We start from the raw sequence: 57,671 nt of genomic DNA on the forward strand, positions 1-57,671 counted from the left end.
AAGGGTTTTAGCAGAAACGCTCGAATTTCCTTGCGCTCGACAGAGCAAATATGTTGTTCAATTATTAGGGAATCAGATGTTTATGCCTTATTCAGCATGCCCTACATAAGAGGAAAGGTTGATCTTCTCATTAATCTTATCCCACAACAAACGCTTCCCCTCCGATTAGTTTAAAAAAATCTTCATAATTTTGATAGAAATAAACCAACTCACCAGCCGATGGAAAACTTATTTGAGATAGAGTATGTTGAGCGAATTGCCATATCGCTGGTTATAATACTGGCAGGCATTACTGCGCTTTACTTTGCCGTTAGGCTAATTAAGGCAAACATCAAGCTGCTTAAGGACAAAAGCAAACGAAAAAAGATCTTAACCAAAGCGGTACTCCCCCTGTCGCTATTCACCTTGCTAATGGCGCTAAGGCTTACCCTACCCGTAATTGTAAAAGACCCTGAACTTTTTGGTTCGGCAAGCCACTTTTTAATGGTACTACTTGTTAGCGCCGGTGCCTGGATAGCAATTAGCGCAGTAAATATCACTCGCACAATAATACTTAGCCATTACGATGTAAGCCAAAAGGATAACCTGCTGGCTCGTAAAATACACACACAACTAAAGATAATCGAACGAATTATTGTTTTTGTAATCATCTTCATTGCCCTGGCAAGCATTCTACTCACCTTCGACTCCATAAGGCGAATTGGAGTAAGCCTATTTGCCTCGGCGGGGGTGGCCGGACTTGTTATCGGTTTGGCGGCGCAAAAGGTAATAGGAAGTATGCTGGCCGGTTTTCAGCTGGCCATAACCCAACCCATCCGCATTGACGATGTGGTGATTGTGGAGAACGAGTGGGGCTGGATTGAAGAGATTACCCTTACCTATGTAGTTATCAGACTATGGGATCGTAGGCGCTTAGTGGTACCATCCACCTACTTTATCGAAAAACCATTCCAAAACTGGACCCGTAAGTCGGCCGATATTATTGGTAGTGTATTTGTTCATACCGATTACACTATGCCTGTGGATGAGCTAAGAGCTGAGTTTCATAGGATAGTTGAAAAAACGGAACTCTGGGATGGTAATGTGGCCAACGTGCAGGTGACAAATGCTACAAGCCAATCGCTCGAGATAAGGTTCCTGGTAAGCGCCAACGATTCACCAACGCTTTGGGATTTACGGGTGCTTGTTAGGGAGCGTATGGTAGAATATCTTCAAAAAAATCATCCCGACAAGCTGCCAAAAACTAGGGTAAACATCCAATCGCCAGTGTCACAATGTTGATAATATCACAACTAAGTGTAACTTTGCAGCCAGCCATAAACCATTACACAACAAAGCAATGTGTCGTAAATCGCTCCTGCTCATACTACTAACAACTATCGCCCTGGCAGTGTGTGGCCAGCCCATGCTGAGCCATTGGTTTTCGCCACAACCCGATATAAGCAACGGAAACCCTTACCGGAGCATCGAGGAAACCTCTGAGGTAATTATCCCTGGCTTAAACTCGTCGCCCACAAAGGTGGTTAAAAAGTTCAACGAGATGGGTAATATCATATCGAGCAACACCTACAACTCAGCCGGTGGGCTAACCAGCGAAATAACCTGGGATTATATGTACGGAAACCTCCTTGTTCACAAGTATCAGCGATCGTTCGTAAATCTTAGGGGATGGAGCGAAGAGGAGGTAACTATTGAGTGGGATGAGGAAACCGAACTTCCTACCCGAATTGAGGTAAATAAAAACAAAGAGCCTTGGCAATGGGCAACGCTTATAGCCGGAGCAGATAAGCGAATAGAATCGGCTCAGGTTTTCAACAGTAAGGGGCTTGTATATACCGAGCGGGTGATGTATATGGAGCCCTCCAACCTCATTAGAGTTAGGATTCACCGAGCCAACAACTCCTTAGCAGGAACCGCCTCGTACCCCATAAATCCGCTAAAACCCTACTCGTTCGAATCGGTTGCCCGAACCTACTACCCCAATGGCGATATCATGACCGAAACCCTTACCCATGCGGTAAAAGGCGATCAAGCCTACTTTTACGAGTACGAGTACGATCATGAAGGCAATTGGATTGAGAAGCGTACATACCAAGTATCACTTGGTAGAGGCGATAGGATTAGAAATAAAAAGCTTGAGAATAAGGTTACACGGAAAATTACATACCACTAGAATTTGTTTGGCATAAACCAGGGGCACCTCATCTGTACTCAATCAAAAAAAACCACAAAGTCGAGAGTTAAAATGTGTTGATTCTCTGTCTCAGCAAAAAATCATTACAAACCATCCCAAAAGTTGCTGAGAATATAAAATCAACCACCCATCATCAACCCCCACTACCGATAAAAACAACCCTTCTGGCACTAATCCCTAAGGATCAGTTTGTTTTGCTATATGGCTGTATTACTGTATGTTGCAGTGTTAATAACTTTGCGGAAATGTTTATTTCTTAAACTAGCAAAGCTTGGATTATGTGGTTTGGGTTTTATACCTTGCAGTCACTTTTTCTGTGCTGCGGAAAAATCCTACCATTCTTTTTCTCAGCATCATAAAATTTTTCATCGTTTCAACAATTTTAAAACCGACATACCAATATGAACAAGGGAGATGTTCCAGTAATGAATGAGATTAAAGAGAAGCTGAAGACCTACACCTTCGACGAGGCCATGGCCGCCTCAACTGTTTACTTCAAGGGCGATGAAATGGCAGCCAAGGTTTGGGTTAGCAAGTACGCGCTAAAAGACTCGTACGGCAATATTTTCGAAAAATCGCCCGACGATATGCACAGGCGCTTAGCCAAAGAAATTGCCCGCATCGAACAGAAGTACACCAACCCTATGAGCGAGGAGGATATATTTGATCTGCTTAAGGAGTTCAAGTATATTGTCCCTCAGGGAGGACCCATGACGGGCATAGGCAACCCTTACCAAATAGCAAGCCTTTCCAACTGCTTTGTCATTGGCCCCAAAGGCGATGCCGACTCCTACGGTGGAATCATGAAGATTGATGAGGAACAGGTGCAGCTTATGAAGCGCCGGGGTGGCGTAGGCCATGACCTATCTCACATCCGCCCAAAGGGAAGCCCTGTGCTAAATAGTGCGCTAACATCAACCGGGGTTGTGCCCTTCATGGAGCGCTACTCCAACTCCACCCGCGAGGTGGCGCAGGATGGTCGTCGTGGTGCACTAATGCTTTCCATATCAAGTAAGCATCCCGATGCCGAGAAGTTTATCGATGCCAAGATGGAAGCCGGTAAAATTACAGGCGCCAACGTATCGGTAAAAATCGACGACGAGTTTATGCAAGCAGCCATCGAGGGCAAACCCTACGTGCAGCAATACCCCATAAACTCCGATAACCCTAAGTATCGCAAGGAGGTTGACGCCCAGGCTATATGGAAAAAGATTATCCACAACGCTTGGAAATCGGCCGAGCCGGGTGTACTATTCTGGGATACCGTTATCCGCGAATCGGTACCCGACAGCTATGCCGACCTTGGATTTCGTACAGTTTCCACCAACCCATGTGGAGAAATACCGCTTTGCCCATACGACAGCTGCCGACTACTGGCGCTGAACCTATATGGTTATGTAGAGAAACCATTCACTGCCGAGGCAAAGTTCAACTTCGATCTGTTTTCAAAGCATGTGCACTCGGCTCAGCGAATAATGGACGACATAATAGACCTTGAATTGGAAAAAATTGATGCCATTCAGGATAAAATCGATCGCGACCCAGAGGACGAGGAGATAAAAGCAGTGGAGCGTAACCTCTGGAGTAAAATACGCCAAAAAGCAATACAGGGTCGCCGAACAGGTATTGGTATAACCGCCGAAGGCGATATGCTAGCCGCACTTGGGCTGCAATACGGCTCCGACAATGGTATCGACTTTGCCGTTGAGGTGCAAAAAACATTGGCCGTTGAGGCGTACCGATCATCCGTGCATCTGGCACGTGAGCGTGGCCCATTCCCCATTTTTGATGCTCAGCGCGAAAAGAACAACCCCTTTATTAATAGGATAAAGGAGCAAGATGAAAACCTTTACAACGATATGGTAAAGTATGGCCGTCGTAACATTGCCCTGCTTACCATAGCCCCCACCGGCACCACAAGCCTTATGACCCAAACATCATCGGGTATTGAGCCGGTATTCATGCCGTTTTACAAGCGTCGTCGCAAGGTAAATCCCAACGACCAAAACGTAACCGTTTCGTTTACCGACGAGGTGGGCGATTCATGGGAGGAGTACAATGTATTTCATCATAAGTTCCTAACCTGGCTCGAAGTAAATGGTTACAACCCCGAGGAGGTGAAAGTTTACTCCGAGGAAGAGGTGCAAAAGCTTATTGAGAAGTCGCCCTACCATAAAGCCTCATCGAATGATGTGGACTGGGTTAGCAAGGTGAAGATGCAAGGGATGATACAGAAGTGGGTTGACCACTCCATTAGCGTAACCGTAAACCTTCCGGCCGATGTGTCGGAGGAGATGGTGGCAAAGGTATACCAAACCGCTTGGGAAAGCGGCTGTAAAGGGTGTACCGTATACCGCGAAGGGTCACGCGACGGAGTTCTCATATCGACAAAAAAGAAAGAGGATAACGCAACCGCCGAGGCCCCATCGAAAAGACCACAGGTGCTCGATTGCGAGGTGATTCGTTTTAAGAACAACCACGAGAACTGGATTGCTTTTGTGGGTCTGTACAACGGAACACCTTACGAAATATTCACCGGTCTATCGGAGGATGATGTGCTCCCCATCCCTAAAGCCGTAACCAATGGCCGCATCATAAAGATTAAGGACGAAAACGGTAGTCGCTACGACTTTCAATATGTCGATAAGTTTGGCTACACCAACACCATTGGCGGCTTGTCGCATATGTTTAATAAGGAATTCTGGAACTATGCCAAGCTTATCTCGGGCGTGCTTCGTAACGGAATGCCCATACCCGATGTGGTGAACCTAATTAGTTCACTACGTCTCGATAACGAAACCATTAACACGTGGAATGCCGGTGTTGAGCGTGCCCTGCGGAGATATATCCCCAATGGCACCAAGGCTAAAACAGGCAAGAAGTGTACTGAGTGTGGAGCTGAATCGTTAATTTACCAGGAGGGCTGCCTAATTTGTACCAGCTGCGGCAACTCCAAGTGCGGATAGATTTCTATCGTAACACCATATAGCTCCAGCCCCCAGCTCTTTGTTGGGGGCTTTCTTTTAAATAACAATGGGCCGCTCAGCTTGCTGGCGACCCATTGGCTTATAATAGTTTATGGCTTAGAAATCAAAGTCGTCGAATAGGTCTGACTCAAGACCCAAAACCTCCTCAAGGGGTTTTTCGGTTCCGTCGTTAAACCTGAAATACGGAACCATATCATAAAGTGTGGCATCCCATTTCCAAACAACAGTACCTATCTTAGCTCCTTCGGGAAATGTGTAGAAGGTTACATTTAGATACTCATTTGCTGCGTCAACAATGGCTTGGTAGCTTGTGGTATTATCGTAAATGGCAACGAAATCGGCAATGGCCAAATCGAGCTGTGCCTTTACCTCTCCCATCTGCACAAAGCCTTTGGCTGAAGTTAGAATCAACTCAATATCATCATCCGTTTCAAAAGGATTGATTGTGGTGGAGCCATCAACCCTAAGCTCAACATTGGCCGACGTAATGGTAACGCCTTGTTTCTTGAGTTCAAAACCTGCGGTAATTGTTGAAAACTCCGATCCTGAGGTGATACTAATATTTGCTCCCATCTCGAAGGGAAGCATCGATATGCTAACACCAACGCTATTAAGCCCCGAGGCGGAAAGATCGGCTTCGTAATTAACATCAAGAACCAAACTGTTACCAATATGCAGAGTAACCTTTAGCGATGTGGTAAAAAATTCCTCACCCTGTTCCACCCCACTAAAGTTCGATATTGTAAGGGTTGCGTTATTGGTTGTTTGCTCCATATCGGAGGGGAATTCGTAAACCAACTTGTCGGCAGGCAAGTCGCTATAAGTCCAGGTATAGTTTGCAAAATCCCAGCTATAGGTTCCATACTCCTCAGCAAAAGGATCAACATCCTCGCTGGCTGATATCATCTTTGTAATTACCCCTATAGCCTTTTGGGAAAGGGTTGCATCCTTAGTATATACCTCCTTGAAATCGGATGCCATTGGGATTGGTTGTCCCTTAATGCCGGGGTCAAAGTCTGACAAGTACATAAAGTTAAATAGGGTGCTGGCAGCAGGTGTCGACATCATCTCTACCATAAGAGTTTCCATATCCTTGCCCATATCGGCCAGTACAGCTTCGGCCTCAACAGTCGAGAGAGGCTCTGGTTCATTATCGTCTTTACACGACGATACGGCTAGCATAAAAACAACTAGCATTAACGAAATTAACTTTAGATTAATTTTCATAGCATTATATTTTTGGTTTGACACTTTATAATCAAAAATCATACCACCTGCCATAGTTATATTCTGCAATTAGTTCGAATTGCTATGGTTGTACACAATGAAAGTGTTTAGCGCTCCAAGTAAAAAAAAGTTGATTAACGGAGTTAATATTTATTGCAGATTTTACTTAACTTGCCGTTACGATGCAAGTGAATGACGAATAACCCAGCAAACAAGGTTGGTTCAAGCGAAAAATATGAAATCATTTATTTAGCTCACTACGACATAAAAAAATCGTTCTGATTATTATTTCTCTTTACGCCTATAGAAAAATTTATCTTTACTATAATTATGATTGAAACAACGACTTGACTAGAGCCCTATGGCAAAGAAAACAATATCAAAGGCTGACATCACAGAGCATAATTTTGGAGATGAACTAATTGCTGAAATTTCAAGTTTAATTGAAAATTCAAAAAACGAGATTGTTAAATATGCCAACAGTTCTATGACTATGCTGTTTTGGCAAATTGGGAAAGTTGTTAATCAGAAAATACTTGAAAATAAAAGAGCTGAATACGGAAAACAGATTATCGTTACGCTGTCACGACATTTGATGAATAAGTATGGTAGAAACTTTGAAGAAAAGAATTTGCGAAGAATGCTACAATTCGCATCTCAGTTCACTGAAAGAGAGATTGTCGTTACACTGTCACGACATTTGACTTGGTCGCATTTCCTTATTCTACTTCCACTGAAAAAGAATGATGCCAAACTATTTTATGCACAGAGAGCCATAAATGAGAATTGGGGCGTAAGAGAACTTAAAAAACAAATATCTGAAAAGGTTTTTGAGCGAACAGCATTAGCTAACACGCAATTAAACATAACACAACCAACTGCAAGTAGCGTATTCAAAGACCCATACTTTCTTGACTTTTTAGGACTTAACGACGATTATCTTGAAAGAGACTTAGAAGCATCAATCCTAAAAGAATTAGAAAAATTCATACTTGAACTAGGTAAAGGTTTTGCGTTCGTTGAGCGTCAAAAAAGAATGATTATTGACGGGGAAGACTTTTACCTTGACCTACTATTCTGTCATCGGAATTTGAAAAGACTTGTAGCGATTGAACTTAAAATTGGGAAATTTCAAGCCAAGTACAAGGGGCAAATGGAACTATATCTAAAATGGCTAAATCGTTATGAGCGTAAAGATGATGAATTGCCACCAGTTGGATTAATCCTTTGCGCTGAAAGCAGCCGAGAACAAGTTGAACTTTTAGAAATGCATAAGGACGGAATAATAGTTGCAGAATATTGGACAGAATTACCACCAAAGAAAGAATTAGAAAGATTATTACATAAGGCATTATCTGAAGCTAAAGAAAGAATTGAAGCAAAGAAATTAAACGAATAGACAGGAGCTAAATCTGAGACAAGAACCAACTTATCTAATTAATCACCAGTGCCTAACAAGGGTGTAACCAGTTTGGGAAGAATGGATTACGGAATCGGGTTGGCACGCAGGGAACTTCTTAACGAGGGATAAATCCCAAGCCTCCACTCCCCCAAACTTGTCACACCCCCAGCCGTTACGATGCAATTGTCAGCTTGGTGTAATTTCGCATCTTACGTACCCAATAAACAATTCTAACGCTATATTGTTAGCCTAATAAAATTATCATTTAAACAAATAGATATGAGCTCAGTAAAATTAAACATCGACTGGCAAGGCGACATGGCCTTTGAAACTGACCTGGATGGTCATAAACTAGTGATAGATGCATCGCCCGAGGTGGGTGGTGGCAACAAAGGCCCCAGGCCCAAACCCCTAATGCTAGTTGCTCTTGCCGGTTGCACAGGAATGGATGTGGTATCGATACTCAAAAAAATGCGGGTAGAACTAGATGGGCTTCGCATTTGGGTTGAGGCAGAGCAAACCGAGGAGCACCCCAAGCACTACTCCGAGATGAAGGTTATTTATGAGTTCAAGGGGAAAGATTTACCTATGGATAAGCTAGAAAAAGCAGTTAACCTATCGGAGGAGAGATACTGTGGTGTTAGCGCAGTATACAGAAAGGCAATGCCTGTATCAACAGAAATTCGGGTTGTAGAGTAAAAAGATAAACCGTTAAGGATTAAGGTGTAACAAAAATTAAAGGCCTCGACTCATCGAGGCCTTTACACGTTTACGCTGACTTATTACCCTTTGGGTTCTTCAGCCTGTACATCGTAATTCTTGTCTACAATCAGATGAGCTAATGGCCTCAGTGATATCACACCCATATGCTCTCGCTCCAAGATTTTTGTACGAAATTCATCCACCTCCTCCTTTCCTCGCATCAGCTGCATCATCTTTGTTTCCAAGTAGGTTAGCTCAATAAAAATTTTAAGGTCAATATTGTCGGCCTTAATGGCATACAAGCCATCGATAATAAGTAGGTTTATCTTTTGGAAATCGGTTATAAGCTCATCAGCCTGCTCGGGAATAATATCAATACAGGGGATACGAGCAATCATATCCTCCTTAAACTCTTTAATATTCTTGTGCAGCAAGTCCCAGTCGTACTCATTGGGGCCAATTACATTGAGGCCTTTGCTTAGCCGCCACTCCTTGCGCAGCAGTGGGGGTACCTTGTAGTAATTATCGGCATGTATTACCTTAACCCGAATATTCATTGCCTTTAGCAACAGCGCTAATGAGTGGGAAAGCTCCGATTTGCCAGCCCCCGACTCGCCCGATATGCCTACAATAAATTTGTAATCGGGATCCTGAGCCAGCTTCTCCTCCCTGAGAGGAATTAGGTGATCTAAGATTTGCTGTGCAGCCGCCTTGTGCAGGTCATTTATAAGTAATACATCTCCAAGCATACGATAAAATATTTGTAATGCAAAGCTAAATCATTTACTAATGCGTTCATAGCTAGTATGCGATTTAAAAGAAAAAAAGATGTTAACGTGTGCGCAAAAAAAGAGCCTTAGGTTCCCACAAGAACCCAAGGCCTATGGCTAAAGTGCGCAGCATACTAACGGTTTAGGTTAACCACCACCTCCTCGTTGGCATTCAGGGTAAAGGCTTCGCCCCTTATAACAAGCTCTGCATAATCTTTACCAGCCGTAACAGTAACTGCACTTCTGGTTATCTCAAAATTAAATTCAACCCCCTGGAACATACACCTAAAACGAATATCGGCCCAATGCTTCGGAAGGTTGGGGTTTATTGAGAGTTTTGTTCCGTGGAAGTTTAAGCCAGCGAATGCTGTAAGGGCCATGATAACGGTTCCGGTCATAACTCCCATGTGAATGCCCTCGGCTGTAGTTCCACCCTGGATATCTACGTAGTCGCTTTGGAGCGCCTCGCTGTAGAGTTCCCAGGTTAATTTCTTGCGCCCAATTAGCGAAGCCAAATAGGCATGCACAACCCTGCTAAGGGTTGATCCATGGGAACATCGTTGGATGTAGTAGTCGAAATTCTTCTCTAGAAAATCTTTTGGTAGCTTATACCCCAAATCGTTCAGGGTCGATTTTACCTCATCGGGATCAATATTGTAGAACGTCATGAGGGTATCGGCTTGCTTTGCCACCTTGTACTCATCCGGCGATTTGCCCTCGGCTTTTAGGATGCGATCCATCCTGTATATGCTCTCATACTTTTCCTTGTATGCATTCCAATCGAGCTCCTTAAGGTTAAAGTAACCATCGAACTGCTCAATAATTCCATCTTCGGAAACTGATATGGCCATTTGCCTGGCCATTTTCCCCCATAGCTCCACTTCCGACTCAACAAGACCAATGGCTTTAAACACCTGATCCTTACGCTCCACACCCATAACCTTCATCAGATCGAAAGCCCTATGGAACAACCATACCACCATAATATTGGTGTAGGCATTGTTCTTAAGCCCACCCTTATTGCTACCGGGCAGGGCTTCATGGAACTCGTCGGGGCCCATCACCGCATCAATATCGTATCGCTTAGTCTGCTCATTAAACCTGGCTTTACTTGCCCAGAAACGGCAAATGTCTAGATAAAGCTCGGCACCATGGCTATTTACAAAGTCAACATCGCCTGTTATATTGTAATAATTCCAAACATTGTAGGCCACTGCAATGGAAATATGGCGCTGTAGCGAGCTGTAGTCGTCGCCCCACTCGCCCGACACGGGGTTTAGGTGAACCACTTGGGTTTCCTCACGCCCATCGCTTCCGCTTTGCCATGGAAACATTGCCCCTTGGTAGCCATGCTGCTTGGCGTACTCCCTAGCCTGGGGAAGCCTTCGATACCTGTACATTAACACCGATTTGGCCACCTCGGGGTAGTGTAGGCTGTAAAATGGCAAGATGTAAAGTTCATCCCAAAAGATGTGCCCACGGTAGGCCTCGCCGTGCACACCACGAGCTGGTATACCAAAATCGATATTCGCATTATGTGGTGATGTGGTAACCATTGAGTGGTAGATATGCATCCGCAGAAGTTTCTGAGCCAGCCTATCGCCCGTAATTTGAACATCTACCTTGTCCCAAATATTTTCCCAAGCCCTAATGCTGGCGGCATGCATCACCCCAAACGACTTGAGGTGTTTTACATCGTCAACAACAAAATCCAGCGGATTAGGTGTGTCGGCTGAAATGGAATTGCAGATTGACACCAACTTCTCAATCCGCAGGCTCTCGCCCTCCTTAACCGATGCCTTAACATATGTATTTACCCACCCCTCGTCGTTCTTAATTCTGAAGTTGGTTGCAAGGGGCCTGTCCTGATAAAAAATTTCGATTTTTGATGCCACAGCCACATCTACTCCCGATTGGGTAGTGGTTGCCAGCGCAAACGAAATGTTGTCCTTGGCGCTTTGCTTAATGGGTTTTAGGTGCACCTGATCAAGCTGCTTGTATCGCTCCACGCCATCGTTTTTAATGGGGATACGAAGGGCAGACTTTACCCTAATGTAACCATCGTAGTTCAGTGGCGTTAGGCTGTAGTCGATGGCCGCATGGTGGCGGTTGGCCATACTGGCAAATCGGCGCGACTCAATAAGCGTCTCCCTTCCGTCCTTGTCGCGAACCAGCATCGTTTTGGTAAGCACGCCGCTTCGGAAGTTAAGGTTACGCTCCAGCTCAAGCACCTCGTCGGTATTGGGATCGAACCACTCGCCCTCGGCTACTTTAAATGTTATATGAAGCCAGTTGGGCCCATTAACAAAATCCTCGTTCTCCACCATCCTGTCGCCCACGGGCGATTGTAGCCTGTTGTAAAGACCAGCCATGTAGGTGCCAGGGTAGTTGTACTTATTAATTTGGCTCTCCTCCAGGGCTCCCCTGGTGCCAAAATATCCATTACCCACTGTGAGCAAGGCTTCGCGCGAGCGTTCCTTTTCAATATCGTATCCCACGTGAGTTATTGACCATAACTCGTTGTTAAGACCCAAGTCGAACCACTTCTCAATACCTTTGAGGCCCTTCAGCTCCGCAAGATCCTCCACCACCACATCGGCTCCATTGGCTCTAAGCTCGTAGGCATTATCCTCGCGAGCTATTCCGATAACAAATCCAAAATTACCCTTTTGGCCTGCCTGAACACCCGACACAGCATCCTCAACCACAACCGCACGATAGTAATCGACCTTTAAATTGTCGCAAGCTACGGTAAAGATATCGGGCTCTGGCTTACCGTGTAAGCCAAGTTCTGCAGAGACTTCCCCATCTACCCTTGTTTCAAATAGATGCAGGAGATTTGCCCTCTCGAGCACCTGCTTGCAGTTCTTGCTCGACGATGCCACCCCAATTTTGATGCCCGCTCTCTTGAGCTCGTGTATAAGCTCCACTGACGAATCGTACACCTCAACCCCATCGCGCTCAAGAATTTTGTTGAAAGCATCGTTTTTCTTGTTGCCCAAACCACAAACAGTCTCCATATCGGGGCTATCATCGGGTGATCCAAAGGGTAGATCAATACCCCTCGATTTAAGAAATGATTCCACTCCTTTGTAACGAGGTTTCCCGTCAACGTAGGGTAGGTAATCGTTGGCGTGCGTAAACTCAACAAAAGGTTTTCCGTGCTTGTTGGACCAATTTCGCAGAAACTCATCGAACATATCCTTCCAAGCGGCTGCGTGTACAAGCGCAGTTTTGGTAATCACACCATCCAGGTCGAAGATTACGGCGTCGAAACTGTAGTTACTCATATTGTATGGGTATTATTATCGATTAAAAAAAACTGAAAAACCGGGCACGTTAGGTTTTGATGCATAGCCTGATACCCTTTTGCACGCTGTAGTTTTTGAAAAAGTGCTTTTATTTTGCTAATATAGTAAAGTTTTTTGATGTGTTAGATGGATTGTTAAATTAAAAAAATTGAGGATGATGAGTAGGTTAATTATTGTTTCGAATAAGCTCCCCCTTGAGGTTGTTAGGGAGAATGGCAAGGTTAAGCTTAACGAAAAAGCCTTTAGAATTCCCAACAAGCTAAACACCTACTACAGCATGAAGGATTGTTTGTGGGTGGGTTGGCCTGGCGAAGAGTCTCTTGAACTCTCCGAGGAGGAAAGGGATGCTGTTTATGGCGATTTTGAAAAGGAGCTTTGCTACCCAGTAGAGCTCACTGAAGACGACATAAAGAATCACAATTACGGCTTTTGTAATGCAACGCTTTGGCCACTTTTCCACTACTTTACCCAACATAGCGAGTTTAATATTGAGTACTGGGAATACTACCAAAAGGTGAACCAAAAGTTTGCCGACAAGATATTGAAGGTAGCCAACCCCAGCGATACCATATGGATTCAGGACTACCAGCTTCTTCTGCTTCCCAAGCTTCTTAGGGATGCACAGCCAGACCTTACCATAGGTTTTTTCCTTCATATCCCATTCCCTTCATACGAGATACTTCGGATTTTACCCTGGCGAAAGGAGATAGTGGAGGGTATGCTGGGATCCGATTTGGTGGGCTTCCACACGTTCGACTACGAGCGCCACTTCATGAGTTCGGTGCGCAGGCTGCTGGGTTACGACAATATCCTGAACACCGTTAAGCTAAATGAGCGAGTGGTTAAGTTCGATAACTTCCCCATGGGGATAGATTATGCCTATTTCCATAGCTACTCAAAATCGCTTGAGGAGGCAAAGGAGCTTCCTAAAGACAGCCTTAAAGCTACGTTTACAAAAGGCGTGCTAAGCAACGGCATCCGCTTAATTTTATCCATCGACAGGCTCGACTATGCCAAGGGTATTCCCCAACGCCTAGAGGCCTTCGAGCAGTTTCTTAACCGCTATCCCCAATACGTTGGCAAGGTGTGCCTTGCCATGTTTGTAATCCCATCGCGCGAAGTACTTGCCGAGTACCAAACGCTTAAAAAAACCGTAGACGAGATGGTGGGTAGAATTAATGGCCAGTTTGGCACTGCGGGCTGGATGCCCATATGGTACTTCTATAGAACCATAAGCACTGAAGAGAAAATTGAAATGTACTCCGTGTCGGATATAGCCCTAATATCGCCACTACGCGATGGCATGAACCTAATTGCTAAAGAGTATATTGCCTCACGGGTTGATAAAACCGGAGTACTTATACTTAGCGAGATGACAGGGGTATCGAAGGAGATGAGCGAAGCGCTGCAGGTAAACCCCAGCAATATACATGAGGTGGCCGAAAGCATAAGGGAGGCTTTGGAGATGAGCGCATCGGAACAAAAGCAGAGAAACAAGGTGATGCAGAAAAGGCTTAAGCTTTACAATGAGGAGAAATGGGCAAACGATATCCTAAACTCCCTAAAGGGGGTTAAGCAGCTGCAGGAGAAAAATTTAACCAGAAAGATATCGCCAAAAATTACCGAAACAATTAAAACCAAGTACAACCAGAGCAAGAAACGCATTATATTCCTCGATTACGACGGTACGCTTACGGGTTTCCATAAAGACCCACAAAAAGCAATACCCAACGAAGAGCTGTACTCCATTCTAAGGGCACTGGTTGCCGACGAAAAAAATAGGATCATCATAATCAGCGGACGCGATAAGGAAACACTGGGCGAATGGTTTAGCAATTTTAACAATATAACGTTTATAGCCGAGCACGGCGTTTGGGTTAAACCGCCACAAGGCGATTGGGGAATGCTTGAGCCTATTGATAAGAACTGGATGGATATCATTAGGCCTCTGATTAGCTTTTATGTTGATAGAACACCCCGATCGCTGCTTGAGGAGAAGAACTACTCGTTGGTTTGGCACTACCGAAACGCTGACCCCGATTTGGGCGTAATTCGTGCTTGGGAGCTAAAGGATGAACTCCGCGACTTGGTATCGAACCTAAACCTTGAGATTATGGATGGCGATAAGGTGATAGAGATTAAAAACTCGGGGATTAACAAGGGCCGTGCAGCGGGGCAGCAACTTACACAGGACGATTTCGACTTTATTATGGCGCTGGGTGACGACTGGACCGATGAGTTTACCTTTGGCGCCATGCCCGATGATGCGTTTACAATAAAAGTGGGAACTAAAAGCACAAAGGCCAACTACTATATCGACTCGGTAGAAAGCGTAAGAAAACTACTGACGCTAATGGGCGAATAACCCTTGGCAACAAAAAAAGGCTGACAATTTTTGTCAGCCTTTAATATATTAAATCACTAGTGTGCGACTAAATATTTTTTAAACCCAGATTAGTCATTAGGAGTTCAGCGAACTAATGGCTTAGCTGGGTTTAGCCCTCCCGATGAATCGGGACAAGCTGATTTAGAAAAACTAAATTTGTAAGAATTTATGAATGCAAATTTTTTGTTTTTCTTCATTGATTTGTCAAATTAACACCCATATAATCAATGCATAAACTGTACCTTTTTCAAATGGCGGTCATTAGAAAAAGAATCGCTAATGACAACCGGAGCGAAGCGTAGCTCAGCGTTAGCTAAATTTGGGTTAAATGATAATAATGTAATAGATTTCTCGCTTCGCTCGAAATGACAGTACTTTCAAGAGGTCTAAGGGGTGAGGGGGTGAAGGCGGCGTAGCCGCCTTCACCCCCTCACCCCTTACAGCGTAATAGCCTGTCATTTCTAGCGAAGCGAGAAATCTATATTTATTAATCGGTCAGTAGTGATATTAAATAATACTATAAGTTAAAGGCGGCCTTTACCTTATCAACAAAATCTAACTTTTCCCAGGCAAAAAACTCAACCTCTTTGGTGTAGGCTGGCGCACCATTGCCACCACCCATTTGAACTTCTTTTAGATAAAAATCGCGACCGAAGTGCCCATAGGCTGCGGTTTCTTTAAAAATAGGATTTTTAAGCCCAAAACGCTCAACAATAGCGGCGGGTCTTAGGTCGAACAGCTCGTTAATCTTTTGGGCAATCTCATGGTCGGGCATACTAACCTTTGATGTGCCGTACGTGTTAACATACACGCTAACGGGCTGAGCAACACCAATGGCGTAGGCCAACTGTACCAGTACCTCATCGGCAACACCTGCAGCCACAAGGTTTTTGGCTATATGCCGACCAGCGTAGGCTGCAGAACGATCCACTTTAGATGAATCCTTACCCGAGAAGGCACCACCACCGTGTGCACCCTTGCCTCCGTAAGTATCAACAATAATTTTACGCCCAGTTAAGCCGGTATCGCCGTGTGGCCCACCAATTACAAATTTGCCGGTAGGGTTTACGTGCAAAATGAAATCGTCCTTAAACAAATCTTTTGTGCGCTGGGGCAATAGTGCAATTACCTGCGGAAGAAGAATTTTTTCTACATCCTGCTTAATCACCTGTTGCATCACCTCATCGGCATCAAACTCATCGTGCTGAGTAGATACCACAATGGTATGCACCCGAGCGGGTTGGCCGTTATCGTTGTACTCTATGGTTACCTGGCTTTTTGAGTCGGGGCGTAGGTACTTCATCACCTTACCCTCCTTGCGGATTTTCGATAGCTCCATAAGGATCATGTGCGACAGCACAATGGCCAAAGGCATTAGCTCGTCGGTTTCGCGGCAAGCGTAGCCAAACATCATACCCTGGTCGCCAGCGCCCTGCTCAGTTTCCTGCTCGCGCTCAACACCCCGGTTAATATCGGCCGATTGCTCATGGATAGAGGAGATAACGCCGCAGCTGTCGCCATCGAACATATACTCCGACTTGGTGTAGCCAATTTCGCGAACAACGCCACGAGCCACCTGCTGAACATCAATATATGCTTTCGATTTTACTTCGCCACTAAGCACAACTAGCCCAGTGGTCACAAGGGTTTCGCAAGCCACCTTCGAGTCGGGGTCTTGTTTTAGGAACTCATCAAGTAGTGCGTCAGAGATTTGGTCGGCCACCTTATCGGGGTGCCCCTCCGATACGCTTTCGGATGTAAATAAATATCCCATGCTTTTTGTAATTTAAAAGATTATTAAAAAAAGTTGGGAAGGTTTGGTAGAATTGCAGGACAAAAACACTGTTTTAGCATTTTTTATTGTGGTTGCAATCAATCAAATCTTTCCACTAATATTTGAACTGTAAAGATAAACATTTTTTAAGAGAAATGGTTTAGCCCCCACCTTACCATTTATACATCGTATAGTTCTATATACTCATAGCTGTTACCAATATGCTGCAGGTACTTTCTAAAATCGGCTTGCGAAATTACCAGCGATGCGGTGTTGAGGTTGGGGTGAAAGCTGATGTGGTGAGCCTCTTCCAAGTTCTTATCAATAAAAAGGTGCACGTGGTTGTCGGTATCGTGAATTAGTCCGAATGGTGAAACCGAGCCCGGCTCTAGACCCAAATACTTCATCATCCGTTTTGGCGAGGCAAACGATAGCTTTCCCTGCTTTAGCCTTTGCTCCAAATCGCGAATATTGAGGGTTTGACGGTAATCGAACACCACCATATAGTGCCTGTTGCCCTTGTGGTTTCGGAAAAATAGGTTTTTGCAATGTGCCGAGTCAATCCCAGCCCAATACCTTGAGGCTTCCTCCACAGTAGGAACTGGTGGATGCTCATGGTAATCGAATTTAATATCTAGTTTCTCAAGGGTTTGGTAAACCTCCTTATGGCCTCGAAGGTTGGTAACGTTACTCATATCCAAAAGTGATTTTGCAAGTAAATCTAAAAAATATATGGTGCAACCACAAAAAAATCGATCACCCCTGCATTGCAAAAGAGTGATCGATTTGGCAATACATCTATAATAAGTTACTTACAGGCCTCAAACTCTTCAGCTATTCGCAACAGTAACTCAAGTTTCATTTCGGGAGGGGTAATCATCGACACTTTATAACCATCCTCCTTGTTGGCTATCTTTTTGCTCAACTCTTTGCAATCGCTCACCAGCTTACTCATCTTTTTGTGGAAAGGGGAGAATGCTAAATCATTTATTGCTCGAGGCGATTTCATATCGGGGAACTGTATATAAACGGTGCTATGGGTTTTGTATACAAAACCACCACTACCATCACCGGTTCCAATAGAACCTTGGGTAATCACCTCGTAAAGAGATATCTTGCGTCCCTCTGGGTTTAACCTGCGGGCAACTTGATCGCTCGATCCTATTGAAATCCCAGGCGTTTGAAGCTTCACAAAATGCATATCATCAATAAAGAACTCCTGAACATTCTTAATTCTTAGGCTCTCCGTTTTAGAATCGGCAGGTGTAAAGCGGATTCTGTTAACATTTATACATGAGTAAGAGGCTTCACCTTCAAGAACCTCTCCATCAGCCATAATGATACGGGCACTGCCCTTAAACACCACCTCTGGCTCCATGTTTTCCTGGGCACTAAGCCCTAAAAAGGCTAGCATTAAGCTAAAAAATAGAATTGATTTTTTCATTGAAAAAAGGTTTTGGTTTGCAAGTAATTGTGTAATATTTTCCGCCTAAATATACTTTAACCGCAGATAAGAATAACTCTAAATTACTTGTTTAGAAAAAAAGGACTTTGCCGTTTCACAAAACGAGACAAAGTCCTTTAGAATAACTATTATTTCGATGCTACCAGCCAGCCGCCTGACCGTCCTTTCGCGATTCCGATGCGCCGTAGTACACACCATTCTTCTCATCCCACATGATAGCCTGGTAACCGCCAAACCCACCTAAATCCCACTGTATTTTATGCCCTTTGCCAATGAGCGCACGAATGACTTCCCAATCGAATCCTGTTTCGAGCAGAACGGTTCCGCCATCTGTCATCTTTTCGCCAGTTGGCTCCGACGAGCCAATATGCTGTACCCTTGGCGCATCGCCAGCCTCCTGCAAGTTCATCCCAAAGTCAATCATATTTACCACTATTTGCACGTGGCCCTGGGGCTGCATGCCGCCACCCATCACACCAAAGCTGATGTATGGCTTGCCATTCTTGGTAATAAACCCAGGGATAATGGTATGGAATGGCCTTTTGCCGGGGGCGTATGTGTTTAAATAACCCTCCTCAAGGTTAAACCCTTCGCCCCTATCTTGTAGCACAAAGCCTAAGCCCCAGGGGGTCATTCCAGAGCCCATTCCTCGGTAGTTGCTTTGGATAAGTGACACCATATTACCATCCTTATCGGCAACGGTGAGGTAAATGGTGCTGGGCGTGTCCATGCTGCCTGGCTCATAGCTGCGGGCAGCGCGGTTGGGGTTTAGCAGTTCCCGCCGTTCCGCAGCGTAGTCCTTTGAAATAAGTCGATCTAGCGGCACGTTCTCCACTTGCATATCGGCGTAGTGGTGTGCCCTGTCCTCGTAGGCCAATTTTTTTGCCTCAATAAAGTGATGCAGATACTCGGCGCTACCAAAGCCCATTGAAGCAATATCAAATCCCTCTAAAATATTTAGGATTTGTAGTGCGGCAATACCCTGCCCGTTTGGGGGCAGTTCCCACACATCGTAACCTCGGTAATTTGCCGAGACTGGGTTTACCCATTCCGATTTATGCGATGCAATATCATCGTAGGTTAAAAATCCACCTTGCTCTTGAATGTACTTGGCAATGGTTTTGGCTATATCGCCTTTGTAGAAAGCATCGCGACCGCCTTTGGCAATTTTCTGATAGGTGTTGGCCAAGTCGGGGTTTTTAAAAATTTTGCCCTTGGCGGGCATTTTGCCGTTGGGCATATATGTTTCCTTAAAGTTTGGATACTGCCCAAGAATACGGCCCGAACGCTCGAGGTAGTAGGCAATAAGTTCTGTTACGGGGAACCCTCCTCGGGCGTAGGCAATGGCGGGCTGTAGTATCTTATCCATGGGGAGCTTGCCAAACTTGCTATGAAGTTCAAACCATCCATCCACCGCACCGGGAACGGTAACTGGCAGAGGGCCATACGAGGGAATCTTCTTATAACCTTTTTCTTTTAGATATTCAAGCGACATATTTTTTGGCGAGCGTCCGCTGGCATTTAGCCCATGTAGTTTTTGCGATTTTGCGTCCCACAAAATGGCAAACAGATCGCCACCAATGCCGCAACCGGTTGGTTCCATCAAACCCAATACAGCATTGGCTGCAATGGCGGCATCAACTGCCGACCCACCTGCTTTAAGAATATCGAGAGCAACCTGTGTGGCCAACGGATGGCTGGTGGCAGCCATTCCGTTTTGGGCAATTACCTCGGAACGAGTGGCGAAGTTGTGTCCGGTAATTCGATCTTGAGCAATTGATACAATCGAAAGAATTACAGCGGTAAAAAGTGTGATTAGTCTTCTCATCGGATTATATGTTTAGATTCACCATTTTTGATCTGTTGCCAGGGTAAAGGTTTAGAAAGGCTTCTGCAGGTTAGCAAATTGACTTCAAAAAATCATTGTAAAAGTTGCTTGCCGCCATTTGGTATGGCATTAATACCTCAAAGTCGTTGCATAGCTCACAGGCATTCAGTTCCGCTTCAAGCTCCTCGTCGCGTGCGGTGAGATAAATCCTTCCGTTAAATCCCCCTTTGCGTAGTTTTCTGATTAAATGCAATGAGTACTCCTTGTTCGGGACGGTGCTTATAATGCATTTAGCATCCTTATACGGAATATGCTCCAAGATATCGGGATCCTCAATATCTCCGTATACCATTTGCTTGCCTTTTTTTTGGTAATTTTTAACCACATCGGGGTCAAGATCAACACCAACGTAGTCGAGCTCTGGATGCAAATCGAGCATCTCAACCACCTTCCCTCCAAATCGTCCGACTCCAAATATAATCACCCCAACCTTCTGCTTTTGTTCCAAATCGATGCCTGACTCTCTGTAGGGGTTCTTTCGTTGAAAAATGCTAAGAGCGGGTGCAAGTAGATTGTATATTTGGTGTGAATACAGAATTAGGTATGTTGATAGCCCTATGGTAATTAACCCAACAAGGGTAATTAAGCCAACCACCTCATCGGTAATATGCCCAATGGCTAAACCCATTCCCGCAAAAATTAGGGAGAACTCGCTAATTTGCGCAACGGTAAAACCGGCCAACAATGCGGTACGCTTTCTGTACCCCATTGCCCCCATAATAATTAGCACAATAATGGGGTTACCCACAAGCACAAACACCGAAAAGATGATGGCTGAAGGAACCTGCTCGCCAATAAGCGAAAGGTTAAGGTTCGATCCCAAGCTAACAAAAAAGAAAAGCAACAGAAAGTCTCTAAGGCTCACAAGCCTGCTGCTAATGGCTTCCTTAAAATCGGACGAGGCCAAACTAATTCCTGCAAGAAATGCGCCCACCTCGCCGCTAAATCCAATGTACTCGCTTAGCGAGGTCATAGCAATACACCAGGCAATGGCAAATAGAGACAGTAACTCCTGCGATTTGGCAATGAAATGGCTTAAGCGGGGTATAATAAGTTTCATCATCAGGAACGTAAGGAGCAGCAAGCCAACGCCCGATGCCACGGTTCTTACTATCTGATTAATGATTGTTCCCTCTTCACTATCGCCCATGGTGGCAAGCACTATCATCACTATGATTACAACAATATCTTGTACAATAAGGAAACCAACGGCAATCTGGCCATGTAGCGAATCAATCTCCTTCTTGTCGGAAAGTAACTTTACAATGATAATGGTGCTTGAGAAGGTAAGGGCAAGCGCAATGTAAAAGTTGTGAAGACTAGAAAACCCAAGCGATATGCCAATAAAGTAACCAATCAATGAGGTAAATAGCACTTGGCCGAGGCCAGTCATAAGGGCAATACGTCCAACAGATTTAATGATTCGCAGGTCGAGCTTAAGCCCAACAATAAAGAGCAGTATGGCAATGCCAATATGGGCAAGCAGCTCGATGTTCTCCTTTGATTTTACAATATCGAGCAGCGAAGGGCCTACGATAATTCCCAGCGCTATAAAAACAACAATCAACGGCTGTTTCAGAAACTGCCCAACAGCACCCAGTATGGCAGCAAAAAGAAGAATAAAGGTGAACTCATAAAAAGGATTCTCCGCTAGGGTCGAAAGCCATTCCATATATAAAAATTTAGATGCATAAGTTATGTGAAATTATGTAACTCCCCAAATTTATAACAAATGGCGTACATTTAGTATCTTTGCAACAAAACTAAAGTACAAAATTATGTCGCAACAAAACGTAAGGGTACGGTTTGCCCCAAGTCCCACTGGACCACTACATATTGGCGGTGTGCGCACCGCGCTTTTCAACTACTTTTATGCTCGCCAGCACGGCGGAACCTTTATTCTGCGTATAGAAGATACCGACTCGCAGCGATTTGTGCAGGGTGCCGAGGAGTATATCAACGAATCGTTGAAGTGGTGCGGAATTCATATAGATGAGGGCGTTGCCGAGGGTGGCGAATTTGGACCCTACCGCCAGAGCGAGCGTAAGGCAATTTACAAGCAGTATGCCGATCAGCTGGTTGAGTCGGGCAATGCATACTACGCCTTCGATACTGCCGAGGAACTGGATGCTATGCGCAAGGAGGCCGAGGCCAAGGGCGAAGCCTTTACCTACGGTTACAAAATCAGAAACAATATGCAAACCTCGCTGGCTCTTTCTGCCGATGAGGTTCAGAAACGCATTGATGCAGGCGAGCAGTGGGTTATCCGATTTAAAATGCCCGAGAACGAGGACGTGGTGATGAACGATATAATCCGTGGCGAGGTAACCGTAAATACATCTACCCTTGACGATAAGGTGCTGTTTAAAAGTGCCGATATGCTACCCACGTACCATCTGGCCAACGTTACCGACGACTACCTGATGCAAATTTCGCACGTTATTCGTGGCGAGGAGTGGCTACCATCGTTGCCGCTTCACGTTTTGCTTTACCGTGCTTTGGGGTGGACCGATAAAATGCCGCAATTTGCTCACCTTCCGTTGCTGCTAAAGCCCAGTGGAAATGGTAAGCTAAGCAAGCGCGATGGCGATAAGATGGGATTCCCCGTTTTTCCGCTTGAGTGGAAATCGGCACAGGGCGAAATTTCCCGTGGTTACCGCGAGGATGGATATCTGCCCGATGCCTTTGTAAACTTGCTGGCACTGCTGGGGTGGAACTCAGGGACCGATCAGGAAATCTTCTCTATGGATGAGCTTGTTGAAAAGTTCTCGCTTGAGCGAGTAAACAAGTCGGGTGCGCGATTCGACCCTGAGAAGGCCAAGTGGTTCAATCATCAATATCTTATAAAAAGAGATGATAAAGATTTGGCCCGGGAATTTGCCAAAATAGTTGAGGCAAATGGAGCAAGTGCCGATATTGATAAGGTGGAAAAGATTGTTGGGCTGGTGAAGGAGCGCGTAAGCTTTACCCACGAGCTTTGGGAGCAGGCATCGTTCTTTTTTGTGGCACCAAGTGAGTACGACGAAGCACCTGTGAAAAAATTCTGGAAAGAGGACACAGCTTCCATTATGCGTGAGCTGATAGAGGTGATACAGAGTGTTGAAACCTTTGAAACTGCCAATATAGAGCCAGCAATAAAAAACTTTATCAACGAGAAAGGATATGGAATGGGCAAGGTGATGAATGCGCTTAGGCTAAGCCTAGTGGGCGAGTCGAAAGGCCCTGGTGTTGCCGATATTTGCGAGCTGCTTGGGCGCGACGAAACGGTTAGCAGAATAAATAGTGCGGTAAAAGTTTTGGGGTAGGCTGCTTAACTACACAGCTTACCTGATGTGCTAAAGTTAAAGCAATTGTTTGTATCTTTGGATTCTAAGTCCAACTTGCTAATGGATGAAAAGGTAAAGTATTGGTTAGACTTGCCGGATTACGATTTGGAAACTGCTGTAGCAATGCTCAAAAGCCGCAGATTCCTTTACGTTGGCTTTATGTGTCATCAAACAATTGAGAAAATTTTCAAGGCTTTTTATACTTCTAGCTTATCGGAAGTTGCTCCTTATTCTCACAGCTTGTCTTATTTGGCAAAAAAGGGAGGTTTTTACAACCTATTCTCCGAAGATCAAAAAGATTTTATTGATCAAATTGAACCTTTAAACATTGAAACTCCTTATCCTTCACATAAAGAAAGGCTTCTGAAAAGCTTGAATGAGCAAAAATGTATTGAACTAATTAACCAAACAAAAGCGTTACAGCAGTGGATAAAAGAAAGGCTATAGAAATTGCAAAAAAATACAGTGATTTGCTAAAAGAGCACTTCCTTGTTGAAACTGTTTATCTTTTTGGTTCATATGCAAAAAACACGAACCACGAGGATAGTGATATAGATGTGGCCATTATTGTTGATAAAATTGAAGGCGATTTTTTTTCCACACAACCTTTGCTTTGGAAATTAAGGAGACAGATAGACGACAGAATTGAACCCATTTTATTTTCAAAAGATAGCGATTCAAGTGGATTCCTATCTGAAATTAAAAGAACAGGAATTCAAATCTGCTAAATAGTTTTAATTGCTAGAATATTGAAAAGACACAAAAAAGGGCTACCGTAATTGGTAGCCCTTTTTTGTGCATTATGCAGATTTGTTTACTCTACCAATTCGTATCCCATTTCCCCTTTTTCGGTTTGGGGAATTCCGTACTTCAGCCATTTGGGTGCAGGTGCATCCTTTAGGTAATGGTCAAAAAACTGCTGCATACGTATGGTCCAGTCAATTCGATTGGCGCGGCGTACCAAGTTGTGCGCCTCGTCGTTGTAGTTTATCATCCAAACGGGCTTTTCGAGCCTGCGCAGGGCAAGGAATAGCTCAATGCCTTGGTACCATGGCACTGCCTCATCGGCATCATCATGGCGAATAAGCAGCGGGGTGTTTACCCTTGGCGCATAGAACAGGGGCGAGTTCTCTATGTAGTGCATTGGCCGATCCCACAGCGTAGCTCCAATTCGGCTCTGGGTGCGCTCGTACTGGAACATACGCGCCAAGCCGCTCCCCCAGCGAATTCCACCGTAGGCGCTGGTCATATTGCTAACCGGCGCACCCGCCGAGGCGGCTTTAAACAGGTCGGTTTGGGTAACTAGGTAGGCAATTTGGTAGCCACCCCAGCTCTGACCCTGAACGCCAATCCTATTAATATCAACAAAACCTCTGTTAACCATTGCCATGGTGCCGCTAATAATGGCATCGTAGGCACTTCTTCCCGGAAGCCCCTCGAGGTATGCAATATCGGGCATAAATACGATGTACCCATTGCTAACGTAGAATGTGGGGCAGATAACCGAGCGCCCGGGCGCTGGCTTGTGGTGTGTGTGCAGGTTATCGGCATGGCGCTCGTAAAAGTAAACCATCATGGGGTACTCTTTGGTGGGGTCGAAATTTTCGGGAAGGTAAAGCAACCCTTCCACCTCATTGCGGTTAAAGTCGTACCACTTGGTAAGCTCCACGGATCCCCATAAGTATTGACTTTGCTGCGGATTGGTGCTAGACAGCTTGGTGCTGTTGGTAAAGTTAGCGGTGCTAACCCAAAGATCGGGGTACTCATAATACGACTGGCGTGTCCACAGCAGTGTGGATAGATCCTCGCTGTTGGCCCTTACCGAATATCGGTATGGCTCCTTCAGCATCACCCTTGGGGTGGTTGACCGTCCAGGAACCACCATCGCAAAACCCGATTGCTTGGTCATCTCATCGAAAAGTGATACCATCATCGATTCGCCCGAAGGGATTCCTTCGTTTTCAGTGCTTAACCTTTGGTATCGATACCTTATTTTATTGGCCTCTCCGTGGCCATTGGTAAGGCAAATGGGGCTTCTTCGACCACCAACATCCACCTGCCAAATATCGTAACGGTCATATATCAATAGTGTTCTTCCATCAGTAAGCCAATCTGCCATTCCGTATGGTCGGGGCTCACTTGGCCTATCATCTGCCTCGTTGTAAAAATTAGTGTTAATGCCGTTTGTAAGGGGAAACGATTTCATATTTCGCGTATTCATCCCATACCAAGTACTGTCCGATGGTTGGTAAAAAGCCAAATACTTATCATTGGGCGATATGGTTGGAAAGCTAGAGTTATTCTTTGCAATTAGCCTTCGCTCACCCGAATCAATATCTACTAAATAGTAATCGCTTCCCGTGGGGTAATCCCAGGTCATACTCCACATATAGGGCGTTCTATCTACGCCAATGGCGTATTTGGCATTGCCCCTGGGGTCGGTTCTAACCATCTCCATACGCCTATCGGCAAGCTGCGTGTAGGTTTCCTTTTTGATATCATACACCCCGAGAAATGACTTTCGCTGCTCCCTTCTTAGGTTTACCTTTTGCTGTGTCTGCAACAGGGTATCAGTCCAGCTCCAAAGGTCAAATATTACCTTTTCGTCGCTAGTAAGCGTATCCTTGGGCTGTTCCATCGGTTTGGGAAAGGTTGATAGAAACAGCCGGTTTCCACTGTCGCTAAAGCGAAGCTTACCATACTGGCTAACCACCCAGCCACTTGGTACTCCTGCCGATGAGGCGTCGAGTATTTTGGTAGCTTGCTCCTGCTCCTCTTTCCATAGGTACAAATCGAAAATCTTTACCTTTCCAGAATCGGCGCTAAAATGGAAGGTCAACATTTTACCATCCTTGCTAAAGGTAAGGTTCATCAATTCACCTTTCTCCTGAAAGATTTGTTTGCCCTGTCCTAAGTTGGCATCAAAAAGCGTTAAAACATTTTGCTCTAGGGAGTCGGCACTGGTATGCGATATGGCGACATAGTTCCCTTGCTCGGCAAAAACGTAATCCTCTACGTACAAAAACTCTTGGGTAGATTTATCATTTGTATTTAGAAGGGTTAGTAGGGTTTCCTTCTTTTTCGATTTCTTCTTCGGCTTGCGCGCAGGCTTGTCTTCAATCTTTGTGGAATCAGCTGCTTCTTCGGCTTTGGGCTCTTGTGCTTTATACTCGGTTAAAATACCAACCCATTGTCCATCCTTCTCTCCAAATCCAAAGTTCTTAACCTTGCTATAGCCAAACCACTCGTCGGAATGTGGGAAGTACACTCCACCCGAGTCCTTTGGCATTTGGTCGGGCTTCTTTTTGGCCAGCTTGGCCTTGCGAACCTCAGCCTTGGTGGGTTTAATGGTAAAAGCGACAAAATTGCCATTGGGGGCGAGTTGGGCACGGGTTCCGCGCTCAAACATCTTCTCAAAATCTCTATTCCGATTAGTAATATGCAGCACTCCATCGCCATCCTGCGGATTTATCTCAAAAGAAATTAAACCGTTACGTAGCGAGATGTTTGGTCTTTCCATATCTTTCCACGAGTCGTACACATCGTGGGTTAGGGGAATTTTTTGCCCATGGGCAAATGTTGAAGCAAGCAGCAATGCTGCAGAAAACAAAGTGAAAATGGTTCTATTCATGCGAAACAAATTTTGGATTTCGATTGTTACTTATTATGACAGCATACCATTTGATAAGTTTAATACCCTTAGAGAGGCATTATTCCCAAATAATCTATTTGTATTACAAATTATTTATATTTGTACCCTAATAAACAGGCAGATGATTCATTTACAAAATTATATTAATACCGTTTGTTGTTGTTGGTTTGCAAACCAAACGCGAAGGGTATGCCCATACACAATGCATCTGTAATAGATTAATTTGACAGGTAAAATAGTGAGCCCTTCCATTCTGGAGGGGCTTTTTTTATAATATCATCACGCCATGAAGCACGAGAAATTTAAAACATTGCCATCGAAGTTAAGCACCATTAGTTTTACAAATAATTTGGTTCACAATCTTTTCCAATTTATTGATGGCGGAAGGCCCAAAAGTATTAGCAGAAGGAAACTCGAAAAGCAGCTAAAGGCTTTGCTAAAAAAAACGCCCACGGTTGAGCGCTACGCCCAACAAGAATTAGCCAAAAAATTTATGCTTTCGTTGGATAGCATAAAAGAACAGCTTCTTACCGATGCTACCTTTATTGAGGGAAACGATCCTGCAACCACATGCGTTGAGGAGGTGGTAATGACCTACCCCGGATTTTTAGCCATTGCGGTTTACCGGTTAGCCAATAGGCTGAAAACATTGGGTGTACCTCTTATTCCAAGGATAATGACCGAGTACGCTCACTCCCAAACGGGAATTGATATTCATCCCGGGGCAAGTATCGACAGCCCATTTTTTATCGACCATGGAACCGGTATAGTGATTGGCGAGTCGGCAGTAATTGGAAAAAGAGTAAAACTTTACCAAGGAGTAACCATTGGTGCACTTAGCGTAAGCAAGGAGTTGGCCAGAGTTAAGCGCCATCCCACAATTGAGGATGATGTGGTAATATACGCTGGTGCTACCATACTTGGTGGCAAAACTACCATTGGTATGCGATCCGTAGTAGGTGGTAATGTTTGGCTTACCGAGAGTGTACCCCCTTTTTCCATTGTACAACACGACAATAAGGTGAGGATAACAACCCGGGATTACTCGTTGAGTTGAAAGATAGGAAGTCGGAAATTAGAAGACAGAAGTCGAAAGTCAGAAAGTCGAAAAGTCAAAAGTCAATAAACACAATCATTCAACCAATCAATCATCCCTGCCTGCCGCAAACGTCAGTCAGGCAGGCAATCAATCAACCTGCCCTCCGACATCAGTCAGGCAGCCTGCCTGCAGGCAAGCAGGGTCAACCAATCACTTAATCATGAAAATAACAACATCAACACAGCTAATTGGTAACACACCGCACTTGCGGTTAGGTAAACTTTTCCCAAATCACGAGGTGTGGATAAAATTGGAACGTGCCAACCCAGGTGGCAGCATAAAGGATAGAATTGCGCATGCCATGATTTCCGATGCCGAAGGCAAGGGACTGCTAAAACCGGGGGGTACAATTGTTGAGCCTACCTCGGGCAACACGGGCATTGGCCTTGCGCTGGTTGGAGCGGTAAAGGGCTATCGGGTTGTTTTGGTAATGCCAGAGTCGATGTCGGCTGAACGGCGAATGCTGCTGAAAGCATACGGAGCAGAGCTTGTTCTCACATCAAAAGAAAAGGGCATGAAGGGAGCAATAGCTAAGGCAAAGGAAATTGTAGCCAATACACCGTGTGCATTTATGCCTATGCAGTTCGAGAATTTGGCAAACCCAGAGGTGCATATGCGCACTACCGCAGTGGAGGTTATTAACGATTTTCCCGAGGGCATCGATTATTTAATCACCGGTATTGGAACTGGTGGGCATATTACGGGTGTGGGCAAAACGCTTAAGGAGGCATTTCCACAGGTTAAGGTGATAGGCGTTGAGCCATCTGCCTCAGCTGTAATAAGTGGTAATGCATCAGCACCGCACCCATTGCAGGGCATTGGCGCTGGGTTTATCCCACCAATACTTGCTTTGGATATCCTAGATGAGATGGTGCAGGTACAGGGCGATGAGGCATATTCAATGGCTCGGCAATTGGCAAGAACAGAAGGGGTTTTGGCTGGCATTTCAACAGGTGCATCGCTGGCTGCCATTGCAAAAGTGCTAGCTGCTATTCCGTTTGGTAAAACCATTCTCACTTTTGCCTACGATACGGGTGAACGATACCTAAGCGTTGAGGGGCTCTGGGAATAGTTTTAAATACTCACGGGGTGATTACTTGCTATGTAGATAATCACCCCGTGAGTGGTTCAAGTTAGCTTTTTCTGGTAGCAGCTCGAGTAAAGCGTGGCGACGGTATTGTGCCTGGTAACCCTATCCTTTACTATAAATGTTGTAACGGGTGCTTGGGAATACTTGGTAAAAAGTATATCATGGCCAATGCATAGCCCAACAATTATGTTCAAATCGGTTTTTAAATCGTTAAGCACCATGGCTTGTCCTATTGGGTTACAAATGGCTTCATACCTATCGCACATAATTTGAGGTAGGTCTAAATCTTTTTTGTTGACACCTGAAAATTTGCAGCAGATGGTATGCACGGTAAATTTTTTATCAGGCACATCCTTTAGCAGCTTGGCCTCGTTGTTTAGTCCAACGCAGTGGGCGATGCCAATTTGCTTATAACCCATTTGCTCGGCAAAGCCCATAATTTCCTCAAGCCGTGTCCATTCCGTGTAGTGCTCGCCCTCAATACGGGTCGATACCTCAAGAATTTTTCTGTTATCTGGATTTTTATACTCTTCCAATGTACGTGGTGCGAACCCCTTTAGGTTTTGGCCGCTTAAAAAACTTTTCAAAGTTTAGAGGGAGTATCAATCTTCAAGTTAACCCTATCCGTCAAAAGTTTTATATACCGCATTGTATGTGGTTGTTTATCTAATTTAGGTTACTCGCCAATTACTTAAGCCTTTAATTAACAGTATGTCTAGCCGCACAAATCTCCTTATGAAGCACAAATTTGATTTTTTATCCCCATCGACACCAATGTTCTGGGAGGGAAAAAAGGCGGCTATTGGGTTGATTCACTTAAAAATTTCGTTAATATTTTCCTCACTAAAAATTTACAATCGGTTGCTTTATCTCTTGAAAGTAGCATTGTGTGTGCAGATTTATTTCTGTACTTTCTCAATAACTCTGTCAAGTCTGCTATAAAATCATCTGCATATAATTCCGGTGAATAATTCTCATTTATGAACTCGTAAAAGTCTTTAGTAATCTCGCTTCTATCGAGCAAAAAATCATCATTAAGATTCGAGAGAATATGACACATATTACCTAAGGTATAGGTGGTGCGATTATTAACTACCATATTGGCAAATAGTGAGGTCCTTTTACTCTGTAAATCGTATTCGTAAGTAATATTTGTATGTGGATTCTCTGCACGAATAAAATTAGTAAATGGTATAAATAATTTTAAAAGCATTTCGCTTTCTACTGCCCTTGACATTTGAAGAATGTAGGGGCTAAAGTCTTCCGAAGATTGGAAAACAAGAGTATCGTTTAAGTATTCGGCAGAAATTAAAAAGCTGAAACTTTGCTTTTCAAGTTTTTTGGCATCTTTCAACATGCTCCGAATACGGGCATCAAAAGTTTTGGTATCGGTTGGAGTTACCCCGTCAAGGAATGTATAAATCTTTTCTTGCAATTCTTCATTGTCGACAAAATCTTCACCCGATTCTTTGGATACTTCTTTTATGGTTCTAATTATATTTTCAATATTAGAAGTAAGCAATTCTTTCATCACCACTTTTACCATTTTTTCCAATGAGCCAGCAGACTTTATTTTATCTTTTGGTAAGCTATAGAATGTAGCAAGTTGCTCCCCCTGAGTTTTAATTTCTTCCGGTTTAGCATCTTCCTTTTGGGGTAAGAAGGCGACGGTAGGGAATTCTTTGTATGAATTTAAAACATCATGAACCTCTGAAGAATTAAAAACAACTGCCCAATGCCATTTGCCAAAACGTTTTGTTTCATTTACAGCTTTTACCCAAAGGTTTAAGAATTCCCGTTTAACGCGGTTCTCATCACTATCCTGTCCTTTTACTTCAAGAATTAGCTTATCTCCATTTGTCAATTCAATTATATAATCAGGGATGTAATTCTTTAGAACTCCACGATAATTGTATTTTACAAAGAATCCTAAATGGTCGTTTTTTACAAAAGCACGCACCATTTCATGCTTGTTGATGATGCTTGCATTGTTGGCTTCCCATGTACTGTCAAAAACGGTGTAGTTCACGTGCGATTTTTCGTGCCATTCATTGGGTTTAGAGCTATACCATGTTGGCATATCGGAGGTTGACCGAATAGGTCGCTCGGCATCAAAAACAGGTGAAAGCACTTCGGCGTTCTGGTCTTTGATAGCCATACCAAAATGCTGAATGATTCTTGAAACATTAAGGGTTAGCAGAATATTTCTTCGTACTTTGTCACGATTGAAAAGGTTACTTTTGATTATTATGCGGTTGGATTCTAAAAATTCCTCGGTAAGTTTTAACAGTTGTGCTAAAAAGTCGTATTGATTTCCTTTCCAATTGTATTTTTGAGTACCGAAAATACTAGTAGCCACTTTAAAAATGACAGATTGTAAGCGATACCTTTCGGTGAATTCTTTAATATCAATCTCACTCATTTTTGAAGGGATGATAGCTTCTTTTAGTTGATAGCCAAACTCCACTTCTGTAATGGTATCTTCTGGGTTTATCTCAATGGGTTTTACTTCGTTGTAATCAATTTGCAGCGATGATTTGTAAATGGTATCAATCCGTAATATATTCGGAAACGACAATTTAAAATTACTCTTTTCCTTAGTTGGTTCAATCTGCATTTTTGGTTTTGGAGGACGAGGTGTAGATGCTCCACCTTCATGAGGGATAAAGGAGAAAGGAACACCAAATATGTTTACATATTCCGGCTCCAACATTAGATTCTCGTCAAATTCATAGCTTACACGGCGTAAACCACGGCCAACAACCTGTTCGCAGAGTAACTGACTAGAAAATGCCCGTAATCCCATTATCTGGGTAACATTTTTAGCATCCCAACCTTCGGTTAACATGCCTACACTAATTACATTTTCTATTTTTTCTCCGGGTTTTCCGGGTTTTCCAACTGTATCGACTTTTTCGCGGAGTTGTTGAGCCTGTTCCAGCTTTGAACCGGAAAGGGTATCATCTTCATTTTCTATTTTACCTATAATCTGGCTGTCGATTTGCAAGGTTCTTTCTGTGTTGCATATCTCTTTTACGTTGCAGCTACCAGAATCGAAATAGTGTTTAATACGGTCAGCAGTTACGGTTGTATTGGCAATGGTAATCATTACCGGGGGAATATTGATGTTTTTTACCTTTTCCCATTCCTTTTTTGTTTTTAGCCAATCGCTGGCCAATAAGTCATATGCATTAGTAACTAATTCTGGCAAAACGGTTTCTTTTGGAACCTGTTTTTGATTCAGGTCAACCTTTACATCCTCATCCATATAGATGTGATACAAACGGGATTTATAGTCGGAAGTATATTTCCCATCATCACGAAAAACAACACGTGGTGTTTTTACCAAACCCGATTCGATAGCATCATTTAACCCAAAATCACTGATTATCCATTCGTACAATCCACCTTCGGTAGTTTTTTTACCCGTTGGGGCATAAGGCGTAGCAGAAAAATCATGGCAACGTAAGATATTTACCTGTTTGCTTAGTTTATCTAATCCCCCAATCCAAACCGTATTGTCAATATCTTCTTTTTTAACCTGCTTAACCTTACTTTCACCTGCTGTACGCCATGCATGGTGGGCTTCGTCGTTAATTACAAGAATATTGCGTACATTGGCCATATTGCCTAATACAGCTTTTGCATATGCCGAATCGCTAATCTCCATTTGCTTGCGTTTGTCCACGCTACGAAGCTGACCTTTTTCTACTTTAGCGTCCAATTTATCCTGCGAATCCCAGGCCAGCATGTGCCAGTTTATAATTTTAACCTGTCCAAGCCTGAGCTTGTCCATTAAGGTTGTTGGCACAATATTAAACTCATTGTAATAGTTGTTCTCATCGGCAGGTTGTAAAACCGCAAGTCTGCTCTTTACTGTCAGGCCAGGAGCAACCACCAAAATATTTTTCGAAAACCGGGAATCTTGCTTATAAGATACCTTGTTAAGAATATTGTATGCAATAAGCATGGCCATTACGGTTGTTTTTCCTGAACCAGTTGCCATTTTATTACACCAGCGGATAAATTCCCCACCATCGGATGGAATTGTAATACCAGTTTTATAGTGTTCGGGGGCTTCAATTAGGAACATAATTACCTGAATGGCCTCCAATTGGCAAAAGAAGAAAGGGTTTGTTCGGAGGTTTTTGTCTTCCCAATGCTCCAGCAGCTCGCGGCTAACACCGGTAAGGCCGGGACGGTTATCCGCCTGCCATTCTTTAATTCTTTTCCGAATATGGTTTACTAAAGGAATCTCAATAAATTCGCCTACAACTACACCTTTTTTTGAACTAGGACTTGCTATAGTATATCCTGCGGGGCGACGGCCTTCTTGCTGAAAAAACTCCTGTGTTTGGGCATCTCTGTCCCAATAAGCGTGAGGCTCATTATAGGGCGAACAGAGGATTAGTTTGTCAATTTGTTTCATGCGCCTTACTTTTTCTTCTTCTGTTCTTTTTGGGCTTCTTTCAATACTTTCTTTTCATCACTGGCCAGCCTTCGTTCTATTTTCTTTATATCTTCTGCCGGTGGAAGTTCTTCAGGCTTTACACCCCGTTCGAGTAGCATTTTTCGTACAGCCATGTTGTTATCAATATGCTCTTTTGATATTTGCCGGTCGCCCTTTAAATCTTTTTCAACCACATTATGGCTGGTTAATTCGGTAGCAAAGTCTTTGGCTTTGATGGTAAGGGTAGGCAGAAAATCGGCCAATGGCCTGCCGGTGGGCACCATTAGCCGGTTTTTCATAAACAAGGTTGTCTTTCCGCCAAATAAAGCCTGGTCGCCTTTGGAACGAATAATGGCAAAACTCTTCTCGTTTACGCCCCGTTCATAAATAATCCCCGATAATTTTTTTTCAGTTTTCGATAGCTTGTTACGGGCAGAAACCCTAGCTACATCCAGTAAGCGTTGCTCAATTAATTCCTGTTTGCGGGTTTGTACGGCAAAATAGGTTTGGGCAAAAGCTACTTCGGGTTTTGAGGGGTCGCCATTTTGAGCTATCAGATAGCATGCATATCTTGTGAGCGCAATGTCTTTTATCTCTCTTTCCGCACCCTTAGCGAGTTTTATCATTTTGTTGACATCAACAAAATGATTGGAAATTGTTTCTCCGGCATTATCACAAGATTGGGCTGCTTTTTCAATCACTTTCTGAAAATTTCGCCATTCGGTGTAATTGAATATTTCTTGCAGATCCCTTGCGCTCCAACACTCCAAACCCTCGTGAACATAACAGGCATCTTCAAATTTTTGAAACAGTTCTTGAATAAATTCCTTTTTCATGATTGGATTATCGAGTGATAATTTTTAAACTCTCAATGCCCCTGTCATCGATTATTTTTATGGCTATTTGTTTGCCCGGTGCAAAGGGCAATGACTCTGTTCCCCGGAATGCTTCAATTTTTTCTTCATCAATTTCGGCTTTCAAGTTTTTGGCCAGTTTTGCCCAACCATCGGTAGCCCCGGCCATAGGGAAAAATACCTGTTTTGGGAAAAGGCTGCGGCCATCGTAATCGGTATCGAGTAACCACATGGCAATGTTTTTCTTGCCACCACTTTCAATGCTTCCGTTTTTGGGATTGAAATAGTCGAAGCCCATTACTTCAATTCTCACCATTCCTTTATCTTCGCCATCGGTAATTTCATGCAAACGGACATCGGGCTGGCCAATAAGCCAAAAACTTTGGTTGGTATTACGGTTCTTTTTTAGGTCTTCGGTTTGCAAGTCCATGTTCATTTGGGCTTTGAGCAGCTTGAAACCAATACTTGCTTCCGGTATTTCATCAATATCTTTGGCGGCTTCTTCATCGAACTGGAATGCACAAAACAGTAAAATATCGGGCTTCATATAGCGTGCTTCATCAATGGCCAGCTCAACAGTGCGTTGCTCCAACGGGGCATGTTCGGGGCCAAAAACCACTAAAACCTGTTCGGGTTTGCCTCCACCTTCGGCTGCGCTCAGGGCAGGCTTAGTTTCACCCTGAGCCTGAATATATTTTGTGCCCGATATGGCTTCCATGCGGCTAAACTCAATCATGGCACCCCCTTTGGCGCGCACACCTGTGCGTGCTAATTCATCGCGCCATTGGTCTTGCCGTAAGGTTTCTCCTGTACGGGTAACCGATTTGTCGGCTTCCATTTCGCTCTCCAATGCTCCTTCCAAATCTTTTACGAAGGGTGCTGGGATGCTTTCTACGGTGAAAGGGCCGGTTATACGGGTTTTCTTCGAGTCTATTTTAGGTTGGTCGTAAAGAACCTCTTCACCGGGTGGTTCGTTGTTAGCTATACTTTTTAACGTAATATGAGGAACAGTTTTGTAATTAAAACCACCTGATATTCCTTCGTCCAACCTTGCAAGTTGATAATAATCAAAATTAGATGTCATTAATCTTTGCTTTGCTAATGTTAAGGCTATTCTTGAGGTATCACAGGTTATCCATCGTCTGCCCCATTGTTCAGCAGCAAATGCAGATGTACCACTACCACAAGTAATATCAAACACAATATCTCCTGGATTTGTCGTCATTAAGATACAGTTTTGAATAACCTTATATGAAGTTTCAACGACATAGTTCTTTTGAGTACCTAACATCATTGACTCCCATCTATCTGTGATAGGAATTACTGGAAAGTCATCAACAAACCTTCTATATCGAAGCACAGAGCCCATAATCTCTATTCTATTCGCCTCTGCGAGTTTTTTCATGCCTTCTAAGGTGGTTTTCCAATGTGTATCAGAGCGTGGTTTATAAATCTTTCCTTCGAATTCAAAAGCCTGTTCTTTTGATGATGCCCCATCAGAATACAAGGCTGCTAATTGGTATCTCTTACCTGATTCATCTATAATACCTGTTTCTACTTCTTTCTTTGATAATCTCCGTGTTGTCCCATCTTCTTTTAGAAGCATGTCATATCTATCAAGAGATGTATCTCCAATTTCGCGAAAACGATAAAGTTGATTATATTTTACCTTTCCCTTATCCTTTGAATACCATAATAAATAATCTACAGTTGAAGCTAAAACCTTTGTTTCCTGTCCACTTGTTTTTTGAAAACTTATTATTCTAACGAAGTTTTGAACTCCAAATACCTCATCCAAAATCTCTTTTACATGATGCATATTTTCATCAGAGATTTGAACAAACACACTTCCGCTTTCATGCAACAGCTCTCTTGCGAGAAGTAATCTATCCCTCAAGTAAGTTAAATATGAATGAATTCCTAATTCCCAAGTATCACGAAATGCTTTAATCATTTCAGGTTCATGTGTCAAATCATCATCACTACCATCCTTAACATCCTTTTTATCGATAAATGGTTGAAAATTACTACCATATTTAATACCATAAGGAGGGTCAAAATAGAGCATCTGCACCTTGCCGGCCATTCCTTCCTTTTCAAGAAGGGAATTCATTACCAAAAGGCTGTCGCCGGCAATAAGGCGGTTTGTCCAGCCTTCCTTGTGTTTGTAAAATTCTATGGCTTCGCGCAAGGGTTTGTCGTGTTGCTCAAACAAGGACATTTGCTGGTGTTTTGCACCTTCCTTCTTTACCGTATCTATTATTGATTTTGGATCGATACGCTCATGAACATGCAGCGAAACGGTAGGAACTTCAAACGAGGTATGTTCGGCTTTGCCTGCCCATTGCAGCTGTGGGTCGAGGTGTGGGTCGTACTCGTATTTTTTCTTTTTTTGTCCGGTTTCTTTGTCGGTGTTTTTATTTACCAGCCCAACAGGTGGGTTGTTTAACCTTTCTTTGTCGGAGTGCTTGTATTGCTCTATGCTTATCGCCTGTTTTGCTTTTTTTGCCATATTTTTTTATAATAAATGAGTTCAGTATAAAAAGCCCCCAAGCTGCTGATTTTTATCTTTTTTACCCCTAACCCTAAAGCCTGCCTGAATGCTGCGCAAGCGGCAGGCAGGGTAAAGCCTAAAAATAAGCAACTTGCAAAAGCCCCCCCCTGCCTGCAGCAGGCAGGTTTAGGGGTAAAAGGGCTTTTTAGACTGGGCTCATAAATTCAAGTCTAAAATCAATAAAAATACACATTAGTATTTAAAATTGTAGCTGTTGACCAGCAAAAAACAATTTTTTTCAATCTTTGGCTTACAGGGCAAGGTTGCCGGGGTTTGTCAATCTGTTGTTTTGTAGGTTAAAACCACTAATGTCTTTGAACGGCAAACAGAAATGAAATAAGTTTGCTCGCATTGCACCAACCTATCTACGGAGCACCTACAAATCCGTTTATATTGCTTATTCTGTTTGTTAATGTTATTGCACTTCCCGCCAGCTAAAAATTATACTTAAGGTAGAATTGCAGCGCGTTGTTGAACTGCCCTCTGTTTAGCCTATAGGAAATGTTCCCCTTGTGCGGTCGTACGGGAAAAGTGGAGTACGAGTAAGAGGTACAGAAGCTGAAGTTTTTATTAATAATATACACTACCCCAGCTGATGCAGCCACCTCAACCTTGCGGAATTGGGCAATATCCTCCTCGGGGTAGGTACCATCCATATTGCTCTCAGTGGCTTTCCATAAGTAGCCTACGGATATACCCGCAAAAGGAACTATATTTTCGCGAAAGTGATACTCAATAAGGTATGGCATATGGATGTAGTTTAGCCGCATGCTGTAAAAGCCTATAACACCACCAATATCATCTTTAAACTGTTGATAACTGCCTTTTTGCAAAAATTTCAGCTCTGTGCGAATGGCCCACTCTGTCGATATAGTCCTACCAACCCAAACACCTGCCGCTAGGCCAGCGCGTTTGTATCCTCCATGCCCATCGCCATCGACCTGCGTTGCGGATATCCCCGCCAGCAAACCACCATTAAAGTTCTGAGACAAAGCGGCTGAGGTAACGGTAAATAGCGCAAAAGCTAAGATAATTCTTCGAGAATTCATTCCATTTGGTTTAGCATTTCCAGCATTTTCTTAACCCCCGTAGAGGCTGGCTCCTTAATGAAAGTGACATCGCGGCGCGAGTAAACGGCCACATCGTGCGGATCGATTAGAAAAATTGGAATACCCATGGGAGCGTAGTCGAGCAGTCCTGCCGCAGGATATACGTTTAGCGAAGTGCCCACCACTGCAAAAATGTCGGCTTGCGCAGCAACCTCAGCGGCCTGGGCAATCATGGGTACAGGCTCGCCAAACCAAACAATATGTGGCCGAAGCTGATGCCCCTGTTCACACACATCGCCTATTTTTAGCTCCCTGTTACCGATATCGTATATAATGTTTGGATCACCCGTGGATTGTGCCTTGGTAAGCTCCCCATGAAGATGGATAATTTGGGTGCTACCCGCCCGTTCATGCAGGTTATCTACATTTTGTGTAATGATATGTACTTCAAAATCTTTCTCGGCTTGAGCCAGAGCAATATGCCCAGGGTTTGGCTCAACGGTATATAGCTGTTTGCGACGGTCGTTGTAGAATCGCTGCACAAGCGCTGGGTTTTTGTTCCAGCCCTCGATACTTGCCACCTCCATCACATCGTACTCCTCCCACAGGCCTCCCATATCACGGAAGGTTCTAATGCCGCTCTCGGCCGATATACCTGCACCAGTAAGCACTACCAATTTCTTCATACACATCAATTTTGTGTAAAGATATTGATAATTTGAAAAAACAGAAACGGGCATCCAACACCAAATGGATGCCCGCTTAAATATCTTTTGATATTTTTACTCTAGATCAACCCCTTCGCGTGCTTCTCACCAATAACCTTTAGCATATCGTCGGTCATGGTCTCCAGGTTCCATTTCGGATTCCATCCCCACTCCTCGCGGGCACAGCTGTCGTCCATGTAGTTTGGCCAGCTGGCCGAGATGGCCTTCTTCACAGGATCTACATCGTAATCCATAATAAATTCGGGGATTCGCTTCTGAATAGCAGCCATAATTTGCGAGGGCTCAAAGCTCATAGCTGACACGTTGAAACTGTTTCTGTGCACCAACTTGCAGGGGTCGGCCTCCATTAAATCAACACAAGCGTTAAGCGCATCGGGCATATACATCATATCAAGGAAAGTTCCTTGAGGCAAGGGGCACGTAAACTTCTTCTCCTTAATGGCACCATAATATATCTCCACTGCGTAATCGGTAGTTCCACCGCCTGGTAGGGTTACGTTTGAAATAATCCCTGGAAATCGCACGCTTCGCGTATCGAGCCCAAAGCGCTGGAAGTAGTAATCGCTTAGCATTTCGCCAGAAACTTTGCACACACCATAAATAGTGGTTGGGCGCATTACAGTATCCTGTGGGGTGTTATCCATCGGGGTAGATGGGCCAAATGCGCCAATGGAGCTGGGTGTAAACACTGCGCACTTGTTCTCAAGGGCTATATCCAATGAGTTGAGCAGCGCACCCATATTAATTTTCCATGCAAGCTGTGGATTCTTCTCGCCAGTAGCCGACAGCAATGCCACCATATTGTATATGGCATCTACCTTGTACTTTTTAACTACCTCAGCAAATTTCTTCCCATCCAGAGCGTCAAACTCTTCTAAGGGGCCTGCCTCACCAAGTTGCTTGCAGGCACAGCAGTTAATATCAGAGGCAATCACATTGGAATCGCCATAAATATTTCTCAAATGAGGTGTCAACTCGGAACCAATCTGTCCGCCAGCGCCAACTACTAAAATTCTTTTCATAGGGAAACCCTTTTTAACTGTTCCAATTTATAATTAAATCTCTTGCGTTTACAGAAAATTTATTAGACAAAAGTATATTTTTCCGATTAACTGTAACACATCAATTGTCATTACTACAATTATTTTTTTTGCTCGACCCATAATAGACCTTAATTTGCAGATAATTAAACCAATAGATATGTGTTGAAAAACATTTTAGACCATTTAATGATTTTAGTCGAAAAATCTATTGGCACAATAAAATTTTGTCTATACCTTTGGACCAAAACAAACGAATAGTCGAAAAATATGGATAACGATAATAAAACTATGGCTCACAGCAATATGCAAAATGCCATTGTGAGCATTGCCTCGGAGGTTTTTGCAAAGTTTGGGTTTAAGAAGACAACAGTTGATGATATAGCGCAAGCGCTTCGCAAGGGGAAGAGTTCAATATACTACTACTTTAAAAGTAAGGAGGATATTTTTAAGGCTGTGGTAGAGAAGGAGGCGGATGCTCTTCGCGAAAAGATCAACGTGATTTTAAATAGTGACCTAACAACCATTGATAAGGTTAGGGCATACGTAAATACCCGAATGCAAGCTATACAGGTTATGGCAAATTATTACACTCTGGTAAGCGAAAGGGATGTTAATAATTTGGATTTGATTGAAAAACTCCGCTCCAAGTACGATACCGAGGAGGTATCAATCATTAAAGCCTTGCTAACCGAAGGGGTTGAGCAGAAGGTTTTCCAAGTTAAGGATATTGAACTCTCATCGGTTGTGTTGCTAACGGCAATGAAGGGTCTTGAAGTTCCTCTCTTCCTGGAGCATTGGCGTACCGAAAGCTTGGACACCATACTTAACGATATGCTCAACATGCTTTTCTATGGAATTGTAATTCGAAACAGCTAATACGATGAAAAAAGGCTTTCTATTTACCCTTTGTCTTACGGTTGTCATACCCCTTGTGGCTCAGCAAACTCTCTCCCTCAACGATTGCAAAAGGCTTGCTTTGGAGCATAACTACACGATTCGTATTGCAAAAGAGGATATTGGCTCAAGTGAGGCTATGGCTAGTTCGGCTCGAACCAAATACTTTCCAAACATCAGCGCAACGGGGCTCTACAATCGAACCAATAGAAATATCCAGCTGCTCGAGAACGATATGCTCATTCCGGTAGTACCATTTAGTGCAATCAATCCCGAAACGGGCGAGTTCGACCCCAATCGCGATCCTGCCAACACATTTGTGTTTAACCCCATAAGTGGTGGGTTGATTTACGACAAAGATGGCAACCCCGTTTTCACCAACTACGCCTGGCTGCCTAAGGATCAACTACAATTTGGTGGTAAGAATCTGTTTATGGCGGGCATTAGCATAACCCAACCCATTTACACTGGGGGTAAAATACGAGAGATGCACCGTATCAGCCAGCTAAACAACCAAATTGCTAAGTTTTCGCTAACCAAGGAGCAGAACGAGCTGCTTTACGGGGTGGAGGCAAACTACTGGCGTATGGTATCGCTGCAGGAAAAGGTGAAAACAGTTGAGAGCTATATCGCCCTGCTTAACAAGCTTAAAACCGATGTGCAAAACCTATACACCGAGGGTATAGTCATAAAAACCGATGTGCTAAGGGTTGATGTAAAGGCCAACGAGGCGCAGCTAAATCTGCTTAAAGCGCAGAATGGACTAGAACTGTCGCGCATGGCGCTATGCCAAATGGTTGGGCTTCCGTTCGAGTCAAACATCATGCTTAGCGATAGCCTGGACAAAACCCCCAGCAGTATTGATGCGGAACTTCTAGCTGATAGTACCAATACTACCCGGCCCGAGCTGGCCATGCTTAGCCAAGCGGTAAGCATAGCGCAATCGGGGGTAAACATTATGAAATCGAGATACCTCCCAAATGTCGGACTTACCGCTGGATACACCTTTCTAAACCCTAATCCTTATAGCGGTTTTTCCAACAGTTTTGGTGGCGATTGGAACGTAGGTGTGGCTATAAACATCCCCATTTTCCACTGGAACGATAGAGCACACACCCTTAGGGCTGCGCAACACGAACATAAAAAGGCTGAGCTACAGCTGGCCGAAGCTCGCGAAATGATAGACCTACAGGTTCGGCAGGCTATCTTTGCCGCTAACGAAAGCTACAAAAGGGTTTCGATGGCCGAAGAAAATCTATTGCTTGCAACCGAAAACCTTAGAATAACCAGCAATGCCTTTGCCGAGGGAATGGTTAAAACCACCGATGTGCTAGAGGCTCAAGCCTTGTGGTTAGAGGCAAACAGCAACCTTATTGATGCTCGAATGGAGAGCCAACTGAGTACCGTTAACCTCCGAAAGGTAACGGGGCAAATTAACATTGACGAGGAAATCTGGTAAAATTTCGAAATGCATACTTATCTGCCAACAAAGAAATCACTATAATAAACAGGATATGAAGGTTAAACCATTAATACTATTAACCGCAATTGCCCTAATCAGCTGTAAAGGCACAAAAAACGAGGGCGAGGAAATTCTTGCGGAATTCCCCGTGGTAAAAGTTGCCAAGGCAACCGAGATGCCCTACTCACCCACTCTTAGCTTCACAGGCACTGTATTTGCCAATCGCGAATCGAATTTGGGTGCGGCAATGCCCGGAAAAGTGGAGAAGATACACTTTGCTGAGGGGGCCAAGGTTAGGCAGGGCGATTTAATTGTGGAACTGGCCGACGAGATGCTCACCCAGGCCGAGGTGGAGAATCAGGCGCTGCGAAAGGATTACGAGAGGGTAAAGCGACTTCGTGCGCAGGAGAGTATCAGCCAAATGGAGTACGACCACATAAAGGCCAAGCTCGAAGCATCGGATGCTAAAACCGAAATGATTCGTAAAAACACAAGGGTTTACGCCCCCTTCTCGGGAACCATTGTTGAGCGGATGATGGAGGAGGGTGAGATATACTTTATAAACCCTGGCCTCGACCCTGGCTACTCCATGCGCTCGGGCATTGTACGGCTTATGCAGCTCGACCCGGTTAGGGTAAAATTCGATGTGAACGAAAAGGACTTATCCACAATAAAACCTGGTTTAGCCGCAGAAATTACCATCGACGCACAGCCCAATAAGCGTTTCAATGCCAAAATTAACAGCGTTAAACCAATGCTCTCAACCTTAACCCGAACTGCCTCGGCAGAAATTGTACTGAGCAATGCGGTTGGCGAGCTAAAGCCTGGTATGTTTGCACGGATTAACATATCGCTTCCTGAGCAACAATCGGTATTTGTGCCATTAAGCAGCATTGGCCAGCTACCCGGAACTGGCGAAGAGTGTATTTACGTTATCGAAAACGATGTTGCCCAAAGGATAGTAATTAGCCGTCTGCACACAATGGGCGATATGGTAGCCGTTACAGGCGCTAAGCCCAACCAGCTAATTGTTGTAGAGGGAAAGGCAAAAATTAAGGACGGGCAAAAGGTTGAGGTAAGGAATTAATCTGTGTTACAAGCAGCATCTCGCCAAAGTATATTGTAAATCAATATCGTATAATTTATACGAGTTCAGTAGAAAACAAGAAATTCAACGAATATGAATCTCCCCAGAATATCTGTTCGCCGACCCGTAGCCATTGCCATGGTGTTCCTCGCCACGCTCCTATTTGGGTTGGTATCGCTCACCCGGCTACCACTCGATGTTATGCCCGAGATGGAGTTCCCATCGCTCACCGTTATCACCCTTTACCCCGGTGCATCGGCCATTGAGGTGGAGCAGCAGGTAACCCGTCCGCTTGAGGCTGCACTGGGAGGCACCGAGAACCTTAAGGAGATAAGTTCTCAGTCGAAGGAGAACGTTTCTTTTATCTCGCTACAGTTCGAATGGGGCTCCGATATCAGCGAGTCGGCCAGCAATGCCCGCGACCTCATTGAGCTGGTGAAAACCCGTTTACCCAGCAACGCATACAACCCCGTTATTTACAAGATAAACTCGTCGCTACTTCCGGTTCTGGTATATGGCGTGTCGGCCAACGACAGCTACAATGGGCTCGATAAGATTATTCAGGATCAGATTGCAGCACCACTGCGCAAGCTTCCCGGCGTGGGAACGGTAATGGTTCTGGCCACTCCCAAAAGGGAGATAAAGGTTGATGTCGACCCTCACAAGCTTGCCGCCTACAATATCACCATAAGCCATATTGAAACTATCCTTAGCGCCGAGAATATCACTATTCCCGGGGGGAATATTCGAGTGGGCGATAATGATTTTGCCATTCGCATACCCGGCGATATTGAGCATGTTGATGAGCTGGGCGAGCTGGCGCTCATCAACTTCAACAATAGAATTATCCGCCTTAGTGATGTGGCCACCATTACCGATGGGTTCAAGGAGCTCGACGAGCACTCGCGCACCATAAATGGCTCGGGGGTGGGTATTATGATTCAGCGCCAGTCAGGCGCCAACACCCTTGAGGTGGTACAAGCCGTAAGGCAAAAGATATCGGAAATTCATCCCACTTTACCTGCCGATATTGAAATTGCCGAGATTATGAACTCCGACGAGCTGATTGTGGAGAGTATTAAAAACCTTACCCAATCGTTCTGGTATGCCCTAATCTTTGTGGTGCTGGTGGTTTTTGCTTTTCTGCGTGAGTGGAGGCTAAGCCTAATCGTATTCCTAACCATCCCCTTTTCGCTTATTACATCGTTTATTCTGATGTACGCCATTGGCTGGACTATCAACATCTTTAGCCTAATGTCGCTTATTATTGCAATGGGTATGGTGGTAGATAATTCCATTGTGGTACTCGAGAATATCACCCAGCATATCGAGAGGGGGTCGCGGCCAAGCCAGGCGGCCATTTTTGGAACCAGCGAAATGGGTTCGGCCATTACCGCATCAACCCTTACAACGCTTATGGTGTTTATCCCCATGATATTTATGGGAGGATTGGTTGGGGTGATGTTTAAGCAGCTGGCCATCATCACGTCGGTAACCATGGTGGCATCGCTTATAACTGCCCTAACGCTAACGCCCATGGCCTCGTCGCAATTGCTGAAGGCCAAAAAAAGGGGAGAGGAGCGAAAGCGCTACCTACTGTACCAATTAAGTGAGAAGCTATTTGTATATCTAGAGATTATATACCAAAAAACCCTTGGCTGGGCGGTTTACCATAAAACCTTCACCCTAACCATTGTAGGCCTTGCGCTAGGCGCTAGCCTTTGGGTTGGCAAGGGGTTAGGCACCGACTACATTCCCGAGTTCGATGCTGGGGATATTATTGCTACCATTGAGATTGATATTTCGGCAACGGCTTCCAAAACCGACAGCATTTCGCAGGTGGTGATGGATATTTTTGAGCGCGAGGTTCCAGAGATGATGCCCGGCAGCTTGGCTTCCATTTCGGGGCAATCGGAAAATGGAATGCTTACCTCAGTTGGGTTTCGCGAGGGGAAGAACATTGCCACTGTGCTTTGTCATCTTTCGCTACCCAATAAGCGGGCACGCTCGGCCAAGCAAATAGCACACGAGCTTCGCCCACATATTGCCCAAATACCCGAGGTGGAAAACTTCAACATTGTGGGCGGAAGCATTATCTCACAAGCGGTTACGGGCAACCTAAAGCCCATCGAGTTTCATATCTCAGGGTCAAACTACGAGCACCTAAATGCGATTGCAACGAACCTAACCCAAAACTTGTCCGGCTCGCCAAACTTTATCGATGTGGTAAACACCATTGACAAGGGCAAAATGGAGGTTCAGGTTCGGGTCGATAGGCAAAAGGCATCAGCCCTAGGGCTAAATACCGGAATGATAGGCTTACAGGTTCGCCAGAGTATCTATGGAGCCGAGGCGGGTGGGTTTAAAGAGGAGGGTAACGAGTTTCGGATTGTGGTTCGCTACCACCCCGACTACCGAAGCGATATTGAGTCGATTAGAAACATTAGCCTTACCAACCTGTTGGGGCAACAGATTCCTCTCTCGTCGGTTGCCGATATTGAGCTGGGGATGGGGTCGCTACAAATCGATAGGCTTGCGCAGGAGCGTATTGTTAGGGTTATGGCCGAGCTCAACGGCATATCTTTAGGAGAAGGCCAGGGCGAAGCCCTGCAAATGCTGAAAGACTTGGATATACCTGCTGGAACCGAGGTGAAGTTGGCAGGCCAAACCACCGAACAGGGGGCTTCGTTCGCCGATTTGTACCTAATCTTCTTCCTGGGCATTGCGCTGGTGTACATGGTCATGGCTGGTCAGTTCGAGTCGTTTCGCGACCCATTCATCATTATGTTTGCCGTTCCACTAACCTTTATTGGAATAATATGGGCTTTTAAGCTAACCGGTGTAACCCTAAGTGTAACCACCTTTGTGGGTGTGATTATGCTTATAGGAATAGTTGTGAACAACGGCATTGTGCTGGTAGATTACACAAACCTGCTTCGTAAACGAGGCCTAAAGGTATACGAAGCGGTGCAGGAGGCTGGTCGTAGCCGCCTTCGTCCAGTGCTCATGACCAGCCTAACCACTATGCTGGGGATGTTGCCCCTCGCAATGAGCGAAGGAATGGGGCGCGAGGCATATCAGCCATTGGGAATTACAATGATTGGTGGGTTATTGGCCTCTACTTTTATTACCCTGCTAGTGGTACCTACTGTTTATGCAGTTTTCCATGCTAAGAGCGTTAGTAACCAATAAATCTGTTTGTAATGAAGCTAATATACTGCACTTGCAACGTAAGCGTTCTCGACGCTTTAGTAAAGAGAATAGATGAACTCGGGATTGGAAGTTACCAAATCATAGAGCAGGTTCTGGCCAAAAATTCTAAAGGCGATAGTCGGCTAAATACCGCTGTTTGGCCAGGGTACAACTCATCCATTGTTATGCAAATACCCAACCACAGCAAAGCAACGGCCGTAATGGAAGCCATACGAGAATTTAACAAATCGGCGTTTAATGACAACGAGTTGGTAACTGCCGCCCTATTACCTATGGAGGATTTCTGCTGCGACTAGTAGAGAAATCGTTCAAATAAGCCAAAGGATTTGTATCGTTTTGCTAAACAAAGCCATTCGCTAGGTTGTTATATCCTAAATTATCTATATCTTTGTATTTGTTTCTACTTGAAGAGGAAAAAGTGTTCTTTCTACATCATGAAAACCATTAGTTTATAACAAAAATTACTTAAAAATTTATGAACAGCTCAAAAGAATTAAAACGAATAGGAGTATTTTACGATGGAAACTACTTTCTACATGTAAGCAACTACTACAACTACTTTCACCCAAGGCGCAAACGCCTTAACATTGCCGGACTACACAACTTTATCCGTAACCTCGTGGCCAAGGAGGAGGAGGTTCCTGCCCGTTTCTGCCAGGTTATCGAGGCGCACTACTTCCGTGGCCGCATCAGCGCGCAGGAGGCTAGCCAGCGAGGAAATCAACTTTACAACGATAGGGTTTTTGACGATATTTTGATGTCGGAAGGTGTGGTAACACACTACCTGCCCATTCGCAACCGTAGTGGCAAAAAGGAGGAGAAAGGGATTGATGTGTGGTTGGCTCTTGAGGCCTTTGAGCAGGCTTTCTACAAACGCTTTAGCGTGGTGGTTCTCATCACCTCCGACGGCGATTATGTACCCCTTATTCGTAAGCTCAACTCACTTGGCACCAAGGTTATGGTGCTTAGCTGGGACTTCGAGTACACCGACGATATGGGCCGCGATGTGGTTACACGCACCTCGCAGGATCTTATTCAGGAAGTGACTTACCCCATAGCAATGCACGAACTTATCAACAGCGGCCTAAAGGCAAGTAACCCATTAGTTACAAATCTATTCGACCTGCCAGAATACTCACAACCCAAGCGAGTAACCTCGATAGAGGAGGATGGTGAGGTTCATGAGGGCAAAGCAATGAATATGAATAATGGCTATGGGTTTATCCAGTTCCCGCCCAACAACTTATTCTTCCACTATCAGGATGTTGTGGAGGGCGATTTTAACGAGATTAGCAATGGCGACCTGGTTGAGTTCACCATCGAGACCAACGAGCGCGGGCAAGAAGTGGCCAAAAACGTTCGTAAAATTGAGTCGGCCGATCCAAACCTGTATTAAACATAGTGCTAACGGGGTAAATGTTTGCCAAGCAAATATTTGTCCTGTCAGTAAAACAATATAATCCAATGCAAAATATACTAATTACAGGCGGTGCGGGCTTTATAGGCTCGCACGTGGTACGCCGTTTTGTGAATAGCTACCCAAACTACAACATCATCAATATGGATTGCCTTACATATGCTGGTAATCTTGAGAACTTGAAAGATGTTGAGGGCAAACCCAACTACCGCTTTGTTAAGGTGGATATTAGGGATGAAGAGGGCGTAGCTAAGGTTTTTGCCGATTATAGTATCGATGGCGTTATCCACCTTGCGGCCGAGTCGCACGTAGATAGATCCATCACAAATCCTATGGATTTTATTAAAACCAATATTGAGGGCACCGTGGTGCTCCTAAACGCAGCCCGCAAGCAGTGGGGTAGTAATTTCGAGGGCAAACTTTTCTACCACATATCCACCGATGAGGTTTACGGCAGCTTAGGTGATGAAGGATTATTTACAGAAACCACTCCCTACGATCCCCGTAGCCCCTACTCTGCATCGAAGGCCAGCTCCGACTTCTTGGTTCGGGCATACAACCACACCTACAAGCTACCCATCGTAATATCGAACTGCTCCAACAACTATGGCCCAAATCAGTTCCCCGAGAAACTAATACCTCTGGTAATTAGCAATATTCAGCAGTTGAAACCCCTGCCCATATACGGCAAGGGGCTTAATGTGCGCGACTGGCTTTACGTGGAGGATCATGCCCAAGCCATTGATACCATTTTCCATAATGGGGTAATAGGCGAAACCTACAATATTGGCGGCGAAAATGAGTGGAAAAACATCGATTTGGTTAAGCTGCTTTGCAAGATAATGGATAGCAAGTTGGGACGTGAAGCTGGCACATCGGAAAAACTTATCACTTTTGTAACCGATAGGGCTGGCCATGACCTAAGGTACGCCATCGACTCATCGAAAATTGCCAGAGAGTTGGGGTGGAAGCCCACAGTAACCTTTGAGCAGGGGCTCGAGAAAACGGTAGATTGGTATTTAGATAACAAATCATGGGTTAACGATATTCTCTCCGGCGAGTATGCCAACTACTACCAACAGCAGTACGGTGGGCGATAGCGGGTGGAATATAGCAAGTGAAAGAAAGCAAGCAAATTTTTATTCCCAACGATTTCATTCAGGTTGAGCAGAGTGATTCAAACCTCCCAACTTAAACCCATCAAATCTAATATTAACAAGCCGTCGCCCTACAATGTAACCTGGGCTTATAGTCTTTAATGTTTGTAAATCAAATTAATTTCGGATAGTTCTTGTCCTATCTGACGAATTCCATGCAGAATTTTCTCTGTTTGTGTTGCAGATGGCTTTTTATGCCCTTGTACATATTGTGACAAAAGCGTTGGATTCATTCCTATTTTATCTGCTAAAAATTTTGAGTTTAGCACTTTGTAGTATTGGAAAAACTGTTTAAAATCAATTTCAAATTTCAAGTTTTCTTGAGTGATTACAATATTCTCTTCTTCAAAATTTAAATTTGTGGCTTCTAACGCATTATTCATTAGCTCAGTAATACTCCTGCCTGTAGTATAAATAGGATATTCTTCAGCGAATGCAGAAAAACCAGTATCTGTTTTCTCCACAATAATTTTTATTTTTTTTCTTGAGGTTTTCATAGCCATCTTTTTTATTAATCCAACAAATCTATTCCTGCGTCCTTTAAAATTCTCTTTTCTAACCCTTTACCCATTTCTTGGCTGCCGTGGTTCGGAAAAATTATTACACCCTTCTTTACGTCATGTCTTAGCTTTACGTGAGAACCTTTTTGCGATATTGGATACCAACCATCTTTAGTTAATATTCGGTATAGCTCAGAGCATTTCATCAGATTACTTTAATCATTAATCATAACGCAAAGGTAAATATTTATTTACCTTTGCGCAAGGGTTTTCGCACTATCTAATGACAATTTTCGTTTAGCCTGTTGTCTATGTAACTTAAAACAGCGCCCTTGCCTGCATCGAGCCGCTGTGAACCACGGTTCCATCGCTGAGGTAGCGACCATTGTAACCCAACTCCAGTTCAAAAAGCTGCGAGAGTCGGCGCCTTACCGATATCTCCCAAACAATGTTTTTGCCGTTTTGCAACCCCTTCATCATCTCGTAGGCCACGGCGGTTTGCTGGATCCCCTCGAATGTGTGCGCCACGTAGGTTCCCTTGCCCATAATGCTGCCCTTGCCTGCAAAGGCAAAATCGGTTTGTAAAGATATCGACTGTGAACTTAACTCCTCGCTGCCAATAGTATTCTCGGACCGATTCCATTTGTAAACCAACTCGGCAGTATGCAGCTTGCTGCTGATAAACCTTACGCTTTGCTGTGCGCTCTGTCCTGCTATGGCGTAGTTCCGCGTTACAAAGTACTGCGATTGTGCCTCGGTTGCGTAATCCTCAGCTTCGGTACGGGTTGAAATGTGGTTTCCAATTCCCAGCCACATTACCACCCTATGCGAATGCATCTGCTTAAGCTCAAAACCGTTGGCTAGGATTGACTTATTTACCCCTTGCAGATATATATACTCCACCCCAAAGACTCGGCTGGCTCGGTTATACGCCAGCGAGTTCCGGATATTGCTACGCATACTCACAATTAGCGAATCGGTTGCGTGCTGAACTACTGGGTTGGCCGATTGCCAAAAATCATCGACCTGATTCTTTTGCTGCGCCCTATAGGATGTTTGGTTACTAAGCTTGGCTACTTGATTTAAGAAACCCTTTTTATCTTTTAGAATAGCGGCAGGACTGATGTTACTTCTTAAACTTAACGCATTGTTACGCACGCTTATCATTTTGGCTCCGGGGATATTAATGCGGATAAAGCGAGCCTCGTCGGGGTAGTTGGCAATCTCAAACTCGGCCAGCTCCATAATGCCGTTGCCATTGTAATCGACCCAAGTATAAACCCCTTGACCTGCTGGAACCTCAACAAAGTAGTACTCCATATCGGGCTCTAGACCCGAACCCAGCTCGTAGCTACCTGCAAAAGTCCACAAACCCTTGGCAAAGCGGTTGGAGTATTCCAAACGAGCAAGGGCAGTGCGCTCCTCCTTTTCCACCTCCGTAAACTGTTTAGAATTTGGAGAAAAAACCCTGTACCCAAGCGACGATGATACCTGACCTACTCTACTGTGGTTAGCATTTGCGCTTAGCGCAACCTCCTGCGATGAACCAAAAATAGCGTATGCGTTCTCGAATGGCTTGTAATCGTTTCGGTAGATATACCAAGCCATAGCTTGGGCGGAAAGGGTATCGGGTGTTGACACCGATGCTTTTAGCTGATACCACCCAAAGCTTTGCGCCAACATACTATCGACACTCTGCGAGGTTAACGTATTACTCTCCAGCTCACCCTCCACCCCAAAAACTAGGAAGCCTTTGGTATTCCTTAGGCCTACCTTGGCCTTATAAAAATCGGACGCGATAGCTGTATCGGCAGCATTTACCAATGAGGCCTCCCATTTTGCAGTCAATAGCTTTCCTCTGCTCCACCCCGAAAGACCCATTCTATTACCAGCGTACCAATCGCCCAGCGAAAGCCATTGGCCCGTTAGCCTGCTGAAGAGCTTTTGCGGCTTGCTCACATCGGCCCAAGCACCCAGCATACGTTCGCCACCTCCATCCAAAGGAACTGATATGCTCCAGTTACGCTCAAACTCAACGGGTCGAAACCTGTCAATGTTCCTAAATCCTTGCGATGTGGTGTTAAAATCGGTACCAACTCCAAGCTGTAAGTCGTTGGCAATGGGTTTAAATCGATGCGCAAGAGCCAGCTGTAGGCCATGCCCAATATTATCATCGGAGTTGAGGCTCGAAAAGGTATTAAGGTCGGTGTTGCTTAGCGCATAGCTGGCGCTAATGAGCGAACTATCGCTCCAAGTGCGGGTTAGCCCAGCCTGAACCATCTGCTTTTTCTGTGGCGTTACCAACCTTCGGATGGGCTCGTAGCTGCCCTGTGGCACGCCGTTCTGGGGTGCCACCCAGCGATATATCCGCCCATTGGCCGTTCCAAAATCGGGGGCGTAGTTACCCTTGCCCTGCCCAACGTACGAAAAGTAAACTCGATAATTAGCAAATGTTGGATTTGTAGAATATCTGAAAACAGAATATGTGGTTCCATTCACCGTTGTGTCGAGCTGTTGGTACAGCAACTTTTCGGGGTCAAAATCAACCCTATCGGCTTGCGAAAGGAACGCTTGGCTTAAGTCGTCGCCAATTGAGGCTAGATACCGCTTTTGGTCGTTGGTTAGCTCCTGATCGAATGGCTGGTTTCGGCTGTCGTGCTCCGAGAAAACCGAAAAATCCCATTGCCACTTATCGCCCTTGCTATGCACGCTACTAAAGGTTGTAAAACGCGAGTAGCTCCGCTCGGAATATTCAAACTCAACCACAATACGGCTATTTCGGTTTATGGGCATGCGGTGGGTAAAGGTTACCTCAGCCGCATTGTAATCGATGGTGTAGTGCTGGTCGTCGCCACGGTTTAGCAATGTGCCATCAACGTACACCCGCTCGGAGCCAGAGAGAACGATAATGTATGGCTCTCCGCTTGCACCCTGTAAACGGTATGGCCCTTGGTTGCCCTCGCTGCCCTGCAGCTGGTTGCGGGCAAACTTCCCCTTGGGAACCGATAGCGCAGCCGTAACCGAAAGGGTATCCTTTGGGCTGCTAAACTGTCCGTTGTAGGCCAGACCCTGCACGTTGCGGGTAAACGACAGGAGTTGCCCCTGCCCACCAGCCCGCAGGTCGATATCGCCAGCCTGAATGGAAAAATCTTTACCATAAACCCTTAAGTAAATCCTATCGAACTCCTCCAAACGCCGAGTGGTACCCTCGGGCTGCAGCGGTATGGATTGATCCGATATGGCTCCCTCAATATTTAAATCCTTACCCAAATCGCCCTGAAAGGTAAGGTTCATACTGGAGTTTACCGATAGGTTTTGCCCATTGCCAAAGCGAATGCCCCGCATGATGGAGCCATTGGTTTGTATCTGGTCGCCAAAAATGGGCTCTTGCACACCGCCAACCACGTAGCGTGGCGAAGCGCGCCCCATAAGGCTATCGGGCGAGAGGTGCTGCTGGTAGTTGCGCTTTTGGTAGGTTTGCTCAAAAAGAATTGGAAAAACCCTGTACTCAACATCAATATCATTATGCATTTTGCGCAGCTGGTCAGTAGGGTAAAACTGGGAACTTCCAAAGCTATAGGTGTACAAATTCTTATCGATGATATTGCCCTGCAAATCGGTTACCACAAAGCTGCTGGGGATTATGCTAAGCGAATCAAGGGTAATTGTATCAGCAGCAAGAGCAATTGTTTTGCGGCGAAGATTGCTTAAATCTTGCCCCTGCGCACCCTGAAAGAAGAGAGAGATAGCTATAAATATGAAGAGTCGCTTTGCCACGTACCAAAGGATTTATATGCTAAGTAACGAATAAATGGGGGAATTAGCGTAGACAACCAACTAATCCATCAGCAAAAAATCCTCAATATTTTTCCACATAATTCCCTTTCGGTTTGTATCAAAACCCTTATCGAGCGAAAGTACAAGCTTAGGAAAGTGGTCGTTTATCTGCTCAAGTGAGCGGTACTCCCTGTCAATGGTTTTATCGCTCTTAAGCCATGAGCAGACCTGAAGGTATAACCTCTCATCGCCACGTTGAGCAACAAAATCAACCTCGAACTCTCCTGCTTTCCCTATATTAACCATATACCCCCTATGCAGCAGCTCGAGTAAAACAATGTTTTCAAGTTGACCCGATATATCCTGAGGGGAGTAGCCCAGAAGGGCAAACCTAAATCCATGGTCTGTCATATAGTACTTTTCAAATGTTTCGAGCAGACGCTTTCCCTTTATATCGAACCGTTTAACCTTGCGTATTACCTCGCCATTAATGAAATGTTGGATATAGCTTTGCACAGTCTCCACCGATGCCTTTCGTTGCTGCGACTTCAGAAATTGGCTAATGGAATTTGCGGTAGTTATGTTGCCAGCATTGTCTACTATATACTCGGCTATCTTCTCGAGCAATGCTGCATCGCGGATACTATTTCTAACAATTACATCCTTTAGCAGCACCGTACTATACAGCGATTGAAGATACTGACGCACTATGCTATCTTCCCACTCGATGTGGTGCAAACCGGGGAAGCCGCCATATCGCTGGTACAGGGTAAAAGAGTTCTTGAGCTCTTGCTGCCTACCGCGGTGTAGCAGCAGCGCTCTGAACTCCTTGTAACTCATCGGAAGGATTCTAAACTCCACGTATCGTCCCGAAAGCAAGGTGGCCAACTCCGATGACATTAACGATGCATTGGAACCCGTAATGTATATATCTATTTTATTACTTGCCAGTAGCGAGTTTATGGCACGCTCCCACTGGTCAATCTCTTGTACTTCATCAACAAATAGGTAGCATTTCTTTGATTTAAAGTCTAAGTTATTTTGAACAAACTCGTGTAAGTTGATGTAGTTTTTTATCGCGTCAAACTCAAATAGCTCCTTATTGATGTACAAAATTTGATTATCAGCAACTTCGGAGCTCTTAATTTTTTCGATAATCTGTGCAAGTAGAGTGCTTTTACCACTCCGCCTAATGCCAGTAATTACCTTAATCATGGGTGCTCCAATAAAAGGAGTAATTTGCTTCAGGTAGTTTTCTCGCCTAATCATTTTTTATTTCAAAAGTACGACACATTTCGATTATAACCCAATCTGCATATGTAAAATTTCTACTGTTTCTACTACACTCGAATTAAAGGCTGCCAACAAGTTCCTGTTTCGATTATATTCGAATTAGAATTAAACGAATTTGTTGCATATCTTTTGTACCTTTACAATTCGAAACAACCAACCATAGCAAGTGTAATTCCCAATGATTGACCAGCTTACAGTAGATAGGATTATGGCCGCCGCCGATGTGGTGGAGGTGATAAAGGATTTTGTATCGCTTAAGAAGCGGGGTGTCAATTACCTTGGGCATTGTCCGTTCCACAACGAGAAAACCCCCTCGTTCTCTGTAAGCCCGGCTAAGGGAATATACAAATGCTTTGGCTGTGGTAAGGGTGGGAATGCTGTGAACTTTATTATGGATCACGAGCAGATGACCTACGTGGAAGCGCTCAAGTTCCTAGCAAAAAAGTACAATATTGAGGTTGAGGAGAAGGAGCTAACCCCCGAGGAGATTAAGCAACGCACCGAGCGCGATAGCCTGATGGTGGTTACAGCCTGGGCGCAGCGCCACTTTACCGATAACCTGCAAAAGCATAGCGAGGGCAAAAGCATTGGGCTAAGCTACTTCCGCGAGCGCGGATTTAGAGACGATATAATAGAAAAGTTTCAGCTGGGCTACAGCCTCGAGCAGCGCGATGCGCTTACACAAGCAGCGCAAAAAAGCGGCTACAAGCAGGAGTATCTCACCAAAACGGGGTTAAGCATTGCCCGAAACGATGGCACGGCCTTCGACCGTTTTTTTGGCAGGGTAATATTTCCCATTCACTCCATGAGCGGACGGGTAATTGCCTTTGGTGGCCGCATCATGAAGAGCGATGCCAAGGCTGCCAAATACCTCAATAGCCCCGAAAGCGATATTTACCATAAAAGCCATGTGCTTTACGGAATTTTTTTTGCTAAGAAGGCCATTACCCAAAGCGATAAGTGCTTTCTGGTGGAGGGTTATACCGATGTTATCTCGTTACACCAGGCGGGCATCGAGAACGTGGTGGCCAGCTCCGGAACGGCACTTACTCCCGATCAGATTAGGCTTATCAAGAGGTTCACACCCAATATTACTGTGCTGTACGATGGCGACCCGGCAGGGATAAAAGCCTCGCTAAGGGGTATCGACCTAATTCTGGAGGAGGGGCTAAACGTAAAAGTGGTGCTACTCCCCGAGGGTGAAGATCCCGACAGCTACGCCAAAAGCCATAGCGCAACACAGGTGCTTGATTACATTGAGCAGAACGAAGCAGATTTTATCAATTTTAAGGCAAAGCTACTCCTCAACGAAGCCAAGAACGACCCGGTGGAGCGCGCCAACCTTATCCGCGATATCGTTAAGTCCATTTCGGTAATACCCGAGAATATTACCCGCTCCGTGTACATAAGGGAGTGTGGTAAGATTCTGGATATCGACGAGTCAATTCTATACTCCGAGGTGGGCAAGATAAGGAGGGGTAAGATGGAGAAAATATTGGGTAAAGCCCAATACTCAAATACGGATACACCCCCCGTGAAAGCGAAAGAAACGCCTGCCCTACCCAGCTTTGTTGAAAATGTTTTTTGCGAAGAACAGGAGAAGGAAATCCTCTACTACTTGCTAAAATTTGGGCAAAACGTATTTTTCGAAATTCCACCACCCGAGGATGTCGAGGAAGACTTGCCCCCTCAACAAGTAACTGTGGGTCAACACATCATCTCTGAGATTCTGAACGACGACCTTGAGTTTAAAAATCTTGTTTACAAAAAGGTATTTGATGAGTATCAGAAGCTAATGGAGGATGGAAGAGAGATAGACTATCGAACATTTACTAACCACCCCGATGCTGAAATTAGCCAGCTGGCCGTAAACCTGCTCACCACTCAGCATAAGCTAAGCAAGATATGGAGTAAGCATCAAGCAATGCCAGTTGAGGAGGAGAATGCACTACACGAGTCGGTTCCCAAGGCCATCATGGTATACAAAAGCAAGGTAATGCAAATGGTTTTAGGTAAGCTTCACGAGGAGTTACGGAGCCTAAACCCCAAGGATCAGATTGAAGAGGTAAACCAGCTTTTGGTTAGGCTAAAAACCATAAATGAACTTAAAAACCATATTTCTAAAGAGCTGGATCGTATAGTTTTGTAGGTCTGCAACATTTTGGAGTAGATGTGAACCACGTTATTAAAGCCTCGTTTAAAAAAATAGAACGTTTGTGTTTAAAAAATATAATAGACTTTACTGGGCATACAACTAAGATTTTTCATAAATTAGCACGGATTTAATTAACCTGAAATTTGTAACTAAAAAACCATAGAAGCATGAAAACAATGTATAGCAAAGCGCTCTTAACAAAAACTTTGGCTTCCCTACTTGGGGCCGCCGTAGTGGTTGTAATGGTTAGCTGCGGTGGAGGTGCCAAGCAGGCCGAGACCGATAAGACAGTTGAATCGAAGGAGGAGGCTTTTAAAAGTGTAACCAATTACCCAATCCCCACTGCTTTCGAAGTGGTTAAACTCCTTAATAAAGCAGGGGCTAGCTATATCCTAAGCCTCAACAATCCAGTAGAGAACGTTGATAAGTACTTCACAGAGAAAAGCAAGGCGCTTAACCTTGGTGTGTATGGTGCCAACCTAAGCTACGCCAGCACCTACCAGATGAAGCAGGAAACGATGAGCTACCTCAACGTATCAAAGAAACTAATTGAGGATCTGCAGATAACATCAGCCTTCAATAAGGATTTTGCTGATAGGGTTGAGGGTAATTTAGATAACAAGGATGAGCTTATCCAGATTATCACCGACTCATTCTACGACACGTATGAATTCCTAGTTAATGAGGGTAAAGACAATATCTCACTACTTGTAATGACCGGCAGCTGGTTAGAGGGGCTATACATTACCACCCAAATAGCTATGG

General features: G+C 44.5%; 40 protein-coding genes (1 of these 40 running past the window's edge). 20 read left to right on the forward strand and 20 right to left on the reverse strand.

The annotated features are described in order from the left end of the window. Positions 1-219 precede the first annotated feature (219 nt). From G8O23_RS09320 to G8O23_RS09330, 3 genes are all read left to right on the forward strand, one after another. The gene (locus G8O23_RS09320; protein WP_166364082.1) at positions 220-1,281 is read left to right on the forward strand and encodes a mechanosensitive ion channel family protein; all 1,062 of its coding nucleotides are present in this window, start codon (positions 220-222) and stop codon (positions 1,279-1,281) included. 58 nt (positions 1,282-1,339) lie between these two features. Next, positions 1,340-2,173: a hypothetical protein gene (locus G8O23_RS09325; protein ID WP_166364084.1), complete on the forward strand. Its 834-nt coding sequence runs from the start codon at positions 1,340-1,342 to the stop codon at positions 2,171-2,173. Positions 2,174-2,595: 422 nt separating this feature from the next. Next, complete coding sequence (locus G8O23_RS09330; RefSeq protein ID WP_235942271.1) at positions 2,596-5,160, forward strand: adenosylcobalamin-dependent ribonucleoside-diphosphate reductase; 2,565 nt, start codon at positions 2,596-2,598, stop codon at positions 5,158-5,160. 117 nt (positions 5,161-5,277) lie between these two features. Here the strand turns inward: G8O23_RS09330 and G8O23_RS09335 are convergent, their stop codons facing one another. Continuing rightward, positions 5,278-6,408 (reverse strand): hypothetical protein, encoded by a 1,131-nt coding sequence (locus G8O23_RS09335; RefSeq protein WP_166364086.1) that lies wholly within the window; start codon positions 6,406-6,408, stop codon positions 5,278-5,280. 361 nt (positions 6,409-6,769) lie between these two features. Between G8O23_RS09335 and G8O23_RS09340 the strand changes: the two genes are divergently transcribed. Next, the gene (locus G8O23_RS09340; protein WP_166364088.1) at positions 6,770-7,807 is read left to right on the forward strand and encodes a PDDEXK nuclease domain-containing protein; all 1,038 of its coding nucleotides are present in this window, start codon (positions 6,770-6,772) and stop codon (positions 7,805-7,807) included. Between the two features lie 282 nt (positions 7,808-8,089). Next, positions 8,090-8,509, forward strand: coding sequence for an OsmC family protein (locus tag G8O23_RS09345; RefSeq protein WP_166364090.1), 420 nt, complete (start codon positions 8,090-8,092; stop codon positions 8,507-8,509). An 83-nt stretch (positions 8,510-8,592) separates the two neighbouring features. On the opposite strand, the gene G8O23_RS09350 is transcribed toward G8O23_RS09345, so the two are convergent. Then, entirely contained in the window at positions 8,593-9,261 is a 669-nt protein-coding gene (locus G8O23_RS09350; protein WP_166364092.1) for a uridine kinase family protein, read from the reverse strand. 155 nt (positions 9,262-9,416) lie between these two features. Next, on the reverse strand, positions 9,417-12,572 hold the full coding sequence (locus G8O23_RS09355; protein WP_166364094.1) for a beta-phosphoglucomutase family hydrolase: 3,156 nt from the start codon (positions 12,570-12,572) through the stop codon (positions 9,417-9,419). 175 nt (positions 12,573-12,747) lie between these two features. On the opposite strand from G8O23_RS09355, the gene G8O23_RS09360 reads away from it, so the two are divergent. Beyond that, positions 12,748-14,958 carry a bifunctional alpha,alpha-trehalose-phosphate synthase (UDP-forming)/trehalose-phosphatase gene (locus G8O23_RS09360; RefSeq protein WP_219932481.1) on the forward strand — a complete coding sequence of 737 codons (2,211 nt, stop codon included), beginning with the start codon at positions 12,748-12,750 and terminating at the stop codon, positions 14,956-14,958. 538 nt (positions 14,959-15,496) lie between these two features. Here the strand turns inward: G8O23_RS09360 and metK are convergent. From metK to G8O23_RS09385, 5 genes are all read right to left on the reverse strand, one after another. Then, entirely contained in the window at positions 15,497-16,753 is a 1,257-nt protein-coding gene (gene metK, locus G8O23_RS09365; protein WP_166364095.1) for a methionine adenosyltransferase, read from the reverse strand. A gap of 179 nt (positions 16,754-16,932) precedes the next feature. Then, entirely contained in the window at positions 16,933-17,448 is a 516-nt protein-coding gene (locus G8O23_RS09370; RefSeq protein WP_166364097.1) for a prolyl-tRNA synthetase associated domain-containing protein, read from the reverse strand. Positions 17,449-17,561: 113 nt separating this feature from the next. Further along, on the reverse strand, positions 17,562-18,197 hold the full coding sequence (locus G8O23_RS09375; RefSeq protein WP_166364099.1) for a hypothetical protein: 636 nt from the start codon (positions 18,195-18,197) through the stop codon (positions 17,562-17,564). Positions 18,198-18,357: 160 nt separating this feature from the next. Continuing rightward, complete coding sequence (ggt, locus tag G8O23_RS09380; RefSeq protein WP_166364101.1) at positions 18,358-20,046, reverse strand: gamma-glutamyltransferase; 1,689 nt, start codon at positions 20,044-20,046, stop codon at positions 18,358-18,360. 70 nt (positions 20,047-20,116) lie between these two features. Beyond that, positions 20,117-21,778 carry a cation:proton antiporter gene (locus G8O23_RS09385; protein WP_166364103.1) on the reverse strand — a complete coding sequence of 554 codons (1,662 nt, stop codon included), beginning with the start codon at positions 21,776-21,778 and terminating at the stop codon, positions 20,117-20,119. 106 nt (positions 21,779-21,884) lie between these two features. Between G8O23_RS09385 and gltX the strand changes: the two genes are divergently transcribed. The 3 genes from gltX (at position 21,885) to G8O23_RS09400 (ending at position 24,160) form a co-directional block, all read left to right on the forward strand. Continuing rightward, complete coding sequence (gltX, locus tag G8O23_RS09390) at positions 21,885-23,411, forward strand: glutamate--tRNA ligase (protein WP_166364105.1); 1,527 nt, start codon at positions 21,885-21,887, stop codon at positions 23,409-23,411. An 81-nt stretch (positions 23,412-23,492) separates the two neighbouring features. After that, positions 23,493-23,879, forward strand: coding sequence for a HEPN domain-containing protein (locus G8O23_RS09395; RefSeq protein WP_166364107.1), 387 nt, complete (start codon positions 23,493-23,495; stop codon positions 23,877-23,879). Then, positions 23,858-24,160, forward strand: a complete 303-nt coding sequence (locus G8O23_RS09400) for a nucleotidyltransferase domain-containing protein (RefSeq protein ID WP_166364109.1) — start codon at positions 23,858-23,860, stop codon at positions 24,158-24,160. The genes G8O23_RS09395 and G8O23_RS09400 overlap by 22 nt, the downstream gene beginning before the upstream one ends. Before the next feature lie 86 nt (positions 24,161-24,246). Here the strand turns inward: G8O23_RS09400 and G8O23_RS09405 are convergent, their stop codons facing one another. After that, positions 24,247-27,063, reverse strand: a complete 2,817-nt coding sequence (locus G8O23_RS09405; RefSeq protein WP_166364111.1) for a S9 family peptidase — start codon at positions 27,061-27,063, stop codon at positions 24,247-24,249. A 307-nt stretch (positions 27,064-27,370) separates the two neighbouring features. Between G8O23_RS09405 and G8O23_RS09410 the strand changes: the two genes are divergently transcribed. Then, positions 27,371-28,141: a serine O-acetyltransferase gene (locus tag G8O23_RS09410; RefSeq protein WP_166364113.1), complete on the forward strand. Its 771-nt coding sequence runs from the start codon at positions 27,371-27,373 to the stop codon at positions 28,139-28,141. Positions 28,142-28,343: 202 nt separating this feature from the next. Then, positions 28,344-29,255, forward strand: coding sequence for a cysteine synthase A (gene cysK, locus G8O23_RS09415; RefSeq protein WP_166364115.1), 912 nt, complete (start codon positions 28,344-28,346; stop codon positions 29,253-29,255). Positions 29,256-29,311: 56 nt separating this feature from the next. Here the strand turns inward: cysK and G8O23_RS09420 are convergent, their stop codons facing one another. The 7 genes from G8O23_RS09420 to G8O23_RS09450 form a co-directional block, all read right to left on the reverse strand. Further along, positions 29,312-29,860: a DUF1847 domain-containing protein gene (locus G8O23_RS09420; protein ID WP_166364117.1), complete on the reverse strand. Its 549-nt coding sequence runs from the start codon at positions 29,858-29,860 to the stop codon at positions 29,312-29,314. A gap of 212 nt (positions 29,861-30,072) precedes the next feature. Next, positions 30,073-33,702 carry a BPTD_3080 family restriction endonuclease gene (locus tag G8O23_RS09425; protein WP_166364119.1) on the reverse strand — a complete coding sequence of 1,210 codons (3,630 nt, stop codon included), beginning with the start codon at positions 33,700-33,702 and terminating at the stop codon, positions 30,073-30,075. Between the two features lie 5 nt (positions 33,703-33,707). Further along, a complete protein-coding gene (dinD, locus tag G8O23_RS09430; protein WP_166364121.1) occupies positions 33,708-34,559 on the reverse strand; it encodes a DNA damage-inducible protein D in 852 nt (283 codons plus the stop codon). 7 nt (positions 34,560-34,566) lie between these two features. Continuing rightward, positions 34,567-37,089, reverse strand: coding sequence for a site-specific DNA-methyltransferase (locus tag G8O23_RS09435; RefSeq protein WP_166364123.1), 2,523 nt, complete (start codon positions 37,087-37,089; stop codon positions 34,567-34,569). Positions 37,090-37,565: 476 nt separating this feature from the next. Then, the gene (locus tag G8O23_RS09440; protein WP_166364125.1) at positions 37,566-38,180 is read right to left on the reverse strand and encodes an outer membrane beta-barrel protein; all 615 of its coding nucleotides are present in this window, start codon (positions 38,178-38,180) and stop codon (positions 37,566-37,568) included. Further along, a complete protein-coding gene (locus G8O23_RS09445; RefSeq protein ID WP_166364127.1) occupies positions 38,177-38,866 on the reverse strand; it encodes an SIR2 family NAD-dependent protein deacylase in 690 nt (229 codons plus the stop codon). The genes G8O23_RS09440 and G8O23_RS09445 overlap by 4 nt, the downstream gene beginning before the upstream one ends. Positions 38,867-38,967: 101 nt before the next feature. Beyond that, positions 38,968-39,930, reverse strand: a complete 963-nt coding sequence (locus G8O23_RS09450; protein ID WP_166364129.1) for an NAD-dependent epimerase/dehydratase family protein — start codon at positions 39,928-39,930, stop codon at positions 38,968-38,970. Positions 39,931-40,218: 288 nt separating this feature from the next. Here G8O23_RS09450 and G8O23_RS09455 point away from each other — a divergent pair, with 288 nt between their 5' ends. The 7 genes from G8O23_RS09455 to rfbB all read left to right on the forward strand — a co-directional run bounded on the left by G8O23_RS09455 (position 40,219) and on the right by rfbB (position 49,124). Next, complete coding sequence (locus G8O23_RS09455) at positions 40,219-40,827, forward strand: TetR/AcrR family transcriptional regulator (protein ID WP_166364131.1); 609 nt, start codon at positions 40,219-40,221, stop codon at positions 40,825-40,827. 4 nt (positions 40,828-40,831) lie between these two features. Further along, positions 40,832-42,304: a TolC family protein gene (locus G8O23_RS09460; RefSeq protein WP_166364133.1), complete on the forward strand. Its 1,473-nt coding sequence runs from the start codon at positions 40,832-40,834 to the stop codon at positions 42,302-42,304. A 55-nt stretch (positions 42,305-42,359) separates the two neighbouring features. After that, complete coding sequence (locus G8O23_RS09465) at positions 42,360-43,394, forward strand: efflux RND transporter periplasmic adaptor subunit (RefSeq protein WP_166364135.1); 1,035 nt, start codon at positions 42,360-42,362, stop codon at positions 43,392-43,394. A 93-nt stretch (positions 43,395-43,487) separates the two neighbouring features. Beyond that, on the forward strand, positions 43,488-46,586 hold the full coding sequence (locus G8O23_RS09470; protein ID WP_166364137.1) for an efflux RND transporter permease subunit: 3,099 nt from the start codon (positions 43,488-43,490) through the stop codon (positions 46,584-46,586). A gap of 11 nt (positions 46,587-46,597) precedes the next feature. Then, positions 46,598-46,903, forward strand: coding sequence for a PG0541 family transporter-associated protein (locus G8O23_RS09475; RefSeq protein WP_166364139.1), 306 nt, complete (start codon positions 46,598-46,600; stop codon positions 46,901-46,903). A 179-nt stretch (positions 46,904-47,082) separates the two neighbouring features. Continuing rightward, positions 47,083-48,003, forward strand: coding sequence for an NYN domain-containing protein (locus G8O23_RS09480; RefSeq protein ID WP_166364141.1), 921 nt, complete (start codon positions 47,083-47,085; stop codon positions 48,001-48,003). 68 nt (positions 48,004-48,071) lie between these two features. Continuing rightward, positions 48,072-49,124, forward strand: a complete 1,053-nt coding sequence (gene rfbB, locus G8O23_RS09485) for a dTDP-glucose 4,6-dehydratase (RefSeq protein WP_166364143.1) — start codon at positions 48,072-48,074, stop codon at positions 49,122-49,124. 155 nt (positions 49,125-49,279) lie between these two features. Here the strand turns inward: rfbB and G8O23_RS09490 are convergent, their stop codons facing one another. The 4 genes from G8O23_RS09490 to G8O23_RS09505 all read right to left on the reverse strand — a co-directional run bounded on the left by G8O23_RS09490 (position 49,280) and on the right by G8O23_RS09505 (position 54,727). Next, the gene (locus G8O23_RS09490; protein WP_166364145.1) at positions 49,280-49,678 is read right to left on the reverse strand and encodes an XRE family transcriptional regulator; all 399 of its coding nucleotides are present in this window, start codon (positions 49,676-49,678) and stop codon (positions 49,280-49,282) included. Between the two features lie 14 nt (positions 49,679-49,692). Continuing rightward, a complete protein-coding gene (locus G8O23_RS09495) occupies positions 49,693-49,887 on the reverse strand; it encodes a type II toxin-antitoxin system HicA family toxin (protein WP_166364147.1) in 195 nt (64 codons plus the stop codon). A 112-nt stretch (positions 49,888-49,999) separates the two neighbouring features. Next, the gene (locus G8O23_RS09500) at positions 50,000-53,458 is read right to left on the reverse strand and encodes a hypothetical protein (RefSeq protein WP_166364149.1); all 3,459 of its coding nucleotides are present in this window, start codon (positions 53,456-53,458) and stop codon (positions 50,000-50,002) included. Between the two features lie 60 nt (positions 53,459-53,518). Further along, a complete protein-coding gene (locus tag G8O23_RS09505; RefSeq protein ID WP_166364151.1) occupies positions 53,519-54,727 on the reverse strand; it encodes an ATP-binding protein in 1,209 nt (402 codons plus the stop codon). Between the two features lie 202 nt (positions 54,728-54,929). Between G8O23_RS09505 and dnaG the strand changes: the two genes are divergently transcribed. Next, positions 54,930-56,900: a DNA primase gene (gene dnaG / locus G8O23_RS09510; protein WP_166364153.1), complete on the forward strand. Its 1,971-nt coding sequence runs from the start codon at positions 54,930-54,932 to the stop codon at positions 56,898-56,900. 173 nt (positions 56,901-57,073) lie between these two features. After that, a protein-coding gene (locus G8O23_RS09515; protein WP_219932482.1) for a hypothetical protein crosses the window boundary here: on the forward strand, positions 57,074-57,671 show its 5' portion. The gene runs 236 nt beyond the window's last position; the window shows 598 of its 834 coding nt (coding positions 1-598); it begins with the start codon at positions 57,074-57,076; its stop codon lies beyond the right edge, outside the window.

Source organism: Perlabentimonas gracilis (assembly GCF_011174675.1).
GTDB classification, from domain to species: Bacteria; Bacteroidota; Bacteroidia; order Bacteroidales; family Tenuifilaceae; genus Perlabentimonas; species Perlabentimonas gracilis.

Coding starts and splice junctions, on each gene's coding strand:
- G8O23_RS09320 (WP_166364082.1), top strand. CDS start 220: ATGGAAAACTTATTTGAGATAGAGTATGTTGAGCGAATTGCCATATCG.
- G8O23_RS09325 (WP_166364084.1), top strand. CDS start 1,340: ATGTGTCGTAAATCGCTCCTGCTCATACTACTAACAACTATCGCCCTG.
- G8O23_RS09330 (WP_235942271.1), top strand. CDS start 2,596: ATGAACAAGGGAGATGTTCCAGTAATGAATGAGATTAAAGAGAAGCTG.
- G8O23_RS09335 (WP_166364086.1), bottom strand. CDS start 6,408: ATGAAAATTAATCTAAAGTTAATTTCGTTAATGCTAGTTGTTTTTATG.
- G8O23_RS09340 (WP_166364088.1), top strand. CDS start 6,770: ATGGCAAAGAAAACAATATCAAAGGCTGACATCACAGAGCATAATTTT.
- G8O23_RS09345 (WP_166364090.1), top strand. CDS start 8,090: ATGAGCTCAGTAAAATTAAACATCGACTGGCAAGGCGACATGGCCTTT.
- G8O23_RS09350 (WP_166364092.1), bottom strand. CDS start 9,261: ATGCTTGGAGATGTATTACTTATAAATGACCTGCACAAGGCGGCTGCA.
- G8O23_RS09355 (WP_166364094.1), bottom strand. CDS start 12,572: ATGAGTAACTACAGTTTCGACGCCGTAATCTTCGACCTGGATGGTGTG.
- G8O23_RS09360 (WP_219932481.1), top strand. CDS start 12,748: ATGATGAGTAGGTTAATTATTGTTTCGAATAAGCTCCCCCTTGAGGTT.
- metK (WP_166364095.1), bottom strand. CDS start 16,753: ATGGGATATTTATTTACATCCGAAAGCGTATCGGAGGGGCACCCCGAT.
- G8O23_RS09370 (WP_166364097.1), bottom strand. CDS start 17,448: ATGAGTAACGTTACCAACCTTCGAGGCCATAAGGAGGTTTACCAAACC.
- G8O23_RS09375 (WP_166364099.1), bottom strand. CDS start 18,197: ATGAAAAAATCAATTCTATTTTTTAGCTTAATGCTAGCCTTTTTAGGG.
- ggt (WP_166364101.1), bottom strand. CDS start 20,046: ATGAGAAGACTAATCACACTTTTTACCGCTGTAATTCTTTCGATTGTA.
- G8O23_RS09385 (WP_166364103.1), bottom strand. CDS start 21,778: ATGGAATGGCTTTCGACCCTAGCGGAGAATCCTTTTTATGAGTTCACC.
- gltX (WP_166364105.1), top strand. CDS start 21,885: ATGTCGCAACAAAACGTAAGGGTACGGTTTGCCCCAAGTCCCACTGGA.
- G8O23_RS09395 (WP_166364107.1), top strand. CDS start 23,493: ATGGATGAAAAGGTAAAGTATTGGTTAGACTTGCCGGATTACGATTTG.
- G8O23_RS09405 (WP_166364111.1), bottom strand. CDS start 27,063: ATGAATAGAACCATTTTCACTTTGTTTTCTGCAGCATTGCTGCTTGCT.
- G8O23_RS09410 (WP_166364113.1), top strand. CDS start 27,371: ATGAAGCACGAGAAATTTAAAACATTGCCATCGAAGTTAAGCACCATT.
- cysK (WP_166364115.1), top strand. CDS start 28,344: ATGAAAATAACAACATCAACACAGCTAATTGGTAACACACCGCACTTG.
- G8O23_RS09425 (WP_166364119.1), bottom strand. CDS start 33,702: ATGAAACAAATTGACAAACTAATCCTCTGTTCGCCCTATAATGAGCCT.
- dinD (WP_166364121.1), bottom strand. CDS start 34,559: ATGAAAAAGGAATTTATTCAAGAACTGTTTCAAAAATTTGAAGATGCC.
- G8O23_RS09435 (WP_166364123.1), bottom strand. CDS start 37,089: ATGGCAAAAAAAGCAAAACAGGCGATAAGCATAGAGCAATACAAGCAC.
- G8O23_RS09440 (WP_166364125.1), bottom strand. CDS start 38,180: ATGAATTCTCGAAGAATTATCTTAGCTTTTGCGCTATTTACCGTTACC.
- G8O23_RS09445 (WP_166364127.1), bottom strand. CDS start 38,866: ATGAAGAAATTGGTAGTGCTTACTGGTGCAGGTATATCGGCCGAGAGC.
- G8O23_RS09450 (WP_166364129.1), bottom strand. CDS start 39,930: ATGAAAAGAATTTTAGTAGTTGGCGCTGGCGGACAGATTGGTTCCGAG.
- G8O23_RS09455 (WP_166364131.1), top strand. CDS start 40,219: ATGGATAACGATAATAAAACTATGGCTCACAGCAATATGCAAAATGCC.
- G8O23_RS09460 (WP_166364133.1), top strand. CDS start 40,832: ATGAAAAAAGGCTTTCTATTTACCCTTTGTCTTACGGTTGTCATACCC.
- G8O23_RS09465 (WP_166364135.1), top strand. CDS start 42,360: ATGAAGGTTAAACCATTAATACTATTAACCGCAATTGCCCTAATCAGC.
- G8O23_RS09470 (WP_166364137.1), top strand. CDS start 43,488: ATGAATCTCCCCAGAATATCTGTTCGCCGACCCGTAGCCATTGCCATG.
- G8O23_RS09475 (WP_166364139.1), top strand. CDS start 46,598: ATGAAGCTAATATACTGCACTTGCAACGTAAGCGTTCTCGACGCTTTA.
- G8O23_RS09480 (WP_166364141.1), top strand. CDS start 47,083: ATGAACAGCTCAAAAGAATTAAAACGAATAGGAGTATTTTACGATGGA.
- rfbB (WP_166364143.1), top strand. CDS start 48,072: ATGCAAAATATACTAATTACAGGCGGTGCGGGCTTTATAGGCTCGCAC.
- G8O23_RS09490 (WP_166364145.1), bottom strand. CDS start 49,678: ATGAAAACCTCAAGAAAAAAAATAAAAATTATTGTGGAGAAAACAGAT.
- G8O23_RS09495 (WP_166364147.1), bottom strand. CDS start 49,887: ATGAAATGCTCTGAGCTATACCGAATATTAACTAAAGATGGTTGGTAT.
- G8O23_RS09505 (WP_166364151.1), bottom strand. CDS start 54,727: ATGATTAGGCGAGAAAACTACCTGAAGCAAATTACTCCTTTTATTGGA.
- dnaG (WP_166364153.1), top strand. CDS start 54,930: ATGATTGACCAGCTTACAGTAGATAGGATTATGGCCGCCGCCGATGTG.